The 53943-nt window shown below is 66.6% G+C and carries 63 protein-coding genes and 3 pseudogenes (1 of these 66 cut by a window edge); 41 read left to right on the top strand and 25 right to left on the bottom strand.

Annotated features, from left to right (window positions below; genetic code table 11):
- The 3 genes in view from Q9S36_RS18010 to Q9S36_RS18020 are tightly spaced (at most 31 nt apart) and all read right to left on the bottom strand, a layout consistent with a single transcriptional unit that may run on beyond the window.
- Nucleotides 1-483, bottom strand: partial view of a sugar ABC transporter permease gene (locus Q9S36_RS18010; RefSeq protein WP_311286314.1) — the 5' portion only. 450 nt of this gene lie to the left of the window's left edge; only the first 483 of its 933 coding nucleotides appear in the window; it begins with the start codon at nucleotides 481-483; the stop codon falls past the left edge of the window.
- A 1-nt stretch (nucleotide 484) separates the two neighbouring features.
- Nucleotides 485-1771: an extracellular solute-binding protein gene (locus Q9S36_RS18015; protein ID WP_311286315.1), complete on the bottom strand. Its 1287-nt coding sequence runs from the start codon at nucleotides 1769-1771 to the stop codon at nucleotides 485-487.
- A 31-nt stretch (nucleotides 1772-1802) separates the two neighbouring features.
- Nucleotides 1803-3929 carry an alpha-galactosidase gene (locus Q9S36_RS18020; protein ID WP_311286465.1) on the bottom strand — a complete coding sequence of 709 codons (2127 nt, stop codon included), beginning with the start codon at nucleotides 3927-3929 and terminating at the stop codon, nucleotides 1803-1805.
- Nucleotides 3930-4198: 269 nt separating this feature from the next.
- Between Q9S36_RS18020 and Q9S36_RS18025 the strand changes: the two genes are divergently transcribed.
- The gene (locus tag Q9S36_RS18025) at nucleotides 4199-5206 is read left to right on the top strand and encodes an ROK family protein (RefSeq protein WP_311286316.1); all 1008 of its coding nucleotides are present in this window, start codon (nucleotides 4199-4201) and stop codon (nucleotides 5204-5206) included.
- A 28-nt stretch (nucleotides 5207-5234) separates the two neighbouring features.
- Here Q9S36_RS18025 and Q9S36_RS18030 read toward each other — a convergent pair.
- Nucleotides 5235-5630, bottom strand: a pseudogene (locus Q9S36_RS18030) (helix-turn-helix transcriptional regulator); the annotation flags it as partial.
- Between the two features lie 41 nt (nucleotides 5631-5671).
- Between Q9S36_RS18030 and Q9S36_RS18035 the strand changes: the two are divergent.
- Nucleotides 5672-5974, top strand: a complete 303-nt coding sequence (locus Q9S36_RS18035; RefSeq protein WP_311286317.1) for a hypothetical protein — start codon at nucleotides 5672-5674, stop codon at nucleotides 5972-5974.
- An 81-nt stretch (nucleotides 5975-6055) separates the two neighbouring features.
- Here the strand turns inward: Q9S36_RS18035 and Q9S36_RS18040 are convergent, their stop codons facing one another.
- The 8 genes from Q9S36_RS18040 to Q9S36_RS18075 all read right to left on the bottom strand — a co-directional run bounded on the left by Q9S36_RS18040 (nucleotide 6056) and on the right by Q9S36_RS18075 (nucleotide 14556).
- Nucleotides 6056-6910 carry a sulfurtransferase gene (locus Q9S36_RS18040; RefSeq protein WP_311286318.1) on the bottom strand — a complete coding sequence of 285 codons (855 nt, stop codon included), beginning with the start codon at nucleotides 6908-6910 and terminating at the stop codon, nucleotides 6056-6058.
- A 112-nt stretch (nucleotides 6911-7022) separates the two neighbouring features.
- Nucleotides 7023-8411 (bottom strand): NtaA/DmoA family FMN-dependent monooxygenase, encoded by a 1389-nt coding sequence (locus Q9S36_RS18045; RefSeq protein ID WP_311286319.1) that lies wholly within the window; start codon nucleotides 8409-8411, stop codon nucleotides 7023-7025.
- A 31-nt stretch (nucleotides 8412-8442) separates the two neighbouring features.
- A complete protein-coding gene (locus Q9S36_RS18050; RefSeq protein ID WP_311286320.1) occupies nucleotides 8443-9636 on the bottom strand; it encodes an acyl-CoA dehydrogenase family protein in 1194 nt (397 codons plus the stop codon).
- A complete protein-coding gene (locus Q9S36_RS18055; protein WP_311286321.1) occupies nucleotides 9633-10646 on the bottom strand; it encodes an aldo/keto reductase in 1014 nt (337 codons plus the stop codon). The genes Q9S36_RS18050 and Q9S36_RS18055 overlap by 4 nt, the downstream gene beginning before the upstream one ends.
- Nucleotides 10643-11812 carry an acyl-CoA dehydrogenase family protein gene (locus tag Q9S36_RS18060; RefSeq protein WP_311286322.1) on the bottom strand — a complete coding sequence of 390 codons (1170 nt, stop codon included), beginning with the start codon at nucleotides 11810-11812 and terminating at the stop codon, nucleotides 10643-10645. The genes Q9S36_RS18055 and Q9S36_RS18060 overlap by 4 nt, the downstream gene beginning before the upstream one ends.
- Nucleotides 11809-12474, bottom strand: a complete 666-nt coding sequence (locus Q9S36_RS18065) for an ABC transporter permease subunit (protein ID WP_217528626.1) — start codon at nucleotides 12472-12474, stop codon at nucleotides 11809-11811. The genes Q9S36_RS18060 and Q9S36_RS18065 overlap by 4 nt, the downstream gene beginning before the upstream one ends.
- Nucleotides 12467-13516, bottom strand: a complete 1050-nt coding sequence (locus tag Q9S36_RS18070; protein ID WP_311286323.1) for an ATP-binding cassette domain-containing protein — start codon at nucleotides 13514-13516, stop codon at nucleotides 12467-12469. The genes Q9S36_RS18065 and Q9S36_RS18070 overlap by 8 nt, the downstream gene beginning before the upstream one ends.
- Before the next feature lie 50 nt (nucleotides 13517-13566).
- Nucleotides 13567-14556 (bottom strand): MetQ/NlpA family ABC transporter substrate-binding protein, encoded by a 990-nt coding sequence (locus tag Q9S36_RS18075; RefSeq protein WP_311286324.1) that lies wholly within the window; start codon nucleotides 14554-14556, stop codon nucleotides 13567-13569.
- A 91-nt stretch (nucleotides 14557-14647) separates the two neighbouring features.
- Here Q9S36_RS18075 and Q9S36_RS18080 point away from each other — a divergent pair, with 91 nt between their 5' ends.
- Nucleotides 14648-14857 carry a hypothetical protein gene (locus Q9S36_RS18080; RefSeq protein ID WP_311286325.1) on the top strand — a complete coding sequence of 70 codons (210 nt, stop codon included), beginning with the start codon at nucleotides 14648-14650 and terminating at the stop codon, nucleotides 14855-14857.
- Between the two features lie 23 nt (nucleotides 14858-14880).
- Here the strand turns inward: Q9S36_RS18080 and Q9S36_RS18085 are convergent, their stop codons facing one another.
- Nucleotides 14881-15225: a hypothetical protein gene (locus Q9S36_RS18085; RefSeq protein ID WP_311286326.1), complete on the bottom strand. Its 345-nt coding sequence runs from the start codon at nucleotides 15223-15225 to the stop codon at nucleotides 14881-14883.
- 108 nt (nucleotides 15226-15333) lie between these two features.
- The gene (locus tag Q9S36_RS18090; RefSeq protein WP_311286327.1) at nucleotides 15334-16380 is read right to left on the bottom strand and encodes an NAD(P)-dependent alcohol dehydrogenase; all 1047 of its coding nucleotides are present in this window, start codon (nucleotides 16378-16380) and stop codon (nucleotides 15334-15336) included.
- Nucleotides 16381-16501: 121 nt separating this feature from the next.
- On the opposite strand from Q9S36_RS18090, the gene Q9S36_RS18095 reads away from it, so the two are divergent.
- Nucleotides 16502-17380 (top strand): aldo/keto reductase, encoded by an 879-nt coding sequence (locus tag Q9S36_RS18095; RefSeq protein ID WP_311286328.1) that lies wholly within the window; start codon nucleotides 16502-16504, stop codon nucleotides 17378-17380.
- Between the two features lie 9 nt (nucleotides 17381-17389).
- On the opposite strand, the pseudogene Q9S36_RS18100 reads toward Q9S36_RS18095, so the two are convergent.
- Nucleotides 17390-18137: pseudogene (locus tag Q9S36_RS18100) on the bottom strand (alpha-L-rhamnosidase C-terminal domain-containing protein); the annotation flags it as partial.
- A 265-nt stretch (nucleotides 18138-18402) separates the two neighbouring features.
- Here Q9S36_RS18100 and Q9S36_RS18105 point away from each other — a divergent pair.
- The gene (locus Q9S36_RS18105; protein WP_311286329.1) at nucleotides 18403-19089 is read left to right on the top strand and encodes a TraG/TraD/VirD4 family protein; all 687 of its coding nucleotides are present in this window, start codon (nucleotides 18403-18405) and stop codon (nucleotides 19087-19089) included.
- Nucleotides 19082-19375 (top strand): DUF4913 domain-containing protein, encoded by a 294-nt coding sequence (locus Q9S36_RS18110; protein ID WP_253035833.1) that lies wholly within the window; start codon nucleotides 19082-19084, stop codon nucleotides 19373-19375. The genes Q9S36_RS18105 and Q9S36_RS18110 overlap by 8 nt, the downstream gene beginning before the upstream one ends.
- 189 nt (nucleotides 19376-19564) lie before the next feature.
- Here Q9S36_RS18110 and Q9S36_RS18115 read toward each other — a convergent pair whose 3' ends face one another.
- Together Q9S36_RS18115 and Q9S36_RS18120 are read right to left on the bottom strand one after the other, a co-directional pair.
- Complete coding sequence (locus Q9S36_RS18115; protein WP_311286330.1) at nucleotides 19565-20794, bottom strand: MFS transporter; 1230 nt, start codon at nucleotides 20792-20794, stop codon at nucleotides 19565-19567.
- Nucleotides 20791-21135 (bottom strand): metalloregulator ArsR/SmtB family transcription factor, encoded by a 345-nt coding sequence (locus Q9S36_RS18120; RefSeq protein ID WP_311286466.1) that lies wholly within the window; start codon nucleotides 21133-21135, stop codon nucleotides 20791-20793. Before Q9S36_RS18120 ends, Q9S36_RS18115 begins: the two co-directional genes overlap by 4 nt.
- 106 nt (nucleotides 21136-21241) lie before the next feature.
- Here Q9S36_RS18120 and Q9S36_RS18125 point away from each other — a divergent pair, with 106 nt between their 5' ends.
- From Q9S36_RS18125 to Q9S36_RS18195, 15 genes and pseudogenes are all read left to right on the top strand, one after another.
- Nucleotides 21242-21523: a metal-sensitive transcriptional regulator gene (locus Q9S36_RS18125; protein WP_311286331.1), complete on the top strand. Its 282-nt coding sequence runs from the start codon at nucleotides 21242-21244 to the stop codon at nucleotides 21521-21523.
- Nucleotides 21524-21555: 32 nt separating this feature from the next.
- A complete protein-coding gene (locus Q9S36_RS18130; RefSeq protein ID WP_253035843.1) occupies nucleotides 21556-21885 on the top strand; it encodes a heavy-metal-associated domain-containing protein in 330 nt (109 codons plus the stop codon).
- 260 nt (nucleotides 21886-22145) lie between these two features.
- Entirely contained in the window at nucleotides 22146-24326 is a 2181-nt protein-coding gene (locus tag Q9S36_RS18135; protein WP_396653793.1) for a heavy metal translocating P-type ATPase, read from the top strand.
- 52 nt (nucleotides 24327-24378) lie between these two features.
- Complete coding sequence (locus Q9S36_RS18140) at nucleotides 24379-24813, top strand: DUF6153 family protein (protein ID WP_311286332.1); 435 nt, start codon at nucleotides 24379-24381, stop codon at nucleotides 24811-24813.
- A gap of 92 nt (nucleotides 24814-24905) precedes the next feature.
- A complete protein-coding gene (locus Q9S36_RS18145; RefSeq protein ID WP_311286333.1) occupies nucleotides 24906-25511 on the top strand; it encodes a DUF305 domain-containing protein in 606 nt (201 codons plus the stop codon).
- A gap of 60 nt (nucleotides 25512-25571) precedes the next feature.
- Nucleotides 25572-26474: a F510_1955 family glycosylhydrolase gene (locus tag Q9S36_RS18150; RefSeq protein ID WP_311286334.1), complete on the top strand. Its 903-nt coding sequence runs from the start codon at nucleotides 25572-25574 to the stop codon at nucleotides 26472-26474.
- Nucleotides 26471-27904 (top strand): M23 family metallopeptidase, encoded by a 1434-nt coding sequence (locus tag Q9S36_RS18155; protein ID WP_311286335.1) that lies wholly within the window; start codon nucleotides 26471-26473, stop codon nucleotides 27902-27904. Before Q9S36_RS18150 ends, Q9S36_RS18155 begins: the two co-directional genes overlap by 4 nt.
- 533 nt (nucleotides 27905-28437) lie before the next feature.
- On the top strand, nucleotides 28438-28821 hold the full coding sequence (locus tag Q9S36_RS18160; RefSeq protein WP_311286336.1) for a hypothetical protein: 384 nt from the start codon (nucleotides 28438-28440) through the stop codon (nucleotides 28819-28821).
- A gap of 60 nt (nucleotides 28822-28881) precedes the next feature.
- A pseudogene (locus Q9S36_RS18165) lies at nucleotides 28882-29637 on the top strand (HAD-IC family P-type ATPase); the annotation flags it as partial.
- A 634-nt stretch (nucleotides 29638-30271) separates the two neighbouring features.
- Nucleotides 30272-31183 carry a cation diffusion facilitator family transporter gene (locus Q9S36_RS18170; RefSeq protein WP_253036122.1) on the top strand — a complete coding sequence of 304 codons (912 nt, stop codon included), beginning with the start codon at nucleotides 30272-30274 and terminating at the stop codon, nucleotides 31181-31183.
- Nucleotides 31184-31521: 338 nt separating this feature from the next.
- The gene (locus tag Q9S36_RS18175) at nucleotides 31522-32058 is read left to right on the top strand and encodes a signal peptidase II (protein ID WP_311286337.1); all 537 of its coding nucleotides are present in this window, start codon (nucleotides 31522-31524) and stop codon (nucleotides 32056-32058) included.
- A complete protein-coding gene (locus Q9S36_RS18180) occupies nucleotides 32055-32390 on the top strand; it encodes a DUF6804 family protein (protein ID WP_253036124.1) in 336 nt (111 codons plus the stop codon). The genes Q9S36_RS18175 and Q9S36_RS18180 overlap by 4 nt, the downstream gene beginning before the upstream one ends.
- Before the next feature lie 79 nt (nucleotides 32391-32469).
- Complete coding sequence (locus Q9S36_RS18185) at nucleotides 32470-33438, top strand: cytochrome c oxidase assembly protein (protein ID WP_253036125.1); 969 nt, start codon at nucleotides 32470-32472, stop codon at nucleotides 33436-33438.
- Between the two features lie 131 nt (nucleotides 33439-33569).
- A complete protein-coding gene (locus Q9S36_RS18190) occupies nucleotides 33570-34868 on the top strand; it encodes a peptidoglycan DD-metalloendopeptidase family protein (RefSeq protein WP_396653794.1) in 1299 nt (432 codons plus the stop codon).
- A 287-nt stretch (nucleotides 34869-35155) separates the two neighbouring features.
- The gene (locus Q9S36_RS18195; protein ID WP_311286339.1) at nucleotides 35156-35800 is read left to right on the top strand and encodes a thioredoxin domain-containing protein; all 645 of its coding nucleotides are present in this window, start codon (nucleotides 35156-35158) and stop codon (nucleotides 35798-35800) included.
- A 352-nt stretch (nucleotides 35801-36152) separates the two neighbouring features.
- Here the strand turns inward: Q9S36_RS18195 and Q9S36_RS18200 are convergent, their stop codons facing one another.
- Nucleotides 36153-36497: a hypothetical protein gene (locus Q9S36_RS18200; RefSeq protein ID WP_311286340.1), complete on the bottom strand. Its 345-nt coding sequence runs from the start codon at nucleotides 36495-36497 to the stop codon at nucleotides 36153-36155.
- A gap of 280 nt (nucleotides 36498-36777) precedes the next feature.
- On the opposite strand from Q9S36_RS18200, the gene Q9S36_RS18205 reads away from it, so the two are divergent.
- The 3 genes from Q9S36_RS18205 (at nucleotide 36778) to Q9S36_RS18215 (ending at nucleotide 40667) form a co-directional block, all read left to right on the top strand.
- Nucleotides 36778-37470: a hypothetical protein gene (locus Q9S36_RS18205; protein WP_311286341.1), complete on the top strand. Its 693-nt coding sequence runs from the start codon at nucleotides 36778-36780 to the stop codon at nucleotides 37468-37470.
- Nucleotides 37471-37696: 226 nt separating this feature from the next.
- Nucleotides 37697-40282, top strand: a complete 2586-nt coding sequence (locus Q9S36_RS18210; RefSeq protein WP_311286342.1) for a hypothetical protein — start codon at nucleotides 37697-37699, stop codon at nucleotides 40280-40282.
- A 127-nt stretch (nucleotides 40283-40409) separates the two neighbouring features.
- The gene (locus Q9S36_RS18215; protein ID WP_311286343.1) at nucleotides 40410-40667 is read left to right on the top strand and encodes a hypothetical protein; all 258 of its coding nucleotides are present in this window, start codon (nucleotides 40410-40412) and stop codon (nucleotides 40665-40667) included.
- A 93-nt stretch (nucleotides 40668-40760) separates the two neighbouring features.
- Here Q9S36_RS18215 and Q9S36_RS18220 read toward each other — a convergent pair whose 3' ends face one another.
- From Q9S36_RS18220 to Q9S36_RS18235, 4 genes are all read right to left on the bottom strand, one after another.
- Nucleotides 40761-42011 carry a cation:proton antiporter gene (locus tag Q9S36_RS18220; RefSeq protein WP_311286468.1) on the bottom strand — a complete coding sequence of 417 codons (1251 nt, stop codon included), beginning with the start codon at nucleotides 42009-42011 and terminating at the stop codon, nucleotides 40761-40763.
- A 77-nt stretch (nucleotides 42012-42088) separates the two neighbouring features.
- A complete protein-coding gene (locus tag Q9S36_RS18225) occupies nucleotides 42089-42433 on the bottom strand; it encodes a hypothetical protein (protein ID WP_311286344.1) in 345 nt (114 codons plus the stop codon).
- A complete protein-coding gene (locus Q9S36_RS18230; RefSeq protein ID WP_311286345.1) occupies nucleotides 42430-43032 on the bottom strand; it encodes an Asp23/Gls24 family envelope stress response protein in 603 nt (200 codons plus the stop codon). The genes Q9S36_RS18225 and Q9S36_RS18230 overlap by 4 nt, the downstream gene beginning before the upstream one ends.
- Nucleotides 43023-43586: an RNA polymerase sigma factor gene (locus Q9S36_RS18235; protein WP_311286346.1), complete on the bottom strand. Its 564-nt coding sequence runs from the start codon at nucleotides 43584-43586 to the stop codon at nucleotides 43023-43025. Before Q9S36_RS18235 ends, Q9S36_RS18230 begins: the two co-directional genes overlap by 10 nt.
- Before the next feature lie 139 nt (nucleotides 43587-43725).
- Between Q9S36_RS18235 and Q9S36_RS18240 the strand changes: the two genes are divergently transcribed.
- The 14 genes from Q9S36_RS18240 to Q9S36_RS18305 all read left to right on the top strand — a co-directional run bounded on the left by Q9S36_RS18240 (nucleotide 43726) and on the right by Q9S36_RS18305 (nucleotide 49588).
- Entirely contained in the window at nucleotides 43726-44208 is a 483-nt protein-coding gene (locus Q9S36_RS18240; RefSeq protein ID WP_311286347.1) for an Asp23/Gls24 family envelope stress response protein, read from the top strand.
- Nucleotides 44205-44393, top strand: a complete 189-nt coding sequence (locus Q9S36_RS18245) for a DUF2273 domain-containing protein (RefSeq protein ID WP_311286348.1) — start codon at nucleotides 44205-44207, stop codon at nucleotides 44391-44393. The genes Q9S36_RS18240 and Q9S36_RS18245 overlap by 4 nt, the downstream gene beginning before the upstream one ends.
- Nucleotides 44390-44803: a hypothetical protein gene (locus Q9S36_RS18250; RefSeq protein ID WP_311286349.1), complete on the top strand. Its 414-nt coding sequence runs from the start codon at nucleotides 44390-44392 to the stop codon at nucleotides 44801-44803. The genes Q9S36_RS18245 and Q9S36_RS18250 overlap by 4 nt, the downstream gene beginning before the upstream one ends.
- A 59-nt stretch (nucleotides 44804-44862) precedes the next feature.
- Nucleotides 44863-45384: a DUF6286 domain-containing protein gene (locus Q9S36_RS18255; protein WP_311286350.1), complete on the top strand. Its 522-nt coding sequence runs from the start codon at nucleotides 44863-44865 to the stop codon at nucleotides 45382-45384.
- A complete protein-coding gene (locus Q9S36_RS18260) occupies nucleotides 45381-45995 on the top strand; it encodes a hypothetical protein (RefSeq protein ID WP_311286351.1) in 615 nt (204 codons plus the stop codon). The genes Q9S36_RS18255 and Q9S36_RS18260 overlap by 4 nt, the downstream gene beginning before the upstream one ends.
- A 19-nt stretch (nucleotides 45996-46014) precedes the next feature.
- Complete coding sequence (locus Q9S36_RS18265) at nucleotides 46015-46209, top strand: hypothetical protein (protein ID WP_311286352.1); 195 nt, start codon at nucleotides 46015-46017, stop codon at nucleotides 46207-46209.
- A 15-nt stretch (nucleotides 46210-46224) separates the two neighbouring features.
- Nucleotides 46225-46482: a hypothetical protein gene (locus Q9S36_RS18270; protein ID WP_311286353.1), complete on the top strand. Its 258-nt coding sequence runs from the start codon at nucleotides 46225-46227 to the stop codon at nucleotides 46480-46482.
- A gap of 32 nt (nucleotides 46483-46514) precedes the next feature.
- Nucleotides 46515-46781 (top strand): GlsB/YeaQ/YmgE family stress response membrane protein, encoded by a 267-nt coding sequence (locus Q9S36_RS18275; protein ID WP_311286354.1) that lies wholly within the window; start codon nucleotides 46515-46517, stop codon nucleotides 46779-46781.
- A 50-nt stretch (nucleotides 46782-46831) separates the two neighbouring features.
- Nucleotides 46832-47380, top strand: a complete 549-nt coding sequence (locus tag Q9S36_RS18280; RefSeq protein ID WP_311286355.1) for a hypothetical protein — start codon at nucleotides 46832-46834, stop codon at nucleotides 47378-47380.
- A 196-nt stretch (nucleotides 47381-47576) separates the two neighbouring features.
- Nucleotides 47577-47738, top strand: a complete 162-nt coding sequence (locus tag Q9S36_RS18285; RefSeq protein ID WP_311286356.1) for a hypothetical protein — start codon at nucleotides 47577-47579, stop codon at nucleotides 47736-47738.
- A gap of 56 nt (nucleotides 47739-47794) precedes the next feature.
- A complete protein-coding gene (locus Q9S36_RS18290) occupies nucleotides 47795-47965 on the top strand; it encodes a CsbD family protein (RefSeq protein ID WP_311286357.1) in 171 nt (56 codons plus the stop codon).
- A gap of 83 nt (nucleotides 47966-48048) precedes the next feature.
- Nucleotides 48049-48255, top strand: a complete 207-nt coding sequence (locus Q9S36_RS18295) for a hypothetical protein (protein ID WP_311286358.1) — start codon at nucleotides 48049-48051, stop codon at nucleotides 48253-48255.
- 176 nt (nucleotides 48256-48431) lie between these two features.
- Nucleotides 48432-48716 carry a transposase gene (locus Q9S36_RS18300; RefSeq protein ID WP_311286359.1) on the top strand — a complete coding sequence of 95 codons (285 nt, stop codon included), beginning with the start codon at nucleotides 48432-48434 and terminating at the stop codon, nucleotides 48714-48716.
- A gap of 47 nt (nucleotides 48717-48763) precedes the next feature.
- Nucleotides 48764-49588, top strand: coding sequence for an IS3 family transposase (locus Q9S36_RS18305; protein WP_311286360.1), 825 nt, complete (start codon nucleotides 48764-48766; stop codon nucleotides 49586-49588).
- Nucleotides 49589-49739: 151 nt separating this feature from the next.
- Here the strand turns inward: Q9S36_RS18305 and Q9S36_RS18310 are convergent, their stop codons facing one another.
- Nucleotides 49740-50105, bottom strand: a complete 366-nt coding sequence (locus tag Q9S36_RS18310) for a hypothetical protein (protein WP_253035147.1) — start codon at nucleotides 50103-50105, stop codon at nucleotides 49740-49742.
- 65 nt (nucleotides 50106-50170) lie between these two features.
- Nucleotides 50171-50518, bottom strand: coding sequence for a hypothetical protein (locus Q9S36_RS18315; RefSeq protein ID WP_311286361.1), 348 nt, complete (start codon nucleotides 50516-50518; stop codon nucleotides 50171-50173).
- A 553-nt stretch (nucleotides 50519-51071) separates the two neighbouring features.
- Here Q9S36_RS18315 and Q9S36_RS18320 point away from each other — a divergent pair.
- Entirely contained in the window at nucleotides 51072-51773 is a 702-nt protein-coding gene (locus tag Q9S36_RS18320) for a TetR/AcrR family transcriptional regulator C-terminal domain-containing protein (RefSeq protein WP_311286362.1), read from the top strand.
- Between the two features lie 17 nt (nucleotides 51774-51790).
- On the opposite strand, the gene Q9S36_RS18325 is transcribed toward Q9S36_RS18320, so the two are convergent.
- Entirely contained in the window at nucleotides 51791-52135 is a 345-nt protein-coding gene (locus Q9S36_RS18325) for a hypothetical protein (protein ID WP_311286363.1), read from the bottom strand.
- Nucleotides 52136-52929: 794 nt separating this feature from the next.
- On the opposite strand from Q9S36_RS18325, the gene Q9S36_RS18330 reads away from it, so the two are divergent.
- Nucleotides 52930-53196: a hypothetical protein gene (locus Q9S36_RS18330; protein WP_311286364.1), complete on the top strand. Its 267-nt coding sequence runs from the start codon at nucleotides 52930-52932 to the stop codon at nucleotides 53194-53196.
- A gap of 114 nt (nucleotides 53197-53310) precedes the next feature.
- Nucleotides 53311-53589, top strand: coding sequence for a hypothetical protein (locus tag Q9S36_RS18335; protein ID WP_311286365.1), 279 nt, complete (start codon nucleotides 53311-53313; stop codon nucleotides 53587-53589).
- Nucleotides 53590-53943: the final 354 nt, after the last annotated feature.

Genomic DNA, 53943 nt, shown 5'->3' on the forward strand with positions numbered 1-53943 from the left:
CAGGGGGATGCCGGAGAGGATCTTCGGCAGCGAGTTCGAGAACAGGAACTGGAAGACGTACCCGACGACCAGCACGGCGAGGATGTACGGCACGAAATAGACGCCGCGCCAGAAGTTCCTGGCCCGGATCTTCGCGTTCAGCCCCATCGCGATCGCGAGGGAGATCGCGTTCGTGAAGACGGTCGCGACGATCGCGAACAGGAACGAGAAGCCGTACGCCTGGAGCACGCGGTCATCGCGGAAGATGTTGATGTAGTTCGCGAAGCCCACGAAGTCCCAGGCGCCGTAGCCCGCGTAGTTCGTGAAGCTGAAGAAGATGCCGATGATGACGGGCAGGGTGTGGAAGCCGGCGAAGGCGATGACCGCCGGCCAGACGAACCAGTAGTACGCGCGGGGCGCGAGCTTCGAGCGACGGCGTTCTGCCGGCTGTGCGGAGCCCACCCGCTCGGCACGGCGCGTGCCGTCGGCGGTGACGGTGGCCATCTCAGTCCTCCTCATTCGTGGTGATCGTGCGAGCGGCGACCTTGCGCCACTCGTTGTCGAGGGTGCCGAGGGCGCCCTTCAGGTCGTCGTCGTAGAGGTACTGCTGCACAACCCCCGTCAGGGGGATGGCGGTCGGCACCTGGTGGTCGATGAACCCGGTGATCTTGCCCGCGTCGAAGTACGGCGCGATGGACTGCAGGGCCGGGTCGTCGCTGAGCTGCGCACCCTCGACAGAGGGAACCATCGTCTGCGCAGCGGCGAACTTCTCGATCACGTCCGGGCGGAACATGAAGTCGATGAAGCGCAGCGCTTCTTCCTTGTGCGGGGTGTTGCGGGCCATGGTCACGGCGACGTCTACCCCGGACACCAGCACGCGGTCGTCAGGGTTCTCGGGAACGGGGTAGGGGAATATGCCGGCGTTGATGTCGGGGTTGACGGCCTTCACTGGGCTCAGTGCCCAGATGCCCTGCAGCATCATGGCTGCGCCGCCCTGGGCGAACAGGGATGTGCTGTCGTCGTAGGACGCACCGCGGTAGCCGTCCTGGGAGTACTGGAACAGCTCCGACTGACGCTCCATCGCCTCGGGGAAATCTTTCTCGAACGACACTGGGGAGTCCGGACCGACCGTGTCTCCCTCGGCGCGCATCTCGTCGAAGAACCCGTCCTGCGCGTAGTAGGCGCCGATCCCATTCCACGAGGGCATCGGCGTCCAGTTCTCGGCGAGGGAGGTCGCGAACGGGGTGATCCCCCGCTCTTCGAGCGTCTCGCAGAGAGCGATCAGCTCATCCCACGTCTCCGGGATCTCAAGGCCCTCGGCGTCGAAGATGTCTTGGTTGTAGATGATGCCGTTGGCGTTGTTCACATAGCCGAGGCTGTTCACCTCGTCGCCGTAGTTGCCGAGGTCGGCCAGGATGTCCTGGACGCTGGGGCTGATCGTCTGCAGAACCGGCTCGTCCGAGAAGTCGTAGAAGACGCCGGCTTCGGCGAGCTTGCCGAAGTTGCCGTTCCCGTTCAGGGTGATGACGTCAGGCGTACGGTCCTTCACCAGCAGGGTGCGGATGAGAGTCTCCGAATCGCCGACCTGGTTCTGCACCACCTTGATGTCTGGGTTCTCCGCCTCGAACGCCGCGATCATCTCATTGAAGTCCTCGAGCGCTTCACCCTTGAACTGGAAGAAGTCGAGGGTCGTGACACCGCCTGCGTTGTTGCTTGCGCAGCCGCCCACGCCGAGGGTGAGCCCGGCGATCAGGGTGCCGGCGATGGCGGTACGGATGGACCTGGATCTCATGATGTGCGCCTCCTTGCGCGTCTGCTGCCGCTCAGGCGGCAGTGATCTCGATGACGGTGGACTGCTGCGGGTTCTGCACCGGCGGTCGCAGACCGACGACGGCGAGCTGACGCCCCGTCAGCACGGTGTCGTGGTGCGCCCATTCGAGCGGTGACTGCGCGGGGGTCTGCACGATCCCGCCGGGGGTGACGATCTCGATCCGGTAGGTGCGGTCGGGGTCGAGTCCCGGGAACCGCACGCGCCCCGCCGGCGAGGAGATGAGCGTCTGCGTCTGGGTGATGGTGAAGAAGGCGGATGCTTGGTCTTCGGCGACGACGCCGCGGACATCGAGTCCGGGGTCGGCGACGTCCGCGTTGACGAGGCGGCCGGTCGCGACAAGGGGGCGGACCCGCTTCGCGAGGGCGACCCACGCGCCGACGGCCGCGGCATCCGTCTCGGTGAGGGTCGTGACGTCCCATTCGATGCCGAAGTGACCGAACAGGGCGACGGCTCCGCTGAGGGTGAGGGAGACGGTGCGGCCGGTGGAGTGCACGTGCGGCGTGGTCAGGTGCATGCCCATCATCTCGGGCGGCACGACGAGGGCGGTGTACCGCTGGTTCTCGAGGCGTTCGATCGGGTCGAGGCAGTCGCTGGTCCAGATCCGGTCGGTGCGGTCGAGGATGCCGAGGTCCACGCGGGCGCCGCCGGAGGCGCAGCTCTCGATCTCGAGTCCGGGGTGTGCGGCTTTGAGTTCGTCGATCAGGCGGTACACGGCGAGGGTCTGGGCGTGCACGAGCGCCGCGCCGCCGGGACCGGCGGCGGCGTCGACGAGGTCGCGGTTGTGATCCCATTTCACGTACGTGATCGGGTACGCGGCGAGGATGTCGGAGATGACGCCCAGGATGTAGGCGTACGCGTCGGGGTGCGCGAGGTTCAGGACCTGCTGCTGCCGGGCGGACGGGGGCAGGTCGGTGCGGCCGCGGAGGATCCAGTCGGGGTGCGCCCGGGCGAGGTCGCTGTCGGGGTTGACCATCTCGGGTTCGAACCACAGGCCGAACTCCATCCCCTTCGCGACCACGTGGTCGGCGATCGGGTGCAGACCGTTCGGCCACACCGTCTCGTCCACGTACCAGTCGCCGAGCCCCGCGGTGTCGTCGCGGCGGTGCCGGAACCAGCCGTCGTCGAGCACGTACCGCTCCACACCCAGCTCCGCCGCCGCGTCGGCGAGGGCGATCAGCTTCGGCAGCCGGTGGTCGAAGTACACCGCCTCCCACGTGTTGAGCGTGATCGGCCGAGGGCGGGTCGGATGCTGCGGCCGCGAACGCCACTCGTCGTGGAAGCGCGCCGCGAGCTGGTCGAGCCCGTCGCCCCACGACCCGAGCAGCTCCGGGGTGGCGATCTCCTCACCCGGCGCCAGACGGATCTCCCCCGGCAGATACAGCTCACCGGCACCGAGGAACGACTCGCCCGTCGGGACCCGCTCCGCGAAGATCCGCGAGTTGCCGCTCCACGCCAGGTGCACCCCGTGCACACGGCCCCGTTCGAAACCGAACCCCGGGACGCCCGCGGCCAGCAGCAAGGTGGCGTCCGCCCCCGGCCGACCCCGCCGCGACTCCCGCAGATGCGTCCCGAACGTCAACTCATGACGCTGCGCCGACCGCTCCCGCAAGTGACGACCCGTCGTGTCGAGGATCTCCGTCGCCTCCCACGGCAACGGAAGAGTCGTGTGCAAAGCCTGTACCGCGTACACACCCTCACCGTCGTTCCGCAGCGTCGTGCGGGCCCGCACGAGACCAGACCCCGTCACCTGCAGCTCGTACCGCGCCGACACCTTCATCTCTCCATCCGTGAAGAGCATCTCGACCGAGGTTGCCGTCGACATCACCTTGGTCAGAGAGAGACGGACGCCGACCGAGCTGCCATCGCGGTGACCTTCGAGCGCGGGGGTTCCAGCCCACCCATCCCCCGCGGTGGTCACCACGCCAAGTCGACTGGTCGTATCGAGCCCGCCTGACACGCGCTGGAGCCGCGACGCTTTGGCGAGGGCTCGGATGGTCTCGTGAGGGGCATCCCCGAGATCTTGACCCCAGTGAGCGATCGCGACGTTGTCGTCTGCGAGATCGAGGACGATGCTGGTTCCGCCGCGACGGAGGTGCAGGGCGTCATGAACCCACGGCATGGGCACCGGAGCGTCGGTCAGGTCGGGGACAGCGTCGTCGAGGTGAAGCACGGGTTATTTCTACAACGGAAACAACTCACTGGTCAAGAGGGCGCAATACTCCGGCCATCGGCGCTTCGAGGCGCTTTTCATGCCAGGATGAAATCAAAGGTGGAGGGTTGATGAGCGAAAGCGAAGCAGCGGTCGCGCGAGCCGTGTTGATCCACGGCCCCGTCTCACGTCGCGACCTCACATCAAGGCTGGGGCTATCGCCCGCCAGCCTGACCCGCTTGGCGAAGCCTCTGCTGGAGAGGGGCCTGCTCGTCGAACTCGACGAGGTCGCCGATGGCACAGTCGGGAGGCCGACAAGACCTCTCGATATCGCACCCGGCCTCGGATCGTTCGTCGGCGTCAAGATCACCGGTGATCAGGTCGTCGTCGCCCAGACGGACATCCGGGCCGAGATGGTCGCAAGCGATGAGCGTACGATCACGGACTCCTCTCCCGACCAGGTTCTTCAGCTCATCGTCCAAGCGGTTCGCGACCTCGGACCTGACCAGCTGCGCGGCGTCGGCGTCAGTCTCGGCGGTGTCGTCCAGGACGGAGTGGCGACGTTCGCACCGTTCTTGGATTGGATCAACGTGGACGTGCAGGCGGTTCTCGAACGGGAGCTCGCCGTTCCCGTCGTTGTGGAGAACGACGTTGTCGCCCTCGCGGAGGCTGAGCGCTGGTTCGGCGCGGGTCGAGGCCTCGACGGGTTCGTTACCGTCACGATCGGTGCCGGCGTGGGATACGGACTGGTCGTACGCGGAGAAGTTGTCCGGACGCCGGATTCGACGACCGGCACCGGCGGCCACATCCCCCTCGACCCCTACGGCCCGGTGTGCACCGATGGCCACCGTGGCTGCTCCCAAGCGATGCTGTCCTCGGGGTCCATCGCTGCTCAGGTGTCGGCAGCAGTGGGACGGCCAGTCGGATACGAGGAGACGCTCTCGCTAGCAGACGCCGGTCATCCCGCGGCGCGCGCAGTGGTCGATGGAGCGGGCACCGCCCTCGGGAGGCTGATAGCTCTCGCCACCAACCTCAGCCTGCAAGCCGACGTCGTGCTCTCAGGGGAAGGGGTCGGTCTGTTCCGCGTCGCCGAACCGATCATTCGTGAAGCCATCGCAGCCGGGCGCGACACCCAAGCATCGACGGTGAACATCCATGTCGACGAGTCAGGGTTTCGCGCGTGGGCCCGCGGTGCCGCTGCGGTGGCCATACAACGGTCGATGGACGAGATCAGATCCACCACGTGAGCCCGGCCGAGCGGGAACGCGTCGATCCTCAGGGGCTGCCGGCCAGTCGGCGACGGAAGCTCGCCGCGGAGTAGGACTCACTGAGTCCGGCGATCGCCGCGAGGTCGACGACGGACACCTTTTCGCCGTAATGACGCCGGAGGTGCTCTGCGGCCCGCTCGATCGGATCTGATGCGGCGTCCGATTCCGCCGCAGGGTCGGCGAGACGCGTCATAAGGTGCCAGGCCGCGCCTGAGGCCCGCAGGACCGATGCGCGCGTGGTGTCACGCTCCACGTGCCGGAGGATTTCGTCGAACAGCTCAGCGATCGCAACGTGATCGCCGACTCGCCTGAGGGCGGGGCCACTCACCGACCCAGTCAGCGAACACCAGTCTGCGGCGAGGCGCCCCTCGACATGCATCCACCACAAGGTCCATGGGTCTTCCGCATCGGCCTCGTCACTTCTTCCCCGAAGGGAAGACGGACATGGCCCGCGCGGTGCTGGACCAGGTCCGCGACTGGTTCGAGGAGAAGATCTTCGTTCCCCTGCGCACCGCGGCCGATCCTCAGCACGCGTCCGTCAGGGCCTACTTCTCCGGCTGGGTCGACGCCCTCGCCGGCACTCTGCGCCTCACGGGACTCACTCCCCAGGAGTCAGCAACCCGTGCGCTCGACGCCGTCGCTGCCATCCAAGGCGGGCTGATCCTCGCCCGCGCCTACGGCGACGACGAGACCTTCCTTGGGATCGTCGACCGTACCGAGAAGGCCCTTCTCGCCCCCGCGCGCTGAGCAGGAACCGAGTCTGCATCAGCTCGAGGCGGCCCCCTGTCAGCATCCCGCTCTTACGGTGGGCCGCCTCCAGCCCCGCCGTCACGCCGCCACGATGACGTCGGCAGGAGTGCGTCCGATGGCGATCGGACGCCCAGGTGATCGGCTCCACTGGCTCCACCCGCCGGCATAGAGCTGTGGCTGATACCCCGCCGACTCGAACGCCAGCGCCGAGTGCGCCGACGCGATGCCGTTGTTGCAGTACACGATCACGGGGGTGCTCGGTTCGAGGCCGTGGGACCTCAACGTCTCGCGGATGCGGTCGGGCGACAGCAGACGCCCGCGTGAGTCGATGTGCGTCACCGTGGGGATGTTGATGGCTCCCGGAATGTGCCCGGCGACGGCCTCGAGGCCGCTGACCTGACCGCGATATTGCTGCGGCGCTCGCACGTCGACGAGAAAGCCCGGGCGCACGGCGCTCGCGACCTCGCCGATCGAGACGGTACGGAGGGATGAAGCGCTGAGGGTCACATCTCCCGAAGTGGAGATGTGGTCGCCGCGTGCGAGCCGATTCCCTGAGTGCAGCCATGCGGGGAAGCCGCCGTCCAGGAGTCGTACGTGCACCCCGTGTCCACGGAGAAGCCACCAGGCACGGGCCGCCGCCACCCCGTCGTTGTCGTCATACACGACGACACGGTCACCGTCGCTGATCCCCCAGCGGCGGGCCGTCTGCTCGAGCTGCGCCCTGTCCGGCAGCGGGTAGCGTCCCTCCTCAGGGTGCCCGAGTCGCGAGAGCTCACGCTCGAGGTCCACGTAGACGGCGCCCGGAATGTGGCTGCCCAGGTACGCGGGACGACCTTCGGGCTCATTGAGCCGCCACCGCACATCCAGGAGGCGCACGGGCGCACCGACGGACAGCTCGGTGCCGAGTTCCTCGACGGTGACCAGGTGCGACATCCCTCCATCGTCCCGGGGTGGCGCTGACCCGGAACGGACACCTGAAACACGAGGTAGAGGTTCGTCATATTCATTCACACGCGCTGCCAGCCCAGGCGTGCGGACGCTCTTCTCAGCCGAAGAGGGGAGGCATCGGGACGGTCAAGTTCGCTCCACCGCGGTAGCGCGCGGCGATGTGATTCTCGGGCAGTCGCGGTCCCCGGCCGAACAGGCGCTCCCGGAGGGTCGGCCCGCCCTCGAGCAGACGCCCGCGCGCGCGCAGCTCGGGGACGACGAGCTCGGCGAAGTCGCGGGCCGTGTCGAAGGAGTGGTACTGACGCAGGTTGATCCCGTCGACGCCGTCCTCGTCCAGCCACCGCTCGATCTCATCGGCGACCACCTTCGGCGTCCCGACGACGAAGAACCGGCCTTCCCGTCCGCCCGCGATCCCGTCGATGAGCTGACCGATCGTCGTGTCGGGGCCCGCACTCGGCACCGCCTTCTCGGCGACGCCGGCCTGCGCGAGGGCATCGCGAACGAGGGTCTCCCGCGGGAACACCGTCGGATCGAAGGGGAACCCGGCGTGGGCGAGGATGCCTTCCAGGCTGGTCTGCTCGCGATAGGTGCGCCACTTGTCCGATGCTTCTGCTTCCGTGCGCCCCACGACGACGCCCGCCTGCACGATGAACTTGAGGTCGTCTGCCGTGCGCCCGTGACGCGCGGCGGCCTCCCGCATCCGCTCGGCGTTCTGGATGAAGTCCGCTGTCGACCGCCCCCCGGTGAAGACGAGCTCGGCGTGACGACCGGCGAAGGCGATGCCCGCCGGCGACCCGGTCGCCTGATACAGAACCGGGGTCCGCTGCGGGGACGGCTGACTGAGGTGCGGGCCGGCGACACGGAAGTTCTCGCCGACATGGTCGATGTACCGGACCTTCGAGGGGTCGGTGTACGTCTTCCCGACCGCGTCGGCGACGACGGCGTCGTCATCCCACGACCCTTCCCAGAGCTTGTAGACGACGTCGAGGAACTCGTCGGCGATGGCGTAGCGGCGGTCGTGCGGGATCTCGTCGGCGAGACCGAAATTGCGCGCGGCGTTCGGGAGGTACGAGGTGACGACGTTCCACCCGACCCGCCCTCCGGTGAGGTGATCCAAGGTGGACATGCGGCGTGCGAAGGCGAACGGCGGCTCGTAGCTCGTCGAGAACGTCACCCCGAACCCGAGCCTCTCCGTGACCGCCGCCATGGCGGGGATGACCAGAAGCGGGTCGTTCGACGGGATCTGGAGTCCCTCGCGGATCGCCGTCTCGGGGCCGCCGCGGAACACGTCGTACGCTCCGATCACGTCGGCCAGGAACACACCGTCGAACCCACCGTGCTCGAGGATCTGAGCGAGTTCGAGCCAGTACGAGATGTCGTTGAAGCGGTGCCGGTTGTTCTCCGGCAATGACCAGAGACCGTGCGTGATGTGGCTCACCGTGTTCATCTCGAACAGGTTCAGGATGAGCTTCTTGGGCTCGGTCATTCGATGCCTTTCCGGGTTCGCCTCATGCCTCTCATGCCTCACCGGTGCTCCACCATCCCGGGACGGGGGTGCCGTTGAGGAGGAGATCGCCGAGGGCTCTGGCTTTGAAGGGGGTGGGGTTGTGCGACGCGATCGTCCGGGCATTGCGCCAGTGCCTGTCGAGGGCGAGCCCCGTGTCGACCGCGCTCGCCCCACCCACCTCGAAGAGAAGAGTGGCGGCGTCGAGGACCGACGGAAGGATGACGAGTTGGGCACGAGTGGTGGATGCCTCGACGGGCTCGATGATCGCACGCAGCTCTTCTCCCGACGCACCGTTCCGCTGAGCCTCGGTCGACGCGTCCACGCCCGCGGCGGCGGCGGCGAGCGCCGCGTCGGCCGCGAAGGCGAGAGCGGACAGCCTGCCGACGGTCTCCTGCACGATCGGGTCTTCGCGGGCCGTCGGCGCCGAGCCGTGGCTGTAGGTGCGGGTGCGGGTCTGCACGAACCGAACGGCGTCGTCGACGATCGCCCGACCGATGCCCGCGACCGTCGCGAGCAGGACCAACTGTACGAATGCCCCGCCGTGCGAGGGTCCGCCGAGCAGCCGGCGCGAGACGGCATCCTCCGCCACGGCGACGGCGCGGAAGATCGTCGTACCGCTCCCGGTCATGCGCTGGCCGAATCCCGTCCAATCGTCGATGACCTCGACGCCCGACGCGTTCGTCGGGACCAGCGCCGACACGAGAGCACCGTCTTCATCCTGGGCGGCGACGGACACGAGGTCTGCGAACAGGGTGCCGGTGCTGTAGTACTTCGTGCCGTCCAGCACGAGACCGTCCGGCGAGTCTGCGAGCGTCGTGGCGAGAGTCCCCACCTTCGCCGTCGACCGTTCATGACTGGCGTTGCCGACGATCGCTCCCGACGAGATCAGTTCGAGACGGCGGGTGCGTTGCGATGACGGCGGGGCGAGCACCGTGCGATCGACGAACGAGAAGTGCGAGCGGAACAACTGAGCGAGGTTCGGGTCGCGGCGAGCCAACTCGGCGAGGAGCTCGAACAGCACGGAAGGCGCTTCGCCGCCCCCTCCGAACTCCTCGGGCAGCGTCACTCTCGTGAACCCCGCCTCGCGCAGCGCAGCAACCTCGGCGTGCGGGAGTCGCCGGTCGCGTTCGCGCGTGACGGCATCCCTCCCCACGTCGTCGAAGACGGGGGTGAACCGGTGCACGGCATCACGGACGCGACTCATTCGTCACCGATCCGCTCGCGGCCCTGCGAGATCGTGAGCGGGTCGCGCGCCCGATCACCCTCGACCAGCGAAGCGAGGCGATCGAGCTCAGCGACCGTCTGCGGGGACGGGCGGTGTCCGAGTGCGGAGACGTTCTCGCGGACCCGGTCCGCTCGTCGCGTCCCGGGGATCGCTGTGAGCGCCACGCCGAGCCTCTCTGCCCGGTCGTACAGCCAGCCCAGCGCGAGCCGGGCGGGGGACACCCCTTCATCGGCTGCCCGTCGACGCACTGCGTCGACGATCACCTCGTTCGAGCGGAGGCGTTCCGCGTCGAACCGCGGGAAGTTGCGGCGGCTGTCGGTCGGATCCGGCGGCGCATCCGCGCTGACGGCCCCGGTCAGGAAACCTCGCCCGAGCGGCGAGTACGCCACGAAGCCCACTCCCCTGTCCACCGCCGTAGGGATGACGTGATCCTCGACATCCCGGCTCCAGATCGACCATTCACTCTGCACGGCCGCGATGGCGTGCACGGCGTGTGCGCGCGCGAGCTCCGCAGCCGTCGCCTCACTCAAGCCGATGTGACCGATCAGTCCGTCATCGACGAGCTCCGCCATCGCGCCCACGGTGTCCTCGATCGGCACCCGCGGGTCGACCCGGTGGTAGTAGTACAGGTCGATGCGCTCCACACCGAGCCTGCGGAGGCTCCGCTGCACGGCCGCGCGGACGTAAGGCCTATCTCCGCGGATCCGCAGACCGTCGGCATCCGGGTCGGGCAGGAAGCCGAACTTCGAGGCGAGGACGACCTCGTCGCGGCGGGCGCGGACCACACGTCCGACGAGCTCCTCGTTCGCGCCGTTGCCGTATATGTCGGCGGTGTCGATGAGGGACGCCCCCACGTCGATGGCGGCGTGCAGTGTGGCGATCGACTCCTGCTCATCCGCCGGCCCGTAGGCGTGTGTGAGCGACATCGTCCCGAAGCCCTGCGCGGGAACGATGAGCCCGTCGCCGAGCGTGATCGAGGGAAGGGTCATCGGGATACCTCCGAGCGGTCCGCAGCGGGCGCCTGCCAGTCGGGGAGATCGCCGGTCAGCGCGAACTGTCCGAGCGCACGCGTCCGTTGGATGACCGGGTTGTGCGAAGCGATGGTGCGGACGTTGCGCCAGTGACGGTCGAGCGCGTACCCGTTGCCGACCGCTGAAGCTCCGCCGACCTCGAACAGACGGGTCGTCGCATCGAGCACGAGCCGAGGTACCAGCTCCTGTAGTCGGAACACGTCGAACTGGATGTCGCGCATGCGCTCGACGCTGGCGCCCGACTCCGACGCATCCCCGAGGTCGGCCGCGACCGACAGCACCAGCCGCCGCGCGGTCGACGCGGCGACGCTGAGTTCGCCGACCACGAGCTGGACGAGGGGGTCCTCACGAGGCAGCGTTTCGCCCGCGAACCCGAACGTGCGACGGCGTGGCGTCACGAAGGCGACGGTGTCGTCGAGAGCGCGCTGCGCGATTCCCGCGACGACGGCGACGAGCGCCAGCTGGAGGATCGACCCGAGATGGTGCCACGCAGCCCAGGCGGGATCACTCGAGGGCGGAAGGATGCCGTCCACGCCGACCGGCACGCTGTCGAAGACGGTCGTGCCGCTGCCGGTGAGCACCTGACCGAAACCGTCCCAATCATCGGTCGAGCGCACCCCGTCGTGATGCGCCGACACCGTGACCGCGACGCGATCGTCGCCGTCCAGCGCCGCCAGATGGATCCAGTCGGCGTAGATGCTCCCGGTCGTGTAGTACTTCGTGCCCGACAGGACGGCCGACCCCTCCGACCGATCGATGCGGGTCTCGAGCCGCGCGGTGTCGTGGCGCTCCGACTGAGCGTTGCCGACGAAATCTCCCGCGAGGATGCGTTCGAACCACGGTGCCGCGAAGTCCGCCGGCTGCTGCCGGAGCGACTCCACGAAGGCGATGTGTCCACGCCAGACGTGGCCGAGACTCGCGTCCGCGCTGGAGAGGCGGATGAGGCGGGCGAACAGTTCTTCGAGGCGCAGGGGCGACCCGCCGAAGGCCGCCGGCACTCGCCACGCGCCGAAGCCGATCCCGCGCAGCTCGGCGAGTTCGGCGGTCAGCAGACACCGATCGCGCTCCCGCCGAGCCGCGTCAGGCGCGACGCGTGCCAGGAACTCATCGAAGGCGAGGGTCATCGGTGCATCACCTTTCGAGCCACCGCATTGCCGAGGAACTGCGCCGCCTGGACGAGGGCGATGAGGACGAGGACGACGATCGCCACCGAGATCCAGTCGAAGCGCTGGTACCCGTAGTTCATCGCGAGCGACCCGAGCCCGCCTCCCCCGAGGACTCCGGCCACAGCGGTCGCGTCGACGAGCGCGACGAGGATGTAGGTGAGTCCCAGCGTGAGAGGGCCGAGAGCTTCCGGGACGACGATGGAGAACAGCACCCGCGCGGGGCTCGCCCCCATCGCCGCGCCGGCCTCGATCGATCCCGGACTGACTGCGACGAGGTTGGACTCCGAGACGCGGGCGATGGCGACGCACGCCACGATGATGAGCGGGATCGTCTGCGGCAGCGGGCCCAGACCCGTCCCGAAGATCACGCGCGTGAGGGGGATGACCGCAATGGCGACGATGAGGAACGGGATCGGGCGGATCACGTTGATCACGAAGTTGAGCACGCCGAAGACGAACCGGTTCTGCAGCAGGTTGCCGGGACGGCTCGCGTAGAGCAGAAGTCCCAACAGGACTCCGATGACCGCAGCACCGGCGAAGGCGACGGTCACCATGAGGCCGGTCTCGGCGATGGCATCCCACAGCCGTGGGAAGAAGGCATCGGGGTCGAAATCACGCATGAGCCACCTCCGGTATACGTGCGTCGAGCTCGGTGACGGAAGTCGTCCGCCGCAGTCCGCCGATCGCGGCATCCACTGCCTCATCGGCGCCGATCAGCTCGACGGTCAGGCTGCCGAACAGACGTCCCTGCAGTTCGTCGACACCTCCGAACACGACGTTGACGTCGACCTCGTGGTCTCGGGCTACCTGGGAGAGGAACGGATGATTGGTGTCCCGGTCCTCGACGTGCAGCTGCACGAGCCGGCCGTGGTGCACGGCGCGGATCTTCGCGAGCGCGTCGGGCGACGGCACGTGGTGCAGGACGGACGAGACGAATCGCTTCGTCGTGGGATGCTGCGGCGCCGAGAAGACGTCGTAAACGCTGCCGTGCTCGACGACCTCTCCATCTTCCATGACGGCCACCTTGTCGGCGATCTCCCGGATCACGTCGATCTCGTGGGTCACGAGCAGGATCGTCACGCCGTACTCTTCGTTCACGCGGCGGAGGAGGTCGAGGACCTCGCCCGTGGTCTGGGGGTCGAGGGCGCTGGTCGCCTCGTCCGAGATGAGAACGTCGGGCCGGGTGGCCAGAGCGCGAGCGATGCCGACGCGCTGCTTCTGTCCGCCGGAGAGCTGCGACGGGTAGGACAGCGCTTTGTCCGTGAGCCCGACGAAGCGAAGCAGCTCCTCGACGCGGTCCAGCGTCTCATCCTCGGGGATCCCCGCGAGCCGCAGGGGGTAGGCGATGTTCTTGTAGACGTTCCGCGACTCCAGCAGGTTGAACTGCTGGAACACCATGCCGATGCGCTGCCGGGCGGCGTAGAGCGCCTTGCCGTACAGCGCAGAGATCTCACGACCGTCGACGACGACGCGGCCGCTGGTCGGTCGCTCGAGAGCGTTGACGGTGCGCAGGAGAGTGGACTTGCCCGCGCCGGAGAATCCGACGATGCCGAAGATCTCGCCCCTTTCGACCGTGAGGCTGACGTCGTTCAGGGCGGCGAAGGTCCGTCCTTTCACCGTGAAGGACTTGGAGACGTTCTCGAAGGATATGGCGGTGCTCATGGGTGCTCTTCTCCGGTCGAGGGGGCCGAGAGGGATGGTGCGGCAGCGGCTTACTGAGAGGCCGCCTGCTCCTCGAGGTCGGCCAGCTTGGCGCGGAGCTTCTCGACGGGCACGTCGACCAGCACCGTCGTGTCGGCGTTCTCCTCGACATTCGCGTCCTCGACGCGCTCGTCCGCGTAGACCTCCTTGAGGATCGCCCACGCCGGGTCGTCCTTGTTGTCGTCGCGCGTGGCGATGACATTCACGTAAGGGAGGTTCTGCTCGGAGAGCGAGTCGTCGAGGAACAGTGCGTCATCGGTCGTGATGCCCTGGCTGGGGTCGAAGTAGGAGGTGCCCACGACGACCGCCGCGAGGCTCGGGTCGTCGAACTGCTGCGCGATCGAGGTCGCCGCGATCTCCACGAACTGGAGGTTCTTCGGATTGCCGGTCACGTCATCGGTCGAGGGGAAGTCGCCCTTGTCCTGCGAGAGCTCGATCAGGCCGGCTGCTTCGAGGATGTTCAGCGCGCGGCCGCCGTTGGACGGGTCGTCCGGAATCGCGATCTTGGCGCCGTCCGGCACGTCCTCGACCGAGTCCAGGGAGGCCGAGAAGATGCCCCACTGGGTGATGAGGGTCGAGAAGACGGGCGTCAGGTCCTCGTTGTTCTCGGCGTTGAACGCGCTCAGGTACAGGATGTGCTGGAAGGCGTTGGCGTCGACCGTACCGGCCGCGAGCTCGGTGTTCGGAAGCACCCAGTCTTCGACGTTGACCCATTCGATCTCGAGGCCCTTCTCGGCGGCGACCTCCTTGACCGTGTCCTGGAAGGGGCTGTCCTCGGACACGGCGATCTTGACGCTGAGGGGCTCCGCCGCAGCGGCGGGCTCACCGGCCGCGCCGGCCGCCGGAGTGCGGAACGCGTTGGTGGCGAGCACGACGCCGCCCACGATGGCGGCGACGGCGACCACTCCGATGGCGACGGAGAGCACGACGCGAGTGCGCTTCTTCTCTCCGGCGACCGCCGTTCGGAGGTCGTTCTGTGGGTGCTGGGGCTGGTCGGACATCGTGCGGCGTTCCTTCGTGCGAGCTGTGGGTGTGTGGCTGAGACACATTCCTAGCCCCGTTCGCGCTGCCCGTTCATGCCCGGGACGCTCCGTGACGACCCGTTACCCCGTCTTACGGATCGACTCGCGTCTGCCGCTGAAAACACTCTTCGTGGCGCCTCCGACGATCAATCCCGCATGGGTCGAGGCGCTGATGTCTTCGGCGAACTCCCCCATGGGATTGCGGATCGTTCCTGAGCCGGATCCCGCCACGCAAGTCGATCCGATCGCCGCCGCTATGTGGCCGCCATCCACCGTCTGACCCGGGTCGGGCGTGTGGCGGCCTCAGCCGGTGGGGGCGGCCTCGTTGTGCGCGACCGAGCGGACCTCGAGGTAGCCGCACAGCTCGGCGGCCGTCCCGAGCTCGGCCACGAGGGCAGCCGTCTCCTCGGCCGAGAGGGCGACCTCGTCGAGCTGTGGCTCGAAGACGACCCGCCAGCGGGAGTCCTCGCCCATCGGCGGGCGCACGTAGACGGTGGTGGACGCGTTGCGCAGCGGCACGACGACCAGGCCGCCGTCGTCGCCCCACGAATCGTCCTGGATGACGACTTTGATCAGGTCGCCGTCCTCGCGCGCGGACATGAAGTCCTCGAGCCAGAGCTGGAGCGTGGCGCGGCTGCGGTACGGCATGTGTCCGTCTTCCCGTGCGCGACCGCGCCGGTGGACCCGGCGGGAGATGTCACGCTCTGACGCGAGGGTAACACCCCGCGGTGACCAGATCCCGCCGGATTTTCAGACTCAGTCCTTCAACGTCTCGATGTCGATGACGAAGCGGTAGCGGACGTCCGATCGCAGCACCCGCTCGTACGCCTCGTTGACCTCGTCGACGCCGATCAGCTCGGTCTCGGGCACGATGCCGTGGGCGGCGCAGAACTCGAGCATCTCCTGCGTCTCGGCGATGGATCCGATGCTGGAACCGGCGAACGACCGCCGGTTGCCGAACAGCGTGAACACCCGCAGCGGCAGCGGCTCGGGCGGGGCGCCGACGTTGACCATGGTGCCGTCCAGGCGCAGCATCCGCAGGTAGGAGTCGAGCTTCAGCGGCGCGCTCACCGTGTTGAGGATGAGGTCGAACGTGTTGGCGAGGGTCCGGAAGGTGGCGTCGTCGCTCGTCGCGAAGTAGTGCGATGCACCGAAGCGCAGGCCGTCCTCCTGCTTCGACAGGGTCTGCGACAGCACGGTCACCTCGGCACCCATCGCGGCCGCGATCTTGACCGCGAGGTGCCCGAGCCCGCCCATGCCGACGACGGCGACCTTCGAGCCGGGTCCGACCTTCCAGTGCGCGAGCGGGGAGTACGTCGTGATGCCGGCGCACAGCAGGGGCGCGACCGACTCGTACGGGAGCGCCTCGGGGATGCGGAGCACGAAGTCCTGATCGACGACGACGTGGGTCGAGTAGCCGCCCTGCGTGATCGTGCCGTCGCGGTCGACCGACGCGTACGTCTGCGTGTTGCCCTTCAGGCAGTAGTTCTCCATGCCGGAACGGCAGTTCTCGCACTCGCGGCACGAGTTCACCATGCAGCCGACGCCCACGCGGTCGCCGACCGCGAAACCGTCGACCTCGGATCCGACCTCGACGACCTCGCCGGCGATCTCGTGCCCCACGACCAGCGGGTAGGTCACCGGACCCCAGTCGCCCCGGACGGTGTGGATGTCGGAGTGGCAGATCCCCGCGTACCGGATGGCGATGAGCACATCGCGCGGTCCCGTCTCGCGACGCTCGATCGTCGTGCGGACGAGCGGATCGGTTGCCGAAGGGGCTGCGTACGCGGCGACGGTGGGCATGGGTTCTCCTTGCTGATCGATCGACGGATGCCGCGGGTCGCCGCATCCGTCCTGTCACACGCTACGCGCGCGACCGTGGGTATCGTCGGAGGCCACCGCGCACCGAAGCCGGGAGGCACCGATGAACGCCCTCTCCCCCACCCCCGTCATCCTCGGGGCCTCGCGTCTCGGCGACCGCCCGGGGGCGGCCGAGCTCGCCGACGCACTGATCCGCTCGGACCTCGGCGACGTCGACACGAGCAACAACTACGCCGGCGGACGCAGCGAGCAGGCGCTCGGCGACGCGATCCGGCGCGCCGGCGGACTGCCCGGACCGGCGCGGATCTACTCGAAGGCCGACAGCGACCCCGATACGGGCGTCTTCGACGGCGACCGGGTGAAGCGTTCGCTCGACGAGTCGCTGACCCGCCTCGGGCTCGACCGCCTGCCGCTGTACCAGCTACACGACCCCTACGGCCTGACGCTCGCCGAGGCGATGGGTCCGGGCGGTGCCGTCCCCGCCCTGATCGAGTTCCGCGACCAGGGCGTGATCGGCGCGATCGGCATCGCGTCGGGCACGCTGTCGCAGGTGCGGGAGTACGTCGACACCGGTGCGTTCGACGTCGTCCTCTCGCACAACCGCTACACGCTCGTGACGCGCACCGCCGAGCCCGTCTTCGAGGCGGCCCGCGCGCACGGCATGACGGTCTTCAACGCGGCGCCGTTCGGCGGCGGCACGCTCGCCAACGGCGACGGCTCGTTCGGTTACCGTCCGATGCCCGCCGACTTCGCCGCCCATGTCGGGCGCGTCCGCAGCCTCGCCGACGAGCACGGTGTCGACCTCGCCGCCGCGGCGCTGCAGTTCTCGATGCGCAGTCCCCTCGTCGACGCGACCATCGTCGGGATCTCGTCGACCGCCCGCCTCGACGCCCTCGGCCCCCTCATCGAGGCCGAGGTGCCCGAGGCGTTCTTCGACGCGGTCGAGTCGCTCGGCGAGCCCCCGCCCGGGGTCGACGACTGACGCGCCGGGTCAGACGCGCGCGCTGAAGGTGTGGCCACCGCCGGCGACCTCGACGACGCGCCCGTCCGGCAGGACGACGTCGGCGGGCAGGCCGTCCGGCAGACCGACCTCGAGCGTCAGCTCGCCGTCCGGGATCCGCCACGCGACGGTGACCGGCCCCCCGCGGGTCAGGAGGTATGTCTCGGCCCACTCGATTCCTGGACCCGGTCGAGGCTCGACGCGCACCCGACCGTAGCCCGGTGAGGCAGGACGCAGACCGCCCACCACCTGGTGGATCCAGTCGACGACCGCCCCCAGCGCGTAGTGGTTGAAGCTCGTCATCTCGCCCGGGTTGATACTCCCGTCGGGGAGCATCGAGTCCCACCGCTCCCAGACGGTGGTCGCCCCCATGGTCACGGGGTACAGCCACGAGGGGCACTCCCGTTCGAGCAACAACCGGTAGGCGTCGTGCACGTGACCGGAGCATCGGGGTCGAGCCAGTCGCCGAATTGGTTGCCGTCCCCTCGGGGAAGTCCGCGTACTTCAGCACGGCAGGCACGACGAAGGGCACGGCGCGGTCGGGCGCGTGCTCGGTCTCGAGCGGCAGATCGCGCAGCCCGCTGTCGAGGAAGTCGGACGTGTCGAACGGGAACGACGCGGATGCCGCATAGGCGGCGATATCTCCCGTCCACCCCAGTCGCTCGTCGCGCTGCGGGCAGTCGGTCGGCACACTCAGGAAGTTGCCGCGCTGGCTCCAAACGGCGTTCTCGCCGCAGCGCTCGAGGGCCTGCCGATCACGACCGCCTTCACCTGGACGACCACGCCCGGCGATGATGAGCCGGTGCGGATCCTCCGCCGTCACGGGTACGAGCAAATGGCGGATGCCGTCTCCGGGCAGGTCAACGGCGAGTCTCGCCGTCGTGACAGTGTCTACGGCACCGCCGCGCAGATGGCGTCGTGCTTGAAGGTGCGCGCGATCGCTCAGTGGGTGACCCCCCCAGGGCGGTTTGGATTCGCGGCCGCAGTTCGACCCGCACGCTTTCGTGCGCTCGAATGACACCCTCTACAGCCTCTCCAAGGAGGGCCGCGGCACTGCCGGCCCGCTGGTGACCGCGCTGACGGCCGCAACCGTTGAAGCGGCGGAGGAGTACGCGACCACGCAACCGGGCGGGCGCCTGCAGGTGCCGATGCTCGGTGTTCTCGACGAGGCCGCGAACGTGTGCCGCTGGCACGACCTCCCCGACCTTTACAGCCACTACGGATCCCGGGGAATCGTCCTGATGACGATTCTGCAGTCCTGGTCTCAGGGCGTGCAGGTGTGGGGGCGCGACGGGATGCGCAAGCTGTGGAGCGCCTCGAACGTCGCCGTCTACGGCGGCGGCGTGAAGGAACCGGAGTTCCTGAACGAGCTCTCGCAGATGATCGGTGACTACGACCGCCGCACGACCTCCACCAGTGTCGGCCGCGGCACCCGGTCTACCTCTCATGGGGTGCAACGCGAACGCACCCTCGACGTCGCGGATCTCGGCGCTCTCCCGCGCGGCCGCGCGGTCGTGTTCGCCTCTGGCGCTCCCGCGACCCTCGTCGAGACGGTCCCGTGGATGAACGGGCCACATGCGGCCGCGTTGCGCGCGTCGATCGCCGCGCACGATCCCTCCCACAGCGCACCCGCCGCTTCGGCTCCTGCTCGAGCTGCCGTGATCGAAGAGGACGAGCCGCGCGATGAGTGACCTGCTCGATGACTTCCGCGACGACGACGCCCACGAGCTGGCCACGGAGCTGGTGTACGGCTCCGTCGACGAGTTCGTGCGGGAGTACCTGCGCCACATGTACACGCGCCCTGTCGGGCCCGGAAACGCCCGCTACCGGTGGGCGGCGGACTGGTGGCGCTACCCGGAGGCGGTGGCCCGCCTCGAGGGTCTATGGCGCTCGTGGGAGCATCTGCGGCTCGACCCGGCGACGGGTGCGAGCGTGTGGTGGCGTGACCACGCGGACCACCACATGACCTGCTTCTGAGCCCTGACGGCCCCTTCGCGAAGTCGAAGGATGCGTGCGAGCCCGGCGAACCGTTACCGTACACAGAACCTCCCGAAAGGTGGTTCCCCGACGTGAGACTGACTCCGTAGCACACCTCCGGGTGGCTCGCTCCACTAGCCGGCCTCAGCTCACGACAGATCGAGTTCAATACTCGAACAGGGCCGCTACTCAATGTTTTTCGAGCGTCGGTGCGGCCTGCATCCGTCGTGTTTGCCAAACGGCCGCGGCGAGGGCTCCTGTTCCGAGGACGGCGAGGTGGACGGCGGCTGCGAGCAGGCTAATGCTGCCCAGCCAGCCTGCGATGGGGTAGGTGATGAGGAAGCAGGCGTGGGACAGCGCGAATTGCGCGGTGTAGACCAGGTTGCGGTTCTGTGGGGTTGACGCATCAGCAAGAATTCGGGACGACGGGGTGTTCACGAGCGATGTACCCATACCGAGGATCGTCCACGTCACCAGAAGGGCGGGCCATCCGGCTGCGGTTGCGGTGAAGAGACCGGTGATGGTGGCGGCGGCGATCAGGCCGACGCTAATCAGGGCGCCGCCGGCGATCATCGGACGGATCACACCGAGCCGGTCAACGATCCAGGGGACGTTGAGTGCGACGATGAGCGACCCGACACCGTAGCAGGCCAGGGCGAGAGTGAGAGCGGTGTCGCCGAGTTCGAACACGGCCCGCGCGTAGACGACGGAATTCACCAGGACGATCGCGGTACCAGCCGCGACGATGACGTTGGTCAGCATCACGAACCGGAGGGTCGGCGTCCGGGCGAACACCTGGAGGCCTGCGGGGAGACGTTGCCAGAACGTATCGGCTGGCATGTCGGGCTCTCTGGCTGGAAGCGTGGTGATCAGGACGAGGATTGCCGAGCTCGCGAAGCCGAGAGCGGTTCCGAGGAAGAGGTTGTTGTACGAGACGAGCGTGAGAAGTGCTGCGGCGATGATCGGGCTCAGCAGCGCTTCGAGGTCGTATGCGAGGCGAGACAGCGACAGCGCGCGGGTGTAGTCGCGTGACTCTGGAAGCACGCTCGGGATCAGGGACTGAAACGCGGGTGTGAAAGTCGCCGACGCGGATTGCAGAACGAAGACGAGCACATAGATCTGCCATGTCTCGGTCACGAGGGGCAGGGACATTGCGACCGCAAACCGGACCACATCAGCACCGATCAGCACCGCCTTCTTCGGCAGTCGATCCACCAGCGCCGCAGCTAAGGGAGCGATGCCAACGTAGGCGATCATCTTGATCGTCAAGGCCGTACCCAGCACGGCGCCGGCGGAATCGCCTGCCAGGTCGAACGCCAGTAGGCCCAGTGCGACCGTTAGCAGCCCCGTGCCCAACAGGGCCAACACCTGAGCAAGGAACAGCGCCCGGTAGATCGGGTTTCGCAGGACGCGGATCACGCGTGATGTCCCGGGTGCTCATCGATGGCGTGCTCGGCCTTACGGATTGCTTCGATCACGAGCCGTATCGCGTGCTCGTCGGTGAGGCGGTAGAACGCCTTGTTGCCGTCCTGGCGGACCCGGACGAGCTTGCCCCACCGAAGCTTCGCGAGGTGTTGTGAGACCGCAGCAGGGCTCCGCTCGACATGCTCGGCCAGTCCATTTACTGACAGCTCCCCGTCCCGCAGAGCCAGCACGATGCGGATGCGAGTTGCATCGGCGAGCAGCCGAAACACCTCCACGGCTACCTCGACATACTCACTTTCGGGCGAAAGGTCACCACCCTGCGCATCTGCGTGCATACGCAGGTAGTAGACCACATTAGGCCGACGTTCTGACATCGGGAATGGCAGGGGCGGCCACGTGGTGAGGTTGCTCTCGATACGGTAGGGGGGTAGTGTACCCGGGATGAACGGGTACTCGACGAATAAGGACGATCTGCTGAAGCGGTTGCGCCGCGCGGAGGGTCAGGTCCGTGGGATCGCGCGGATGGTCGAAGCGGACAAGTACTGCATCGACATCCTCACCCAGGTTTCCGCGGCCACGAAGGCCCTCGAGTCTGTCGCGCTGTCGCTGCTGGGCGACCATCTCTCACACTGTGTTGCCGAAGCCAGCGCTGAGGGTGGTGCCGTTGCGGAAGAGAAGATCCGCGAAGCCAACGAGGCGATCACCCGTCTGGTCCGTTCCTAACCCACCTATCCACTCACGACGAGGAGACGATGATGAACACTGAGGACCGCAACGACCTGGGCTTGAAGGACACCGGCGCTGACTGTGCATGCTGCGCGACCGCATCGACTCCCGAGACCGCGGATGCGGCCGCGGCGGCTGTGACGTCTGACGTCATGGTGACGGGGATGACGTGCTCGCACTGCGTGTCGAGCGTCACCGAAGAGTTGTCCGCGATCGACGGGGTGGAGGGTGTGTCGGTGGACCTGAACGCGGGTGGCGCGTCACGGGTGACGATCCGCAGCTCGACGCCGATCCCTGCTGCTGCCGTGGAGGCGGCGGTGGAGGAGGCTGGTTACGCCGTGGCCACCAGCCCGTCATGAGCGCGGTCGATGTCGAACTCGACATCACCGGGATGACCTGCGCGTCGTGCGCACGGTCGCGATGGCCGGGCTGCTGAACCCGCTGGTCGCCGCGGCCGCGATGGCCCTGTCTTCGGTGTTCGTTGTCACGAACAGTCTGCGCCTGCGCGGCTTCCGCACCCTCCCGGCGAGCTCGAGGCCCCCTACCCCCGAACCGGCCCGCGTTTTCGCCCGGGTCTGACCTGCATCTGTCCGATGCGAACAGTGGAAGGACGCTCATCATGAGTCAGCACGACCACCACCACCCCACGGCGAGCGGCACAGGTGGGGATGACACCGCGCAGGGACTGCGCGAAACCGTCGCCGAGCCTGACGCCATCGATGAGCCGCACGCCCACCACGCATCAGCGGACGACAGCACCCATGAGCGACACGGCGGCGCGCACGCGGGGATGCAGCACGGTGGACATGGTGGGCACGCCGGGCACGGCGCGGACCATGTCGCACGGTTCCGTCGATTGTTCTGGATCAACCTGATCCTCGCTGTCCCGGTGGTGGCGTTCTCGAGCATGTTCTCGATGCTGATCGGCTACCCGCTGCCCGACACAGCATGGGTGGGTTGGATCTCCCCGGTTCTCGGCACCGTCATGTACGTGTGGGGTGGCTCCCCGTTCCTGACCGGCGCGGTCAGCGAACTGCGTGCCCGTAAACCCGGCATGATGCTGCTGATCGGGCTGGCGATCACCGTCGCGTTCATCGCGTCGTGGGGGGCGAGTCTCGGGCTGCTGGATCACAGACTGGACTTCTGGTGGGAGCTGGCGCTGCTGATCGTCATCATGCTCCTCGGGCACTGGATCGAAATGCGGTCGCTCGCACAGACCACCTCCGCACTGGACTCCCTTGCCGCGCTCCTCCCGGACGAGGCGGAGAAGGTGGACGGGGACACCACGGTCACCGTCGCGCCCGCTGACCTGCAGGTCGGCGACGTTGTCGTGGTTCGCCCTGGCGGACGGGTTCCGGCTGACGGTCGGGTGGTGCAGGGTTCGGCGAGCATGGACGAGTCGATGATCACCGGCGAATCCAAGCCTGTACGCCGCGGCGACGGGGACGCGGTCGTGGCCGGAACCGTCGCCACTGACTCCGGCATCCGTGTTGAGATCAGCGCCGTCGGAGAGGACACTGCTCTCGCCGGCATCCAACGCCTGGTCACCGAGGCCCAGAATTCCTCCTCGAAGGCGCAGCGCCTCGCCGACCGTGCCGCCGGGTGGCTGTTCTGGTTCGCGTTGGTCGCCGCGGTAATCACCGCCGTTGTGTGGACCATCGTCGGGTTGCCTGATGATGCGGTGATCCGCACCATCACGGTGCTGGTGATCGCCTGCCCGCACGCTCTGGGCCTGGCAATCCCACTGGTGGTGTCCATCGCCACAGAGCGCGCCGCCCGCGGCGGGGTGCTGATCAAAGATCGTCTGGCCCTGGAGAGCATGCGCACCGTCGACACCGTGCTGTTCGACAAGACAGGCACCCTCACCAAGGGCACCCCCGCCGTCACCGCAGTCGAACCTGCCGGTAGCATCGCCCCCGACACGCTGCTCGCCCTGGCCGCCGCGGCCGAGACGGACTCGGAGCATCCACTGGCCCGCGCGATCGTGAACGCCGCGAAAGCCCAGCAGCTCACCGTGCCCGCGGCAGCGGATTTCACCTCGTCCCCAGCGGTAGGAGTCAGCGCACGGGTCGACGGGACGCAAGTGAAGGTTGGTGGCCCGTACCTGCTCGAGCAAGAAGGCGGCAGCGAGCTGCCCGTCGCGGATCAGTGGCGAGAGGAAGGCGCGATCATTCTCCACGTCCTCATCGACGGGCAGGTAGCCGGGGCGCTCCGGTTGGCTGATGAGATCCGACCCGAGTCCCGCGCGGCCGTGGCCGCGCTGCACGAGCGGAACGTGCAGGTGGTCATGATCACCGGTGACGCGGAAGCGGTCGCAGCCTCGGTCGCGACCGAGCTCGGCATCGACCGGTACTTCGCGGGCGTCCGACCCGAAGACAAAGCCTCGAAGGTGAAGGGGCTGCAGGGCGAGGGCCGCAAGGTCGCGATGGTCGGTGACGGAGTCAACGACGCGCCCGCTCTCGCGCAAGCGGACGTTGGTATCGCGATCGGTGCCGGCACGGATGTCGCGATTGCCTCCGCCGGGGTGATCCTCGCCAGCGACGACCCTCGTTCCGTGCTGTCAGTGATCGAACTGTCTCGCGCGAGCTACCGGAAGATGAAGCAGAACCTGTGGTGGGCGGCCGGCTACAACCTCCTGTCCGTCCCCCTCGCGGCCGGCATCCTTGCCCCGGTCGGGTTCGTGCTACCAATGTCGGTCGGGGCGATCCTGATGTCCTTGTCAACAATCGTGGTGGCCCTCAACGCGCAGCTGCTGCGCCGGCTGGATCTGTCGCCTGACGCGGTCGCCGGGCGCGGCTGATCCGTAGATTCACGTCGTACTCTAGGACCGCGGGAGGTGGAACGTGTCGCTGATGAACATCGCTGACAGCGTGGACCGTTCTCATGCGCGCGCCCGCACCCGCACACTGGTCACCCTCCTCGCCGTCACGACCGCCGTGATCGTCGGTCTGTTGGCGATGCACTCGCTCGGCTCCGGACAGGGCCACGACGCCGCGCCCATGTCTCATGCTGCCTCCATGGGCGAGACCCACGCGGCAGCGGCCAGCACGAGCGACGGCGCCACAGCGTCGACGGAGTGTGTGGACTGTGGCGGAGGGCATGCGGACTTGCTGGTCATGGCCTGCGTACTGGCGATTCTCGCTCTGGTGATGCTGCTGGCCCCTCGCAGCGCAGCGCTGCTGCGCGTCGTCCGTGACCGGGCACCGACCGTGGCCCTCTTGGCGCCGGGTCGTCGCCCTACTCTCGCGGCCCCGTCGTTATCTGTCCTCTGCGTTAGCCGTACGTGAACGGCGGGGGAGTGGGTACCCGGTACCTGCTTCGCCTCCGCCTTTTCGCCAGCTCGCCGCTGGCTTCACGTATCGATGCTTGGAGACCCCAGATGAAAATTCGTACAGCGGCCACGGTCGCGCTCACCCTCGCCACGGCTCTCACCCTCGCCGGTTGCGCGGGCGGTGGCAACTCGACGTCTATGCCCGGGATGGATCACGGCGGAAGCTCCTCGTCAGCTCCCGCCGAGGCTGCGAATTTCAACGACGCGGACGTGATGTTCGCGCAGATGATGATCCCGCACCACACGCAGGCTGTGGAGATGTCGGACATGCTCCTCGGCAAGGACGGTGTCGATGAGCGTGTCACCGCGTTGGCCGAAGAGATCAAAGCCGCGCAGCAGCCCGAAATCGATCAGCTTGAACAGTGGCTGGATCAGTGGGGCGCGGACTCGTCCATGGACGGCATGGGCGACATGGACCACGGTGGCGGGATGATGACCGAGGACGACATGCAAGCGCTCGAGGGTGCCAGCGGAGACGAAGCGTCCCGGCTGTTCCTGGAGCAGATGACTGTCCACCATGAGGGCGCGATCGACATGGCGCAGGACGAGATCGACAACGGTCAAAACCCCGATGCGATCGAGATGGCGCAGAACATCGTCGACACCCAGACGGCGGAGATCGCGGAGATGGAGAACATCCTCGCGGCACTCTGACCCACACGGTGTGGGGCGCGGTCGCGCCCCACACCGCGGTCAGTGGCCTGCAGGTCCGACATGCAACACCGCTTCTTCCTCGGCGCACCCATGCGCCCACGCACCCCCCGCTCCTTCGCCACCCGCCGCGCACTTCCCGCGCTCGGCGTCTTCGCCGCCGCAGTCCTAGTAGTCACCGGCTGCGCATCGAACCCAGGGCAATCCTCTGAGGCGGAGACACCTCTCACACATGTGCACGGGATCGTCGCCGACCCCGCCGGTGAGGGTTTCCTTATCGGCACACACGCGGGCATCTACCCCACCACCGCAGACGGCGACACCGGTGCCCGGATCGGTCCAGGGTTTGATGCGATGGGGCTTACCGCCGCCGGGGACGCTCTTCTCGCCTCCGGGCACCCTGGCCCCGACACCCCCGCGGAACTTGGCACCCCTCACCTGGGCATCATCCGAAGCACTGACCGGGCCATGACCTGGTCTCCCGTGGTCTTCTCAGGCGAGAAGGACTTCCACGTGCTCGCCGGCACCACCTGGAACGTGGTCTATGGCATCGCCACCGACAACCCTGAACTGCTCACCAGCACCGACGGGGGAGTCACCTGGCAACCCACCGGAGCGGAGGTCCCCGCACGCAACCTCGTCGTGGACGCCACCGAACGGCTCATCGCGTCCACCCCAGACGGGCTGCAAGTGAGCACCGACGCGGGAGCCACCTTCACCGGTTGGACGGACGCTCCCACCATCGCGCTGCTGAACACCTCACCCGACCACCAGCGCATCGTTGGTGTCGACACAGCCGGCACCGTCTGGGTCACTGGCGCCGGCGAGTCGGAATGGGTCGAAGCCGGCACTACCAGCCTGAGCGTGCAGGCAGTCGCGATCACCAACGCGGGAGACGTGCTGACCGTCGACCAGACGGGGATATCTCCTCCCGCCCCACCGGCGTCGACAGGCTCCGAGCAATGAACAGCCCCGACCAGACCCCACCCGCCCGCATCGATGACGTCGATTGCGGCTGCGGCCCGACCCCGGCTGAGGCACGCCGGCTGGGGTCCAGTGTCAGCCGGCGCAGCCTGGTGGGTGCTGCTGCACTGGGAATAGTTCTCAGCGCGACGGGTCTGGGACTAGCGGCACCCGCGTTCGCGGCGAAATACCCCACGTGGGACGACGTCGAGAAAGCGCGCCGCAACCAAGCCAGCAAGAATGCGGAGATCGGCCGCATCGAAACACTGATCCGCTCTCTCACGAACGACGTCGACACCAAACAGGCCGAAGCCGACCGCCTCGGGCAGGAGTACGTGCTCGCTCAAGAGGCATATGAAGACGCAGTCGAACGCGCCGACGCGGTGCAGGCTGAGGCCGATGCCGAAACTGCGCGCGCAGCAGAAGCAGCGGCGAAGCTGGGGGCACTGGCCGCGGAGCAGTACCGCACCGGGCGAAGCGACCCGACCTTGGAACTGTTCTTCTCCGACACCGCAGCCGACGCGGACGAGCTTCTGGGCCGCTTGGGGGCGATCGACAAGATCGCTGACGCCAACCGAGCACGATACGCGGACGCTGCCGGTGCCCGCGACAACGCCCGGAACCTGAGCAATCAGGCCGTCGTCGCTCGCGATGAGCGCGATCGCCGCAAGGGCGAAGCGGAACAGAAGATGCGAACCGCGCAAGCAGCCGCGCAAGCCGCGCAAGCGGCGCTCGACGCGCAAACCGAGCACCGGCTCACCCTGGAAGCCCAACTCGACGCACTCCGCGATACGACAGCATCGACACTCGCCGGCTACCAGGCAGGTGTTGAAGCCGAACGCAAACGCCGAGAAGAAGCCCGTCGTAAAGCACGGGAAGCAGCCGCGCGGCAGGCCAGAGAGGAAGAACAACGACGTCGCGAGGAGGAACGGCGGCGACGAGTAACAGGCGGTAAACCCAGCGGGGCCTCCGGCGCGAGCGGCAACACGGGCGGAAGCGGTGGCCAGGTCCAATCGTCGGGATGGGTGCGACCAGCTCACGGCTGGATCAGCTCAGGATTCGGGACCCGAGGGACGATCTGCCGCAACGGGTACTGCACGAATCGCGGGCACCGCGGGACAGACTTCGCCAGCAGTTGCGGATCCCCCATCTACGCCGCCGCGGCCGGCACCGTCATCTTCGCCGGCTACAGCGGCGCTTGGGGCAACTACATCAAGGTGCAGCACCGCGACGGCACCGTCACCGGGTACGCCCACATCATCGACGGTGGCTACAACGTCCGTTACGGCCAAACCGTCCGCGCAGGCCAAGTCATCGCCTTCATCGGTAGCACCGGCGCCTCAACCGGATGCCACCTCCATTTCGAGGTCTACCTCAGCGGCGTCCGCGTCGACCCCGTCCCGTTCCTCCGTGCCCGCGGGATCGCCGTATGACCCCCCGTATTCAACAGCTGATTCGGATGCGCCCCCTCGATGGGCGACTCACCGTCGCGGAGCGAGCGTCTTACGTCGAATCGTTCCTTGCCTGCGCGGCGACGATGAAAGACACTGACGACTCCGCGTGCGCACGCATCGCCGTCCTCCTCGGCCGGGAAGTGAGTTTGGACAGCATGATCATGCGTGTTGCGCTGGAGGACGCTCAGCGGTCCTGTCGGCGATGTCAGCACACATGCACCAGATTGCTCGCTCTCTTCTAGTCGGTTCGCGCGAAGACTCGGGAAAGAGCAGATCAGTCCATGCGCAATCCGTCCCGGGACATGCCGCTGGTGGGCTCGCATCGAGCTCTGGATACCGCTCCAAGGCGCCATCGACGCACACGCCACCGCGCCCTCCTGAGGCAGAGAACCGCACCGGAAGTCGCTACGAAGGGAGCACGGCGAGCTCATAACAGCGGTTGCTACGTTTTCGTCACCATGTTGTCAGGACCGCGCTCTTCAGGTCACCGCCCAGGCGGAAACCGGTGGTCGATGGTGCGCATCCTCGCCGGAATCGTGCTCGCGCTACTGGTGTGCGCGGGGGTGTTTTCGACAACGCACGCGCAGAACTCTGACACCGCAACCACCTCCGCTATGTTCGAATCCGCTTCCACCGGCGTCCCAAGCGTGACCGAAGGGTTCATGTCTGTTGACGCAGCGATCGACACCTCGCACGGAGTCACTGGTGCAGCGGCATGCCTCATCGGTGTGCTGTGCACTTTGCTGCTCGTGGCTCTTCTTCGCGTGTATCTGCTGCACCGCGGTACCGCCAGATCGGCAACGATAGCTCCCCGCTCGACGCAGGCATCGCTCGCACGCGTCCTCGCGCCACCGATGCCGCCATCGCTCCATCAGCTGTCCATCTCCCGAACCTGAACCCGGGTCCTGTCCTTCTCAGGGGTTCCCCGCCGTCCCGGCGGAGAACCGTGACCTGCCGTTACCGGTTTCGTTGGAGGGCGGCGTGTTCGCGTCGGTAACGTCCGCTGGCTCAACCCTGGTGAGTTGGCGCGAGCCGCCGACGACATGGCCGGGCAAGGCATGACGGTCATCGTCGTCGAAATGGATAACACTGTTGTAGGTCTCGTCGGCGTGCGCGACGAGCTGCGCCCCGAGTCGACTGAAACTGTTCGACTTCTTCACGAGCAAGGCATCACCACGGTCATGCTCACGGGCGATAACTCCCGCACCGCTACCGCCCTCGCCCGCGACGCCGGCATCACCGATGTCCGGGCCGAGCAACTCCCAGCCGACAAAGCTGCAGCGATCAGCGACCTGATCGCCTCACGCCCCACCGCGATGGTAGGAGATGGGATTAACGACGCACCGGCCCTGGCAACCGCCACAGTGGGAATCGCGATGGGTGTGAAAGGGTCCGCGGCGGCGGTGGAATCCGCTGACGTCGCCTTCACCGGCCGCGACCTCCGATTGATTCCCGGCGCTCTCGCCCACGCCCGGCGCGGTCGTCGCATCATGACCACCAACATCGGCCTCGCACTAGCGATCATCATCGTGCTGTTCCCACTCGCCCTGACAGGGGTGCTCGGGCTTGCAGGCGTCGTCCTCGTGCACGAAATCGCAGAGGTTTTCATCATCCTCAACGGCATCCGCGCGGCCCGCGGGTCAGGTCCCCGCCAGGCGAGCACACCGACACCCTCCCGGGCGAACACTCCTGCCACCTCCCGGTTGGTATAGTTTCCCCGCCATGGTTGGGATGCCGCTAACGCACGCGACGACAGCAGGCACCACCGCCCGACCGATAACGAAACTCATTACGGTCGGCATCGCAGCCCTCTTGCTGATGGTCGGGATTCTGGCGATGTCCCATGTGGACGGTGTCGCGGGCACGCCGGTACCCGCGGTCAGCAACGCCTCCCCGTCCTCTACGGAGGCGACCACATCCCTCACGACCACTTCCGACAACGTGGCTGCGACGACAGCAGGCGTTTGCATCTTCGGCGTGGTTTGCTGCCTGCTCGGAATCGCGTGGCTGCGTCGAGTCTTCACTCTCTTCGGTCGACCCCGCTTCATTGGTTCAACACGACGAGTACGACTGCCGCTCACCCCGCGCCGCGCACATGTCCAGGGGCCGACGCTCGCTCTTCTTTGCGTCGCCCGGATCTGAGCACAGTCCCTATCACCTGATCGGCGGGCACCCGCCTCTTCGCGGCTGCCCGCCGGCACCGGCCGCGAGGTTCACGCCCCGGGAGATAACGCGTGCTGCTTGACGACGACAACTCAGCACGCATCCCATCTGCGCGGTCGCCGGTGGGCGGTCGCGTGATGAGCGTCTATCGAATCGATCTTTTCCTGCGAGAGGAGCGGACACATGGGATCAGACCACAGCCATGGGGCAGTGGAGGGAACGCCGCGACGGCGTCTGCTGATCGCTTTCGCGATCACAGCCTCGGTCTTTGTGATTGAAGTCGTGGGCTCAGTGATTACTGGCAGCCTTGCCCTGCTTATCGACGCAGCGCACATGCTTACCGATGTCGTTGGTTTGGGGATGGCGGTTACCGCCGCCCAACTGATGGATCGTGCCCCGACAGACCGCCACACGTGGGGGCTGCGTCGTGCTGAAGTGTTGGGGGCCTTGACTCAGGCGGCCTTGCTGCTGGGCGTTGGCTTGTTTGCTCTCGTCGAAGGAATCCGGCGCCTATTTGAACCGCCCGAGATATCTTCCGGCGCGCTCCTCTTCTTCGGTGTCGTCGGCCTGGTCGCAAATATCGCGTCACTGCTCGTGCTGCTGAGCGGGCGCAAGAAAAACCTGAACATGCGCGCCGCGTTCTTGGAGGTTCTCAATGACGCGCTGGGGTCGGTCGGTGTGATCGCCAGCGCGATCGCGATCACAGCATTCGGGTGGTACCAAGCCGACGCGGTCGCGGGAATTCTGATTGCGCTGCTCATCATTCCCCGAACGCTGATTTTGCTCCGCACTGCAGGGAGCGTGCTGCTTGAGTCCACCCCACCGGGCCTCAACCTCCAGGATGTGCGCCGGCACCTGCTTGAGCTACCTCATGTCATCGCCGTCCACGACCTTCACGCATCGCAGGTGTCGACAGACTTGCCGACCCTGACCGCGCATGTGGTGGTGGATGACGGGCTCAACGGCGAGGAATCCGCGCAGCTGCTGCGGTCACTGCAGATGTGTGTGAGTGATCACTTCCCGGTCAGCATCGAGCACTCGACCTTCCAGATCGAACCCCAATCGCACTTCGGAGAGCACCGCACCCATGCGTAATAGACACTGTCGGTGGTTCACCGCCATGATGCTCGCCGCGGCAGTCGCCGGATCGGCGATCGTCGCACCGGCTGCCGCAGCGGAGGCCCGCGAGCTCACCACAGCGCCCCCGGCACCCACGTCGACGAGCGGCTCGGAGCTAACCCCCAGCCCGCCACCCCCGCCTACTCCCGCGGGAGACGTACACAACGAACCCAACTCAACCGGCCAAATTTTGCCACTTGTAGGGCTTGTCAGTGGGGTCGCACTCATCGGTGGCTGTCTCATCGTCGTAGTCATGATGGGCCGCGAACGGCGCCGTCGCGATCTCGCCGAGTTGCGAACCGGGGAGGGATCCGATGAGCGCTAACCGGTTGCGCCTCGTCGCTCTCGCATTCGTCACCGCCGGGCTCACCGTCCTCATTGACCAAGGCACCAAAGCCAACGCATTGAGCGGGTTGAGCCCCAATGAGCGCATCCCGCTCATTGGGGATCTCCTCGGTTTGCAGCTGGCCTTCAACGCGGGAGCGTTCCTCTCCCTGGGTTCGAACATGACATGGGTGCTGACCACGCTCGGCGTGGTCGCGACCGCGCTTCTCGTTATCGCCGCATGGCGCTCGCGAACGCCGGGGTGGGCCGTCGGAATGGGGCTCGTCCTCGGTGGCGCGATCGGAAACCTCATCGACCGGCTCTTCTTCTACCCCGCGTTCGGTCGCGGCTACGTCATCGACTTTTTGGCGTACGGGAACCTCTTCATCGGAAATCTCGCTGATGTCGCACTCGGGGTCGGTGGAGGCGTTTTGCTCCTCGCCCTGTGGCGGCAGCGTCGGCACCGCCGGGCGACGGCACAACACGGTGACTCCCACGCACGGGTACCGGACGAGCGTGCACGATGACCAAGAAGCAGCGCATTCCCTCGACCTACCAGCGCAACGCTCTGGCACCGGCACTCATCGCAGCGGCGGTGCTCTTCCTTGCCCCCACGCTGCAAGACAGCGATTGGTTCGCGATCGTGCGTTTCGTGGTCGCCATTCTCGCGGCGATCGCCGCGTGGTTCGCGTTCCAAGCCCGGCAATGGTGGTGGATTCCAGTGCTCGCGACGATCGTCGTGCTCTGGAATCCCATCCTCCCGTTCCCCTTCTCAGGGCCCGTGTGGTCAGCGGCGCAACCGGTCGCCGCGGTTGCGTTCCTCATTGCCGGCTCGCTCATCAAAGTACGCCGACCGTGACATTCCGCACACGCAGCGGCACGGCGCCGCGCCGCCGAACACCGCCGCCGCACGCCCCATTGAGGACGATCGCGGAGCTGTGGCTGCCAAGGTGGGGAGCTACCCGGTGAGTGCCTGGATCCCCGACGCGCCGCCTTCGTTCCTCGCGTTCCTCACCCCCCACCCGCAGCCGCTTCCGGTACTTCCGGTGGTGGCAATCGTACTGGCGGCCGCGTATGTGGCGGGAGTGGTCCAACTGCGACGGCGGAGAAGACGCTGGTCGATGATGCGGGCAGGGTCGTTCCTGTTGGGGTGTGTGCTCCTGTTCGTCGTCACCGGTCTGGGTATCGAGAACTACAGTTACGCATTGTTCTCGGTGTCGATGTTCCAGCAGTTGACCTTGATGTTCACCATCCCGCCGCTGCTGATCCTGGGGTCCCCCGGAACGTTGCTTCTCCGCGCGACACCACACCAAGGCCTGGGCCTCACCATCCTCCGACTGGCGCACGCGGGCCTGCGCAGCAGAGCTGCCCGATGGGTGCTGAGCCCTGCCGTCGCTGTCCCCCTGCACCTGTTGGCGTTCTACGGGCTGTACCTCGCCAAACTGGCCGACCCGATCCTCACCTTGCCCGGCGGACATCAGCTGCTCGATGTCGCATTCTTGACGGTCGGGGTCTTGTTCACGGTTCCGATTCTTTCCAGCGATCCGTTGCCGTCGCGGATGTCGTACCCCGGCAAGGCCCTCGATCTGTTTGCCGAGGCGGCGCTCCACGCGTTCTTCGGGGTGTTTCTCATGATGAGCACCACCCTCCTGGTCGACCGCTTCGCCGCTCCGCCCGCCGCATGGGGTATCGACCCCCTCGATGATCAGTGGCTGGCAGGTGCACTCGCGTGGTCGTACGGCGAAGGGCCCACTCTCTTCATGCTGATCTACGTCGTGCATCGGTGGTTCCGCGACGACACACGGCGCGCCGTTGAAGCCGACCGGCACGCCGACGTGCACGGGCACGCCGAACTCGACGCGTACAACGAATACCTCACTGCCCTCGCCCGGAAGGACGCCCGATGAGACGCCGCAACGCGGAGGAGCCCCTGCGTGTGCCTGACGTTGACTGCGGGTGCGCCCCCACAGCCGACGAACTGCGATCGCTTCGCACCATATCCCGCCGCGGCGTCGTCGGCCTCGCCGCAATAGGAGTCGTGGTCGGATCGGTGGGGCTGGGCATAGCACTACCGGCGTTTGCGGCGAAGTATCCCACGTGGGACGACGTGGAAAAGGCACGCACTAATCAGGCCGCAAAGAACGCTGAAATCACCCGCATCGAAGGCCTCATCCGCGCCCTCGAGAACGACGTCAACGTAAAACAAGCTGAGGCGGAACGGCTGGGGCAGGAGTATCTGCTCGCCCTCGAAGCATTCGAGGACGCCGTCGACCGGGCGCAGAGCCTCCAGGATCAGGCTGACGCCGAAACTTCCCGTGCTCGTGAAGCAGCGGCGAAGCTCGGCGACCTTGCCGCGTTGCAGTACCGCAACGGTAAGAGCGATCCCACCCTCGAACTGTTCTTCTCGGGTTCCGTGGCGGACGCCGATGATCTGCTTGCGCGTCTCGGGGCTGTCGACAAGCTCGTCGACGCGAATCGTGACGTGTACGCGGACGCCGTTGGCGCACGTGACAGCGCCCAGAGCCTCACCGACCAGGCCAAGGTCGCTCGCGACGAGCGAGACCGTCTAAAGCTGCAAGCTGAGCAGCGCATGGACGCAGCGCGACAGGCCGCGCAAACAGCGCAAGCAGCCCTCATCGCGCAGAATGAGCACCGGCTCACCCTCGAAGCGCAGCTATCGGCGCTGCAAGACACCACCACCAAAACCATTGCCGGATATCGGGCGGGTGTGGAGGCCGAGCGCAAACGCCGTGAAGAAGCACAGCGGAAAGCCAGAGAGGAAGCCGCCCAGCGGGCACGCGAGGACGAACGCCGCCGGCTCGCGGAAGAGGAGCGCCGCCGCCAACAAGCCGCAGCAGGCGGAGGTAGCCGGCCGGGAAGACCCAGTGACGGTAGCTCAGCCGGTGGACGTCCCGCCTCCTCCGGGTGGGTGCGGCCGGCGCACGGAGGAGTGACATCTCCCTTCGGGTCCCGCGGGACAATCTGCAGTAACGGGTACTGCACATCCAGCGGCCACCGCGGACTCGACTTTTCCGCAGGCTGCGGCGCACCGCTATACGCCGCAGCAGCAGGAACGGTCATCTTTGCCGGATGGAGCGGGTCATGGGGCAACTACGTCAAGATCCAACACCGAGACGGCAGCGTCACGGCCTACGCGCATATCCTCAACGGTGGGTACAACGTCAGCTATGGGCAGACGGTGCGCGCCGGGCAGGTCATCGCCTATGCCGGCACCACCGGGGCCTCGACCGGATGCCACCTCCACTTCGAGGTATACATCGGCGGGGTGCGGGTCGACCCAGGCGCCTTCCTCCGAGCACGCGGAGTCGGCCTCTGAAATGCGCACATCGACATCGCCATTCTTACGGAGGCTCCGACGCTCAGCGTCGATTCCCCTCCTCATCAACTACCTCGCCAAACCGGCGATGGTAGGCGGGGTGCACTCCCTCATCGCCCCGCGGCAGCTGCGTGATGGTGCCACGACGCTGCCAGTTCGGGCAGACCCCAGGCCCTCCGATGGGTCTGCCCGAACCCTTACCCAACGCCCAAACACCAGGCGCAAGCAGAACGCACCGCTACCCAAGGATCAGGAATCTCGTGAAACCCGCAGCCAGAGCCACCATCGTGACCATCGCCGTGGTCGTCGTCCTCGTCGCACTCGTTGCCGCGATCGCGTTCATCAACCGTCCGGAAGCCCCCACACCCCCGGAGGCGACCGACGGGGCGCTCCCTGGAGCTCGTGCCAATTCCCATGTTCTCGATAATGCCGGGCCAGACGCGCCAACCCTCGTTGAGTTCCTCGACTTCGAATGCGAAGCGTGCGGAGCGTTCTACCCGGTCATAGAACAGCTTCGCGAGGAGTACGCCGGGGACATCAACTTCGTGGTCCGGTACTTCCCTCTTCCGGGGCACTTCAACTCGATGAACGCTGCTCTCGCGGCAGAAGCGGCCGCTCAACAAGGCGAGTTCGAAGCCATGCACAGCCGCCTCTTCGAAACGCAAGCTGAATGGGGGGAACTCCGCAAATCGCGCGAGGAGCTGTTCCGCAGCTACGCCGAAGACCTCGGCCTCGACATGGATGCCTATGACGCTGCGGTCGCGGACCCGGCAACACAGGCGCGGGTAGAAGAGGATTTCAACGATGGGCAGTACCTCAACGTCACCGGCACTCCCACCTTCTTCCTCAACGGCGAGAAGCTAGAACTCGAGCAACTCTCCGACCTCACCGATGCGCTCGATCGAGCAACGGGCCGACGACAACCGCAGTGACGGCCTCTATGACGCCTGTAGGAAAGTTTCTCAAACTGCGCGCCCTCGATGGACGACTGACCGTCGAGGAACGGGCGTCCCTCGTCGAGAGTTACCTACAGTGCGAGAAGATTGCCGAAAAGCTAAGCGCCGATGCATGCGCAGAGGTTGCCCTCATCCTGAGCCGCCACGCCGCCGACCGGGCCTCGATCAGGAAAGCTCTGCGACAAAGTCTTGCCGAATGCGAAAGCTGCAGACCGATCAGCCTCGAGCTGCTCAGCCGGCTCTAGATAGCGCGAAGCTCGTTCACTTAACCCCCTCTGGGTCGTGACCGATAATCGGCCTTATGTCGCCGAGCACCCCACCAAGCTGATTAGTTGGAGTGCATGCCGGCGAGGTGTGCCGCTGATTTCGTTTCGATGAAGTCGCATAGTGCTGCGGACATCTCGAGTTCGGCTGCCATGGTGCGGACCTGCGCGCTGCTCATGACGGCTTCTTGTTCGCGGGGTTCGAAGTGTATGCGCCATCTGCGGTCGCCGACGGCGACCGGCTCGATGTAGACGCTGGTGGTGCCGCCACCGAGGGGGAAGACGATGAGTCCCGTGTCTCCTCCGAGGGTGCCGTCTTGGGGGATGACCCTGGCGAGACCGCCAAGCGCGTGGTCAGCGGTGAACTCAGTGAGCCAGGTTTCGAGGAGAGCGCGGCTACGGTGCGGCATCGAAACGGCGGTCCTTTTCTTACAGACGAACAACTAAGCGTGAGAGTACCAATTCCAGTTCTCAGGTTGCCGCTCAGGTCGTGCGCCGAAGCCATGCGCAAGATCGGAGATCCGCATCGGGGCGGTCGCCGCCTACTTGACAGCTGTGCCTGCGGCAAGGCCCACAGCGTCGGCGGGTCTGGGCCCTACCGTCGTTGGTGAGCTGCAGCAGCTCGGGTGGTTCCGCCGATGACTTGGGCGGCGGAACCACCTTCCATGCCCGGTGAGCAGGCTCTGGGTCGTGGGTCGCTTCCAATACCACGCGTCAGCGCGCGTCATCTTCACCGATGATGTGCTTGCTCACCTGCAGGCCGTGGTGGGGGTGAAGCTGCGGCGCGGAGAGGCATTCATGCTGACGTGGCGAAACGACGCTTCCCTGGGCGATGGGAAGACCAGCATCTGGGTGAACGCAGCCAGCACGCTCGTCTTCAAATTCAGAGCCAAGCAGCGACCGCCGGTAAACAGAGAGAGCGTAGAGCGCATGGTCCTTGAAGCGAGCCAGCCGGGCGGCCTTTACATTTCCAGGGACTTCATCAGATTCCGGGGAGGCGGAGACCGGGCTGTGAGTGGGTTCCTGTCGCTGCTTCCTCGCCCTGTCAAGGCGCCTGATGCTTCGGAATCGGGTTCGCACGATGCCGCGATGAGCGAGCCGCACTCGATCATCCGCACGGTCATCACGATCAACGATGACCGATTCGAGCTCGCACAGGGGGAGACGGTGCACCGGTTGCTGGGTCGTGTCCGTCCCGCCGTGCTCTCCGGCGGAGACTTCGTCGAACTGGCCCTGTTGGGTGACCGTCTGATTCACGTCTTGATCACGGCCGCGTCGCGTGTGGTCGTCAGCGCAGAGCCTGTGCGACTCGACTCGGACTCTTCGCTTGCTTTCGACATCAGGTATGACGTCGACCCTGATCTCGGCCTTGGCTACATCTAAGCCGGCGCCAGGCGGACGCGCCGAGTGGTGAGGACGAGGCTCAGCGGTCGACGTCAGTCGGCCGCTGTTGCTGTCGCCTCCGCTGCCGGTTCGTAGTGCCCCAGCGATCGCTCCTGCAGAAAGGCGCACAGCTCGGCAGCGATCTGGAGTTCGTGGGTCAGCGCGTTGAGCTCGAAGCTGGTCAGCTCGATGTTGCGGCCGCGAAGGGCACAGATACTTCCCCCGGATGCGTGACCCTGTCTTCGCCGCGCTCACCGCACAGATCACCGCCGTCGAGGATGCCCTTACCCCGGATCGGGTGCGGGAGATCGTCGCCGGGGAGTTCCAGCAGCTGCCCGTCGCCCGGCGAACACTGGATCTGCTGGTCGCTTCCCCCGGCCTGCTCACCGCGGCGGATCCCACATCACCGCCGGCGTTGGCGAGGCTGCTGCTCCGGCTCGTGGAAGCGGGCGCCAGGACGATCCAGGCGCCCGGGTGCGTGCTCTGCGGCCAGCAGCGACCGCTGCCCCGGCAGCTGCCCAGCGGACGAGCCTGTAACGCCTGCAGCCGCCGTCTCACGCGACGTCAGGGCAGTTGCCGGCGTTGCGGCCACACCCGGGTCCTGAAAGCAGGACCAGATGGGATCGAGTACTGCCTTCGTTGCTGGAAGGACATGAAACCTGACTCGACGGATCGGATCATCATCGAGATCCGCCGACACCGCCGCATCGCCGCATCCGTCATCGAGCAGGCGGTCCACCGGTTGCCGTCCGCGCGGGACCGCCGCGTCCGACTGATGCTCGAACTCCACGCCCACGCGCACGAGTGGTTCGCGGAGCCTGGTGTCGGGTCGGTGCTGTTCGGTGCTTTCTATGACCTCCTCATCGCTGACGGCGCGCGGCTTCCTCCGCGGCGTTGCGGGGGTTGCGGAACTACTCGCACACTCACCGAACGTGTCGACGGGAAAATCAGCTGCCGCCGCTGCTATCGGCACGCGCACCGGGCACTTTGTGATGACTGCGGCGACCTGACCCATCTGGAACGCCTGCTCTCTGACGGGCGGCGGCTATGCCAACGCTGCACCAATACCCTCGAGGATGAGAGCGCCCCCTGCGTCCGCTGCGGCACCCACCGTCTGATCGCGTACCGAAGCCCCACCGGGCCGCTCTGCTCGACGTGTCGATCGTCGTCTCAACAGGACACCTGCACGGTGTGTGCCACGATCACCGCGTGCCTGTTCCACCGCACCGACAAAGCGATCTGCACACCCTGCAGCGACGCGGCCAGCGTCGACGTCTGCACGATCTGCGCCCGTGAGCGGAAGTGTCGATGGGCGGGCACAGCCCGAGCAGTCTGCGAGCAATGCGCCAACCCGCGCGAACCCTGCGCGAGCTGCGGAGAAGTCCGACTCCGCCACAAACGCGCCCCAGACCTGTCGGGCTTCCTCTGCTGGGCATGCACACCCCGAATCATCGAGACCTGCACCGGCTGCGGCGACGACCGGCTCGTGAACGGTCGCGTCGACGGGCACCCTTACTGTCCGCTCTGCTACCCCCAGCAGCCCGAGTCTTTCCGCCGCTGCACCCGATGCGGGACCGTCACGCGGCTCATCGGTAAACACTGTGCCCGCTGCCGCGCGGACAAGATGATCCGCGAGATGATCCCCGACAGTCTCGCGGCGAACGACCCCCGCATCGCGCAGCTCCGGGAACGATGGTTTCTGGGAGCACCGTCGAAGATCATCTACGCGTTCGAGCGCGGCACGCTCGCCTGCACCCTGGTCACGAGACTCCTCTCCGATCCGACCCTACGCACCCACACCTTCCTCGACCAGATCGGCACCGAGAACCAGACCCGCGCCGTTCGCTCCGTGCTGGTCGACCACGGCCTGCTACCACCTCGCGGCGAGCTCCTCGCCCGATTCGAGATCTGGCTCACCGACACACTCCAAACCATCCCCGATCCCAGCGAGCGGCGGGTCATCACCCAGTTCGCGCGATGGCGGCACCTGCGGGTGCTGCGCGGGAACGCGACCCCCTCACGGGCCGGACAGATCTCATGGCGGCGCGTCGAAATCACCGGGATCATCGAGTTCCTCCGCTGGCTCCACCACCATGGCAGCAGCCTGGCGACGCTCACTCAAACCGAGGTCGATGCCTGGCTCGCCGCCGACGCGCGCCCGTTCCTGCATCATTTCCTGAACTGGACGGCGCGCGGCGACCGCTCACGACGGTTGACCGCGCCACCTCCCGCATCTGGGCGCCTGAATCCGCAAAGCATCAGCGACGACGAACGCTGGCGGCTGATCGCGGACGTCACCGCCGACCACGCGATCGACCCGCATACAAAGTTCGCCGCCGGGCTCCTGCTCATGTTCGGCGTCCGCGCAGCCAAGATCGTGCAACTCCGCATCGAAGACGTCACGATCACCGACGACGCGGTTCTCGTCCGCCTCGGCTCTGCCCCCCTCGTCCTCCCAGTCGAACTTGCGCCCCCCGCCGCGGGTGCCGCCAGCAACCGCTCGGCACGGAGGATGTTTGTGGAGAGCGTCCAGCAGGACTGGATCTATCCCGGCGCCCGCGCCGGACACCATATGGCCCCCAACACCCTGAACCAGCGACTGCGGAGCATCAACATCCCGCCACGACTCGCACGCACCAGCGCCCTCATCGCCCTCAGCCAACAACTCCCACCCGTTGTCCTCAGTCGACTTACCGGACTTGAAATTTCCTCGGCGATCGCCTGGTCCAACGCAGTGGGCGCCCACACCGGCGCCTACGCCGCCGAAGTCATAGAACGCGTCGGGTTCCCGCTGCCGGACCGCTCAAGATAGACACACGTTGAGTGCATCCCGGCGTCACGAAGAAGCGCGGCGCACTCCTGCGCATCTCGGCCAGCCGCGGGTCCGACGAGCAGCTCGGCACCGATCAGCCGTGACGCGAGATCCGTAGACTCCAGGAATGACCTCACCCCCGGCCGTGTCGCGTGTCTCGGCAGCACGGAGCGGGGTCGCGATGCTGTTCATCGCCAACGCGTTGGTGTTCGCGACGATCGTGACCCGGTACCCGGAGTTCAAAGACCGATTCGAACTGAGCGCGTTGACATTCGGCCCGCTCGTGGCGTGCGGTCCCGTCGGATCGGTGGCTAGGCAGCGTGATCGCGGGGTGGCTGGTCAACCGCTTCCACCCGGTTCCCGTCGCCATCACGTCCTCCGGTGAAAGGGATCGGCGTCCTGAGGGCGGCGACTTTGAGCATCAGGGTCCGGCGCCCGATCGCGCCACAAACCCCGCGTTGCGTTGCGATGGCCGGTGTCAGACCGGGGTTGTTGCAACGTCGGTGGGATCGCCGCCGCGTCGTCGGGTGAGGCGGAGGCGGGTGGCGTCGAGGAGCCGCATCGTGGGGGTGGCGGCGAGGCCGTGGATCACGATGGAGCCGACGATGACGAGGCCGACGATGGACCAGAGCCGGTCACCGTCGGGAAAGTAGCCGTTCTGGGTGGCATAGGCGATATAGAACAGCGAGCCGACGCCTCGGACGCCGAAGAACGCGATGACGCTGCGTTCGCGGGGTCCGGTCTTTCCGGGGGTGAGCCCGATCCATCCCGCGACCGGCCGGACGATCAGCAGGATCACCAGAGCGACGAGGATTTCCATCCAGCCGATGTCAGCGAATAGGCCGCGGGCGATGGCGCCGCCCAGGAGGACGACGACGGCGATGGTGAGGAGTCGTTCGATCTGTTCGACGAACTTGTGGAGGACTTGGTGGTAGCCGTGTCCTCGTTCTGATGCCCGGATGGTGACTGCGCAGACGAACACGGCGATGAAGCCATATCCTTCCGCGGTTTCGGCGATCCCGTAGGCGAGGAAGATCGCGGCTATGGCAACGAATCCTTCGGATTGGTCGACGACTTTACGTCCCGCAAGGTGCGCGGAGAAGAACAGTCGGCCGAACAGCCAGCCGGTGCCGATGCCGGCGATGACGCCGATGGTGATCCGCCACAGCACGTCGATGAGGACCCAGTCTGTGAACCAGGTTGAGGGGGCGAGCCCGACCATGCTGATGGCGATGGCGGCGTAGGTGAAGGGGAAGGCGAGCCCGTCGTTGAGGCCCGCTTCGGAGGTGAGCGCGAACCGGACTTCGTCGTCGGCGTTCTCATCGTCGACGGGTTCGCTGACCTGCACCTCGGTGGCGAGTACCGGGTCGGTGGGGGCCAGAGCCGCGGCGAGAAGGAGTGCGCTGGCCGCTCCGAGTCCGAGGCCCACCCATCCGAGGACGGCGACGGCGGCGATGGACAGCGGCATGGTGATGGCGAGGAGTCGCCAGGTGGTGGACCAGGTTCGCCAGCGCAGCGGGCGGTTGATCGCGAGGCCGGCGCCCATGAGGGAGACCAGGACGCAGATCTCGGTCAGGTGCAGGGTGATGTCGGGGTGATCGGTAGGGTGCGGGTCGGGGAGGTCGGGGATGAGGGCGAACACGATGATGCCTGCGGCGAGGAACACCATCGGGATCGAGATGGGCAGTTTGCCGAGCAGTCGCGGGAGGAGGGCTGCGGCGAGGGTCATCACGCCGATTGCGGCGAACAGGAGGGTGTCGTCAGTGAATTCCAGCGCGGCAGTGGCGATCACGGAGTCCGCGTGTCTCACGCGATCCGGGAGATCTGGATGGTGACGGTCGCGTCGTGACCGTCAGGGATGCGGGCAAGGAGCGCGTCCGCGACGTGGGCTGCTGCTTGCGGGGCGGGGGTGTGTCGGTGGGTGCCGATCCGGGCCGTCAGAGTGTGCATGGTGCCCTCGCTTTTCACGTCCACCCGGTTGATGCGGGTGGGCGCACCGGTGAGGAGCGCGGCGACCAGTTGCGAGGCCTGAGCGAGGGTCGACGCTGGCGGGTAGATGTCGATGACGCTGTCCATGTCGAGCACGATCGCGGTGAGGGCGTCGGGGTCCAGCGCGTCGGAGGAGAGGGGGGTGTCGATGTCGCTGCTCATGGCGTCTCCTCGGTGGGGGTGGTGTTGTAGCCGTGTAGGTCTTCGACCGTGACGTTGACGGACATGATGTTGAGGTGGCTGTGGGTGGTGAGCGCGTCACGGATCGCGTCACGCAGTTCCCTGGCGGCGTCGGGGATCGGGTATTTCCAGGCGATGCTCGCGGTCACGGTGACATCGATGGGCGCGCCGGGGGTTTCGACGTCCCCGTCGAACTGGCACTTTCCGATCACGATTCCCGGCACGTCGTCACCGATGCTGCGGGTCAGCGCACGCAGAGCACCCTCGGTGACGGTGAGGGTGACGCGGGGGTCGGGATGATGCAACGGCACGGACCTGCCGGCACGCACTTCGTCACGAATGGTTGCCAGGATCTGCTCCATCCAGTTCGCCGGCGGCGGGGGGAGCATTGCCGCGTCGTGGGCGAGTAGGTCTCGGCTGAGCTGCGAGACGCCGGAGAGGGCCTGGAGGGCGTTGAGGCATTCCGGGCAGGTCTCGATTGATGGGTTGTAGGGGATGCGGTCAGCGGAGAGGTAGTCGCTGAGCTCTTCGATGGTCTTTCCGCAGTCCAGCGTGCGGGGTGTCGTGTCAGTCACCGCCATTCCTCCATCTGCGCGTACAGCGACGCGCGTGCTCTGGATAGTTTCCCCCGGACGGTTGTACGGGGAATGTCGAGTTGTTTCGCGATGTCGTCGTAGCTGAGCTCAGCGATCTCCCGCAACAGCCAGGCTTGTCGAAGGTCAGGGGCGAGGGTGTCCAACGCGGTGGCGAGGGCGCGGAGTTGAGCGTTTCGGATGGCGACGTTCTCCGGTTGCGTGTCGGCCGGGTGGGCGGCTTCCAGGACGGGAAGTGGGTCCTCAGCCGGGCGTCGGCGGAGGTGCCGGAATGCCTGCCTGCTGGCGACCTGCATCAGCCAAGACTTCACCGCGTGGGGGTCTCGCAGTTCGGGCAGCCGCCGCCAGGCGATGTAGAACGCTTCTTGCACCACGTCGTCGGCCTCGGTGAGGGACCCCACGATGCGGGTGACATACGCACGCATCAGGGGTCCGTGTCTGCGGATCAGCACCTCGAACGCCGCTACGTCACCCTGCACGGCACGCTGGACGAGGATCTCATCCGCGACGACTTCCGGGAACTGCTTCCGTGGTGCGGTCATGGACTCCGGAAACTTTCTCAAACTATTTTGTGACGAATCGGCCGGAACGGGTCTCTAACTTGTGAAGCGAATTTATCGCCCAGAACAGCAACCCCCTAGGTGGTTGCGTTCTCCTACCTCAACAGTTAGAAGGACTGCAATGGCTACCGAAGACCAGACCCCCACCACCCCCACCACCCCGGCTCCGGCGTTCGGTGGATCGCGGGTGGACCGCACCACCCCTGCCCGCCCCGTCGCGGATGACACCGCGGCCGGCAAGACGACCATCGCCGACGGCGTGGTCGCCAAGGTCGCCGGTATCGCTGCCCGCGAGGTTCCCGGCGTGTACGCGCTCGGTGGCGGCGGTGCCCGTGCGCTCGGCGCGATCCGCAGCGTCGTGAACGCGGACGACAAGTCGCAGGGCGTGAAGGTCGAGGTCGGCGAGACCCAGGCCGCCGCCGACATCACCATCGTCGTGGAGTACCCGATGCCGGTGCAGGACGTCGCCTCCAACGTCCGCGCCGCGGTCAGCGATGCGATCAGCCAGCTCGTCGGACTCGAGGTCGTCGAGGTCAACGTCGAGGTCAACGACGTGCACCTGCCCTCGGACGACAAGGACGAGGAAGAGTCGCGCGTCTCATGAACCCGACCGTCACCGGCGCCGTGATGGGCGTCATCCTCGCCGTCTCGATCCTGCTGTTCGGGTTCTGGGGGTTCCTCCTCGTGGCCCTGTTCATGGGGATCGGCGCGCTCGTGGGCCGGATCGTGTCGGGCAAGCTCGACGTGCGCGGTCTCGCGAACGCGTTCTCCGGCCGGCGCACCTCGTGATGGGTGCGGCGGGCGCCGGCCAGGCCGGCGGCGACCTCACGCGGGTCGCCGCCGGGGCGTCGCACGACGCCTCGCCCTACCCTGGCCGCATCACCATCAAAGAGCGCGTGCTCGTGAAGGTCGCCGAGGAAGCGACCGCCACCACCCTGCGGGTGGATCGCGGTGACGTATCGGTGGGGGTGTCGGAAGCGCGGGGCGGAATCGCCCTGACCATCCGCACACCCCTCCCGATCCCGCACCTGGACGACACCGCCGCCATCCACGCCGGTGCCCCGGTCCTGGAGCGTGTGCAAACAGCGCAAGAACAGCTCCGGGATCGCATCGCGCACGTCACCGGACGCGAGGTCACCCGGGTGAACATCACCATCACCGGTGCCGTCATCGATGAGCAGAAGAGAAGAGTGAAATGAGCTCCCCTGCCTTCCGCCGCGTCCTGCGGCGCGAAACCCACTCGCCCCGCACCGTCGCGATGATCATCGCAGTCGTGCTGCTGCTGGTCGTGCTGATCTACATCGGTACCGAGATCGTGCTATTCCTGCTCGCACAGCCCGCGCTGCTGCTGGGGCCCGCGGCCGCGGCGACCTGGCTGATTGGGCTGCCCACGCAGCAGCCAGGATGGCTGGTCGCCGTGTTCGGAGTGGTGCTCGCCGTGCTCGGCATCATCTTCGTCTTCCTCGCCCTCGCCCCCGGACGGTTGTCCAAACACCAGATGCAGCACGAGAGTCGTGCTGTGCTGGTGGACAACGGGGTGATCGCCGCCTCCGTCGCCCAGCACCTGAGTGACGAGACCGGCATCGCCCGCGAGGACATCACCGTCGGTGTCTCGCACCGCACCGTCGATGTCACCGTGCGACCTGCTGTGGGCGTCCCGATCGACAAAGCGCCGATCCAGCAGCTCGCGGCCGCCGAGGTGGACAGCTACCAGCTCACACCCCGAGTGAAGACTCGCGTGCGCGTGGAGCGCCCGAAACAGAACGAGGACGAGCAATGAACCGCACCAACCGTGCCCTGAACAGGATCGTCCTGTTCATCGTCGGCATCCTGTTCCTGGCCATCGGGGCCGTGCTGGTCGCCATCATCGTGTGGCCCGCCGGCGCGGAGTATTGGACCGGAGCAACCGAGGCCGGGCAGGGGTGGCTGGACAACGCGATCGCTACCACCACGGTGGGCGCGACCACCATCAGCTGGATCGCGATCGCCGCGCTCGTGCTGATCATGTTCCTCGTCATCCTCCTCATCGTCGCGCTCACCCGCGTCGGCGGTGGACGCTCCCACACGGTGCTGCGCTCCACCGGCTCGCAGAACCCGCTGGGCCGGGTCACGGTGCAGGAATCGTTCGTCTCCGACGCTCTGAGAAACTCCCTGGACCAGCGCGACGAGATCCTGTTCTCCTCCGTCACCGCCAACGACATCCGCAAGACCCCGGTCATGCACGTCAGCATCACGCCGCGGCAGAACACCTCCCCGGCTCAGGTGGTCGCGGACGTGGACCGGCTCGTGTCCAACCTGGCGACACTCACCGGAAAAAACGTGCAGACGTACATCTCGGTGCACTCCGGCCTGCGCGCCAAGCTGGCGCACGACCAGAGACGCCTTTCCTGACTGCCCGTAAAGGATCGACATGATCTACCTCCGCATCCTGTTCGTCGCCGCCATCGCGTGCGGTGCCTACACGCTCGGCGCTCGCGCCGGTCGTGGCCGGTACCGCTTCATCAAAAAGAACCCGAAGAAGGCGTGGAACACGCGGGGCGTCCGCGCCGCACGCAAGACCACCACCGCCGGCAGCCGCAAGCTGACCCGCGCCATCACCAGATAGCCGGAAGAGCACCCTATGGCCTCAGACACCGACAACACCATCGACACCGCACGCGACGCCATCGACAAGACCTCGAACGCCGCTAAGGGCAAAACCGGTGACCTCGGCCAGATTGTGACCGAGGTGATCGATAAGGCCGGCATCCTTGCCAACGATGGGCTCGACAAGCTGCGCACCGCCTACCGCGCCAACCCGGCCCGCGTGCTCATCGTCGGCGCGGTCTCCCTCGCCGGGCTGACCGCCGTCCTCGCCACCCTCACCCGCCGCGACTGACCCGTCGCGGCCCCGCATAGAAAGACAGACTTATGGGTTTTCTCGGATTTCTTCTCCTCGGCTTGATCGCCGGCGCCATCGCCAAACTGATCCTTCCCGGAAAGCAGGGCGGCGGCTGGTTCATCACCCTCCTCCTCGGTGTTGTCGGTGCGCTCCTGGGGGGATGGCTGGGCAGTGTGCTGTTCAACGCGCCGCTTGAGGAGTTCTTCTCCCTGCAGACCTGGCTCCTCGCCATCGGCGGATCGCTCGTCGTCCTGCTCATCTACGGCTTCCTCGTCGGCCGCAAAGCCAAGTCCTGACCCCACCTCACCTCACACAGCAACACCCTTTCACGGATAGGAACCGCATCATGACTGGTCGCAATACTGTTGTCCGATCTCTGCACGACGTGGGTCTGGCCGCGTGGTTCGGGGGCACCTTGATGGGTGCTGTCGGCCTCAACGGCGGCACCGCGAAAGCCACCGACCCCGCCGAGCGTCTGCGACTGTCCTCCATCGGATGGGCCAAGTGGGCACCGGTTCAGCTGGCGGCGATCATCGCGCACGGCATCGGCGGTGCCGGCCTCATCCTCGGCAATAAGTCACGGCTCGCCGCCCAGCCGGAGTCCCGCACGAACACGAAGGTGAAATTCGCCCTCACCGCCGCCGCGGCAGCCGCGACCTTGTACGCCGGGATCCTCGGCACCAAGATCGCCAAACACGCCGACGAGGGCGGCGAGGGTGTCACCGAGGCGGATGAGACGGCGTCGCCGGAACTCACCTCCGCGCAGCGTCAACAGCGCATCATGCAGTGGGTGCTTCCCGCCCTCACCGGCGTGCTCATCGTCCTCGGCGCACAGCAGGGCGAGCAGCAACGTCCCGTCGCCGGATTCCTGCACCGCCTCACCCACCGGAACTGACCCATGACGAACAGTGAACGTGAGCTGGAGTCGGCGGACAATGACCGCGAAGAGCAGGATTCCGGCGCGCCCCGCGAACCCCTCCCCGAGACCACGGACGAGGACGGGTTTCCCCTCGAGAACCCCTCCGGCTGACACCGGCCCACACCGGACCCCGCTCATCACCGCACGACCTATCAGTTGCAAGGGAGATCAGATGAATGATTCACACGCGGACCGGCCGTCGCACAGCGACGACCAAGACGACACCACCGTAGAGGACGATTCCGCAGCGTCCGCGGGATCCGAATCACCGGAGGAGGGTCAGGCGGCGATGGATGCCGCCGAGGACGCCGCCATCAACTCTGACGGCAACTGAAACACCACATACGCCCCGCACATGCGGGGCGACACCACCAGGGAAGGGAGCCCGTCATGGGACTCGACGACAAGATTAAGAACGCCGCGCAGGATCTGACCGGCAAGGCCAAGGAAAAGATCGGCACCGCCACCGACAACGACAAGCTCGCTGCCGAAGGCGCCGCCGACCAAGCCGAAGCCAAGGTCAAGAAAGCCGCTGAGAACGTCAAGGACAACCTCCGGTAGCAGACCGGTGGGGAGGAACCGCGTCCCCCTGCGATGTCCTCCCCACCTCCCCGCACCATAACAGCACCCTGAAGGAGCAGATCATGACCGAGAACACCACCCCGCTGTCAGAAGACAACTCGCTGGAAGGTCCCGACATCGAAGTCCCCACGCATGACTCCGACGGCACCACCAAGCCGGGCGGTCTCGGCGGCGACGGCACCATCCCCAACCACCCCGCCGGTGTCGCTGCCGGACACACCGGCACCGCGTCCACCTTCGAACCTGAAGAAGACGAGCACGCCGAGTAAGCACACACGAACACGCGCGAGCCGGCCGTACCCCTCATCCGGCACGGCCGGCTCGCGGTGTCCCGCGAAAGGACTCCTCATGACACGTCGACTTGCCATCGTGTGGAACCGGAGCCTGACCCGCTTTCCCGGACACCTGAATTGAGGCGATGATCGTCTCGGAAGGAGTCCGTGAGATGCCTGCTGCCCACGCGCCGGAGTTCCGGCGTCGAGCCCTGGATCTGGTCGCCCAAGGAAACCCCGTCGCGCAGACGGCCCGAGATCTGGGGATCAGCGAATCCTGTCTTCGCAACTGGATGAACCGCGACGCGGTCGACAGTGGCCGCAAGCCCGGTCTGACCACCGATGAGCACAAGGAGCTCGTCGAGCTGCGGCGCCGGCTGCGGGTGCTGGAGATGGAGAACGAGATCCTCAAGCGTGCTTCGGCGTACTTCGCCAGGGAGAACGTGCTCCTAAAATAGGGTTCCGGCTGGTCCAGGAGCTCGCCGCCGACGGGATCCCCGTCGCGGTGGCCTGCCGGTTCCTGAAGGTCTCGACCTCCGGCTACTACGACTGGGCGAGCCGGCCGCCATCGGCGCGCACGATCGCGGATGCGGAACTGATGACAACGATCCGACGCATTCACGCCGACTCCAGGGAGACCTATGGCGCGCCGCGGGTGCTCGCCGAGCTGCGACTCGGACTCGGCGTCCACGTCGCCCGCAAACGCGTCGCGAGGCTGATGCGACTGGACGGCCTCGTCGGAGTCTCGCACCGTCGCAAGCGGCGCGGCTGGAAGCCGGACACCGCCACCCACGAGGACCTCGTGAAGCGGCAGTTCCGGGCTGATGCACCGAACCGACTCTGGTTCTGCGACATCACACAACACCGCGCCAGAGACGGATGGGTCTACTGCGCGGCCGTCATCGACGCCTACTCGCGCAGGATCGTCGGCTGGTCTATCTCTGATCGCATCACCGCGGAGATCGTCGTCGACGCGCTCGAGATGGCCCGGTGGCGCCGCCGCCCCGAGCCCGGCACCGTGGTTCACGCGGACCGCGGAGCGCAATACACCTCCTGGCTCTTCGGACACCGACTCCGTCAAGCCGGGCTGCTCGGCTCGATGGGCAGGGTCGCCTTGTCCGTGGACAACGCGCTCATCGAGAGCTTCTGGTCGACGATGCAACGCGAGCTCCTCGACCGCACCACCTGGGACACCAGGACGCAGCTCGCGTCGGCCATGTTCGAGTGGATCGAGGGCTTCTACAACCCCCGCCGCCGACACACCAGCCTCGGTAACCTCAGCCCCGCCGACTACGAAGCCCTTCACACCGCCGCAGAAATCGCGGCATGATCAGCACACAAGAACCGTCCGGGAAACCGGGTCAGGCTCCGCTTGCTTTCGACATCAAGTATGACGTCGACCCGGATCTCGGCCTTGGCTACATCTAAGCCGGCGCCAGGCGGACGCGCCGAGTGGTGAGGACGAGGCTCAGCGGTCGACGTCAGTCGGCCGCTGTTGCTGTCGCCTCCGCCGCCGGTTCGTAGTGCCCCAGCGATCGCTCCTGCAGAAAGGCGCACAGCTCGGCAGCGATCTGGAGTTCGTGCGTCAGCGCGTTGAGCTCGAAGCTGGTCAGCTCGATGGTGTCGTTGGATGGCTCGATGAACACGTGCCAGCTGAGCTCGTCGCCCGAGTCGCGAGGTTCGATCCACACCGCGTTGGGCGCATTCTCCAGCGGGATGAGCACCAACCCCGTGTCCTCGCCGTCGGAGCCATCTTGCACCGCGACCCGGATCTCGTCGCCAGCGGTCCGGGCTTCGACGAAGTCGGCAACCCAGCTCTCGAGGGTCTCTTTGCTGTGGAAGGCCATGCGCATGCTCCTTGAATGTGGCGGTCCGGAGTCGGTGTCGTCGTGCGGCGGAGGAGGGGTCTCGGTCACTGTTCGACCGACATCGACAACTCGCTGTCAGCGGTCGACGGGATTTGGTCTTGTGAGGGCTCGGGGACCAGTTTCAGTCCTCCGGGCGAGTTTGCTGTCGACATCAGCTGCTTCAGCCACGCCTGGTTCAGCGGCTCGGACTGTCGGTTGTCGAACCGGATGTCCCAGCTGGTCGACGCGCTCACCCACTTGGCGACGCGACCGCTGCCCAGGCTCACGTCGATCGGCCACGTGAACACGAAGGGCTCGTGACGGCGGAGCTTGGTCACGATCACGGCTTCAAGGTGTGCGAGAACGCGGTCATCGAGTTTGATGACGTCCGTACCGATGGTCAACCGTCCCACGGCTGCTACTCCTTTCCGACGCCGGCGTGGGTCGAAACGACCGGCGAGAACTATTCAGGGGAGGGGCAGGGGTTCCGTGTGGGAGGACGACCGCTGCTCCAGGTATGCACAGAGTTCCGCCGCGGTGTCGAGTTCCGCGGTGAGCGCGTGGGAGCTGTCCTGCAAGACCACCTTGATGAGGTCGCCGTCGCCGCGGGAAGTGAGAATTCCGCGAGCCACCCTTGCAGTGTGGCGTGGCTGTGAAACGACGTTCCGGATGTGCTCGCCAGTCCGGAACCATCACGAGCGGGATCCGGAGCAGGTGCTGCCGACGCCGTCGACAGCGTCGCAGGGTTCCGGGCGTGATCGTTCAGAGAGGTGCCGTTCATCGTGGCGTCTTCCTGGAAGGGCAAAAGGGTTTCGAAATGGTGCGGAAGGGCTTTGCATCGTTTCGTTCTGGGCGTCGAGACGGCGCGGGGCTGGCACTAGCTTACGGTGTAAGCATGCGTATTGGCGTACCCGAATGTGACCATGAACCCAGGAAGACGGGGGAGGATCGAGGTGGAGGCTTCACATGACCAAGCAGTCCGACACCACGTCCAACAAACTCACCCGCGAGGTGATCATCGACGCGGCCCTGGAGCTGGTTGATCAGTCCGGGCCGCAGGGATTGTCGATGCGCAGCCTCGGCCAACGACTAGGCGTTGAAGCGATGTCGCTGTACCGACACGTACACGGAAAAGAAGACCTCCTCGAAGGCGTCGTCGCCTCGCTCCTGGCAGACCTCGCCGCCACGATGGACGACGAGCTCGACCAGCACTGGCAGGCATTCCTTCAGAAGCTCGCGCACACGATCCGGGACATCGCCGTGGAACACCCCAAGGCATTCCCGCTGATCGCGACCCGCCATCCCGCCGCCCCGTGGCTTCGTCCACCGCTTCGCAGCGTGGAAGTCGTCAACACGTTCCTTCGTGCGCTCATCGCTCAAGGGTTCACGGACGCCCAGGCCGTCAGCGCGTACCGCGCCTTCACCAGCTTCCTCCTCGGCCAGCTGCTCCTAGAAACAACCATCCGCGGAGCACAGTTCGGCCCCGACGACGTCCCGCTCGACGAAGGCGGCGCATCCATCCCGAACCAGGACGGCCGCGCGACGCTCGACGACGTCCCCGAGGTCCGGCGCCTCCGCTCACTGCTGAGCGAGGATCGCAGCAAGGAAGAGTTCGAAATCGCGCTCGAGCTTCTGCTGGACCGACTCGACGGGGAACTGTCTCAATAGCACCACCAGGCGAGTCGTCACCGGCGCAACCACTGCTCGTACCGAGCAGCAGCCCACCGGAACTTCGACAACGCGTGCCGCATCTCCATGTCGAGGGGAAGTGCGTCGATCGCAGCATCCACCGGCAGGCTGCGCTCGGCCAACAGTGACTCGAACGCGGTACGCGCCGTGCTCTTCTCGATGAGGAGAGCGGCGAACTCGATATCCGCCCACTTCGCGACAGACAACTCTCCGTTGCAGCCGGCACTGAGCACGCGGCGCCCGGTCAGGACGTATTCGCGGGCAACACCCGACTCATCTCCCCGTCGAGCGGCCCACCTGGAGAAAGTACCGGGCGTCCATGCCCGGATTCTGAGCAGCACGGCTGGCGACCCCGCAGCCCTAGCGTCGACGCGACCCTGGTCACTACGATGCGCCCCGACGGCGCCGCACAAGCTACCGGTGCCGCGGAAGAAGCACGAGGAGCACTGCGCATATCCCGGTCAACACCGCCCCGGGAAAGATGACGCCCCAGTTCCACTGCACGTCTTGAGGGCCATCGGGGCCGAAGATCCCGCACCAGGTGAAGAACAGGCCAAGGGTCAGCCCCCCGAGTAGCGCGACGGTCACAGAGATCGACCTGACCCTGTCCAGCACAAACCCCCTGCCCGCCTGTAGCGACGATCGTATTGCCGAGTCGCTAGCCTCGGCAACGCTGCAGCCTACCCGCGTGGGCGCCCCCCACCCATGTCAATCCCCGTTCATGAGCAGCACGACGTGGCCCATGCTTACGCAGTAAGGCGGTCTCGCGCCGACATCACACGGCGCACCATGGCTGGGGCTACTGCCCAGGAAAGAACTGTGTGGCGCCGGTCCGGGTGTGGGCCGGCGCCACCATGAACGGAGCCCACGCGATGACCTCACACGGACGAGCAGTGATCGTCCTGATCGCCGGGTTCGTAGCCGCAGCAGTCGGCATCTACTGCTGGATCGTTCCCGATGCTGTCGGCTGGCGAGTTGCCGGGACCGTCTTGTTCGCAGTCGCGGTCGCATCCTGGGTCCTAGGAGGGCGCCTTTTCGGAAGAGCCGAACGGGCGCAAACCGCCGACCCGGACAGTGGCAGCGACGACCCGCCCGCGCATCAAGAGCCATGATCCCTGGCATCCACAGAACACCCATGAGAGGACAGCACGAATTGGCCACCACTGACGAAAACGCTGCACAGCCGTCGCGCACGCACACAGGGATCTCGGCCGAAAGCCTCAAAGACAAGATCGTTGCCGCGTCCGAAAACGCCAACACGGCGACCCCAACATCACTCGCGAACGAGCCCGACGGGCTCGGCAAGGACGGAACAATTCCTGCCAATCCCGATGGTCTCGCCGCGGGCTACACAGACACCCCCTCTCACTTCAATGCCGAAGAAGATGAAGACGCCGACTAACCGTCCACCTGTGCACGACCACTTCTCAGCTTGCTCGGCGAATCTTCAGCCAGCTGTCACGTTCGCGTCTTCCGCGTTCACGAAGCGGTCGTCGCACGGTGACACCCTGGTGGGATGACCGACTCGCACGACACCGACCCCGCCGCGGCGCACGTACGGTCCGTGCTGTGGGACTGGGACCCCATCGGCGTCCGAGCCATCAGCGCAGCCTGGCCCAGTAGCGAATATGACGACCTCGTTGCCCCTCTGGTCAACGCTTTGGAGCACCAGCCGGCGCTCGACGAACTCGCGAGCGACCTGCATGAACTGGTGACCGTGCAGTACGGTTTGCCCTCACCTCACGGGTGCAAGAACGCCGCAGCTGCGCTTCTTCGTCTACCGCGCGCGGCGTGACTCACCCGATGCGTCACCGAGCTGGCTACCGGGTGAGGCTTCAGCTCACGACTCACCAGATCTCCTGTCACCGCTTCAGATTGTTCGCCCGGGTGGCAACCGCAAAGACCCCGAGCTCGAACGGGCTGTTCGGGCAGGTCGCACCGAAAACGACCTGCCCGAAAGCGCGACCTCGGTACCTCCCGAGATCACGTGAAACGTCGAGGGACTGACGCTTCACCCACCGCACCCGGGGGAGCGGCAGCCTGCATTTCCTAGTTTGTACCCGCAACGCAAGACGGCCACAAGGCGTGTTAGCTCATCGGTCCGATGCGCACACGACTTGATACGCCGCATAGCGCGCGCCGCTCGGGC

The organism is Microbacterium sp. ARD31 (assembly GCF_031844425.1).

Coding starts and splice junctions, on each gene's coding strand:
- Q9S36_RS18015 (WP_311286315.1), bottom strand. CDS start 1,771: ATGAGATCCAGGTCCATCCGTACCGCCATCGCCGGCACCCTGATCGCC.
- Q9S36_RS18020 (WP_311286465.1), bottom strand. CDS start 3,929: ATGCCGTGGGTTCATGACGCCCTGCACCTCCGTCGCGGCGGAACCAGC.
- Q9S36_RS18035 (WP_311286317.1), top strand. CDS start 5,672: ATGGCCCGCGCGGTGCTGGACCAGGTCCGCGACTGGTTCGAGGAGAAG.
- Q9S36_RS18040 (WP_311286318.1), bottom strand. CDS start 6,910: ATGTCGCACCTGGTCACCGTCGAGGAACTCGGCACCGAGCTGTCCGTC.
- Q9S36_RS18045 (WP_311286319.1), bottom strand. CDS start 8,411: ATGACCGAGCCCAAGAAGCTCATCCTGAACCTGTTCGAGATGAACACG.
- Q9S36_RS18050 (WP_311286320.1), bottom strand. CDS start 9,636: ATGAGTCGCGTCCGTGATGCCGTGCACCGGTTCACCCCCGTCTTCGAC.
- Q9S36_RS18055 (WP_311286321.1), bottom strand. CDS start 10,646: ATGACCCTTCCCTCGATCACGCTCGGCGACGGGCTCATCGTTCCCGCG.
- Q9S36_RS18060 (WP_311286322.1), bottom strand. CDS start 11,812: ATGACCCTCGCCTTCGATGAGTTCCTGGCACGCGTCGCGCCTGACGCG.
- Q9S36_RS18065 (WP_217528626.1), bottom strand. CDS start 12,474: ATGCGTGATTTCGACCCCGATGCCTTCTTCCCACGGCTGTGGGATGCC.
- Q9S36_RS18070 (WP_311286323.1), bottom strand. CDS start 13,516: ATGAGCACCGCCATATCCTTCGAGAACGTCTCCAAGTCCTTCACGGTG.
- Q9S36_RS18075 (WP_311286324.1), bottom strand. CDS start 14,556: ATGTCCGACCAGCCCCAGCACCCACAGAACGACCTCCGAACGGCGGTC.
- Q9S36_RS18085 (WP_311286326.1), bottom strand. CDS start 15,225: ATGCCGTACCGCAGCCGCGCCACGCTCCAGCTCTGGCTCGAGGACTTC.
- Q9S36_RS18090 (WP_311286327.1), bottom strand. CDS start 16,380: ATGCCCACCGTCGCCGCGTACGCAGCCCCTTCGGCAACCGATCCGCTC.
- Q9S36_RS18095 (WP_311286328.1), top strand. CDS start 16,502: ATGAACGCCCTCTCCCCCACCCCCGTCATCCTCGGGGCCTCGCGTCTC.
- Q9S36_RS18110 (WP_253035833.1), top strand. CDS start 19,082: ATGAGTGACCTGCTCGATGACTTCCGCGACGACGACGCCCACGAGCTG.
- Q9S36_RS18120 (WP_311286466.1), bottom strand. CDS start 21,135: ATGCACGCAGATGCGCAGGGTGGTGACCTTTCGCCCGAAAGTGAGTAT.
- Q9S36_RS18125 (WP_311286331.1), top strand. CDS start 21,242: ATGAACGGGTACTCGACGAATAAGGACGATCTGCTGAAGCGGTTGCGC.
- Q9S36_RS18130 (WP_253035843.1), top strand. CDS start 21,556: ATGAACACTGAGGACCGCAACGACCTGGGCTTGAAGGACACCGGCGCT.
- Q9S36_RS18135 (WP_396653793.1), top strand. CDS start 22,146: ATGAGTCAGCACGACCACCACCACCCCACGGCGAGCGGCACAGGTGGG.
- Q9S36_RS18140 (WP_311286332.1), top strand. CDS start 24,379: ATGAACATCGCTGACAGCGTGGACCGTTCTCATGCGCGCGCCCGCACC.
- Q9S36_RS18145 (WP_311286333.1), top strand. CDS start 24,906: ATGAAAATTCGTACAGCGGCCACGGTCGCGCTCACCCTCGCCACGGCT.
- Q9S36_RS18150 (WP_311286334.1), top strand. CDS start 25,572: ATGCAACACCGCTTCTTCCTCGGCGCACCCATGCGCCCACGCACCCCC.
- Q9S36_RS18155 (WP_311286335.1), top strand. CDS start 26,471: ATGAACAGCCCCGACCAGACCCCACCCGCCCGCATCGATGACGTCGAT.
- Q9S36_RS18160 (WP_311286336.1), top strand. CDS start 28,438: ATGGTGCGCATCCTCGCCGGAATCGTGCTCGCGCTACTGGTGTGCGCG.
- Q9S36_RS18170 (WP_253036122.1), top strand. CDS start 30,272: ATGGGATCAGACCACAGCCATGGGGCAGTGGAGGGAACGCCGCGACGG.
- Q9S36_RS18175 (WP_311286337.1), top strand. CDS start 31,522: ATGAGCGCTAACCGGTTGCGCCTCGTCGCTCTCGCATTCGTCACCGCC.
- Q9S36_RS18180 (WP_253036124.1), top strand. CDS start 32,055: ATGACCAAGAAGCAGCGCATTCCCTCGACCTACCAGCGCAACGCTCTG.
- Q9S36_RS18200 (WP_311286340.1), bottom strand. CDS start 36,497: ATGCCGCACCGTAGCCGCGCTCTCCTCGAAACCTGGCTCACTGAGTTC.
- Q9S36_RS18210 (WP_311286342.1), top strand. CDS start 37,697: ATGCGTGACCCTGTCTTCGCCGCGCTCACCGCACAGATCACCGCCGTC.
- Q9S36_RS18215 (WP_311286343.1), top strand. CDS start 40,410: ATGACCTCACCCCCGGCCGTGTCGCGTGTCTCGGCAGCACGGAGCGGG.
- Q9S36_RS18220 (WP_311286468.1), bottom strand. CDS start 42,011: ATGACCCTCGCCGCAGCCCTCCTCCCGCGACTGCTCGGCAAACTGCCC.
- Q9S36_RS18225 (WP_311286344.1), bottom strand. CDS start 42,433: ATGAGCAGCGACATCGACACCCCCCTCTCCTCCGACGCGCTGGACCCC.
- Q9S36_RS18230 (WP_311286345.1), bottom strand. CDS start 43,032: ATGGCGGTGACTGACACGACACCCCGCACGCTGGACTGCGGAAAGACC.
- Q9S36_RS18235 (WP_311286346.1), bottom strand. CDS start 43,586: ATGACCGCACCACGGAAGCAGTTCCCGGAAGTCGTCGCGGATGAGATC.
- Q9S36_RS18240 (WP_311286347.1), top strand. CDS start 43,726: ATGGCTACCGAAGACCAGACCCCCACCACCCCCACCACCCCGGCTCCG.
- Q9S36_RS18245 (WP_311286348.1), top strand. CDS start 44,205: ATGAACCCGACCGTCACCGGCGCCGTGATGGGCGTCATCCTCGCCGTC.
- Q9S36_RS18255 (WP_311286350.1), top strand. CDS start 44,863: ATGATCATCGCAGTCGTGCTGCTGCTGGTCGTGCTGATCTACATCGGT.
- Q9S36_RS18260 (WP_311286351.1), top strand. CDS start 45,381: ATGAACCGCACCAACCGTGCCCTGAACAGGATCGTCCTGTTCATCGTC.
- Q9S36_RS18265 (WP_311286352.1), top strand. CDS start 46,015: ATGATCTACCTCCGCATCCTGTTCGTCGCCGCCATCGCGTGCGGTGCC.
- Q9S36_RS18270 (WP_311286353.1), top strand. CDS start 46,225: ATGGCCTCAGACACCGACAACACCATCGACACCGCACGCGACGCCATC.
- Q9S36_RS18275 (WP_311286354.1), top strand. CDS start 46,515: ATGGGTTTTCTCGGATTTCTTCTCCTCGGCTTGATCGCCGGCGCCATC.
- Q9S36_RS18280 (WP_311286355.1), top strand. CDS start 46,832: ATGACTGGTCGCAATACTGTTGTCCGATCTCTGCACGACGTGGGTCTG.
- Q9S36_RS18285 (WP_311286356.1), top strand. CDS start 47,577: ATGAATGATTCACACGCGGACCGGCCGTCGCACAGCGACGACCAAGAC.
- Q9S36_RS18290 (WP_311286357.1), top strand. CDS start 47,795: ATGGGACTCGACGACAAGATTAAGAACGCCGCGCAGGATCTGACCGGC.
- Q9S36_RS18295 (WP_311286358.1), top strand. CDS start 48,049: ATGACCGAGAACACCACCCCGCTGTCAGAAGACAACTCGCTGGAAGGT.
- Q9S36_RS18300 (WP_311286359.1), top strand. CDS start 48,432: ATGCCTGCTGCCCACGCGCCGGAGTTCCGGCGTCGAGCCCTGGATCTG.
- Q9S36_RS18310 (WP_253035147.1), bottom strand. CDS start 50,105: ATGGCCTTCCACAGCAAAGAGACCCTCGAGAGCTGGGTTGCCGACTTC.
- Q9S36_RS18320 (WP_311286362.1), top strand. CDS start 51,072: ATGACCAAGCAGTCCGACACCACGTCCAACAAACTCACCCGCGAGGTG.
- Q9S36_RS18330 (WP_311286364.1), top strand. CDS start 52,930: ATGAGAGGACAGCACGAATTGGCCACCACTGACGAAAACGCTGCACAG.
- Q9S36_RS18335 (WP_311286365.1), top strand. CDS start 53,311: ATGACCGACTCGCACGACACCGACCCCGCCGCGGCGCACGTACGGTCC.